This is a genomic window from Pedococcus cremeus (assembly GCF_900111375.1).
Taxonomy (GTDB): Bacteria; Actinomycetota; Actinomycetes; order Actinomycetales; family Dermatophilaceae; genus Pedococcus_A; species Pedococcus_A cremeus.
In genome coordinates, this window is sequence record NZ_FOHB01000004.1 from 450,184 (window position 1) to 495,065 (window position 44,882).

Consider the following 44,882-nt stretch of genomic DNA (forward strand, 5'->3'; position numbering starts at 1 on the left):
GCCGAGGCACAGAACGAGCACCTGTCGCGGTCCGCGGTCATGCACGCGCTCGCCGCGAACGACAGCCGCTTCGTCTCCCGCGACGAGCTGCGCTACTCGCTGCGCTCGCTGGACATGTATGCCGACTGGGTGCGGCACGTGTACCTCGTCACCGACGACCAGGTGCCGGCATGGCTCGACACGACGAACCCGCGGGTGACCGTGGTGAGCCACCGCGAGCTGTTCGGCGACCGCGGCCGCCTGCCGACCTTCAACTCGCACGCCATCGAGAGCCAGCTGCACCGGATTCCCGGGCTCAGCGAGCACTACCTGTACCTCAACGACGACGTCTTCTTCGGACGGCCGGTCTCGCCCGACCTGTTCTTCCACAGCAACGGGCTGTCGAAGTTCTTCGTCTCGCACGCCAAGGTCGGGCTCGGGCCGGCGGCGCCCGAGGACATGCCCGTGATGAGCGCGGCGAAGAACAACCGCGACCTCATCGTGAAGATGTTCGACCGGGCGCTGTCCAACAAGTTCAAGCACGTGCCGCACCCGCAGCGCCGCTCCGTCCTGCGCGACATGGAGCAGGACTTCGCCGCCGACTTCGAGCGCACCGCCGCGTCGCAGTTCCGCAGCCACGACGACGTGTCCATCTCCGCCGCCCTGGCGCACTACTACTCCTACGCGACCGGCCGTGCCGTGCCCGGCGGCATCCGCTACTTCTACGCCGACATCGCCCGTGAAGACACGCCCCTGCGCCTGAAGTCGCTGCTGTCGACGCGTGACTTCGACGTGTTCTGCCTCAACGACCACGACTCGAGCCGGATCGACGTCGCCACGCAGGCCAAGATCATCGGCGACTTCCTGAGCGCCTACTTCCCCCAGCCCAGCAGCTTCGAGAAGCCGCCCGCCTGACCTCGAAGGTCGGCGTCAGCATGGCCATCAGAGGCAGCAACGGCGAGCGCTGGCTTCAGGAGGGGAGGGACGTCGCATCAGCCGGGGCCGTCTCACTCTGGACCGATGCCAGGCCGCTCTGGAGCCACCTCTTGATTCGAGGGGCCAGAGGTCGCTCAACTGCCACGTGAACGACCCATGCCATCAGCAGGCAGGCACCGGTCACGAGGGCGAGCGTGACATACGCAGGAGTGAACTCGCGCAGACGCGAGATGAAGTACCAGCCCCAGTGCTCGTGAAGCAGGTAGAGGGGATACGTCAGGGCGCCCGCCGTGGTCAGCCACCGCCACTCGATCTTCTGGGCGGCGTCGGTGGTGCACAGTGCGACGAGTCCGATGCAGACCGTGATGAGCGTGATCTGGACGAGCAGCGACGGCTGGTAGTGCGTCTTCGTGAGGGGCCCACTGGGGTGGTAGCGGCCCGTGAGTCCCACGATGAAAGCCCAGTTGTACGCAACGAGCATCCAGTGGAACGCGCTGCCGCCTTCGCGGTAGATGAGGAAGAGGGCCATCCCCACACCGAAGTACGGTGCGTAGTTCCAGATAAGAAGGCTGGACAGCAGAGCCTGATCCGTGGTGTGCACCAGGGCGGCAACCAGCGGCCAAAGGACGATGAGGCTGATGACCCGGGCACGGGTCAGACCCCAGACCAGCAGCAGACCCATCAGAAGGTAGAAGCGAAGCTCCACCCAGAGAGTCCAATACACGCCGTCCACGTGACGGATGTCGATGGCGTCTTGCATCATCGTCAGGTTTGCGATCGCCTCCCAGACGTCAACCCCCGAGTCGGGTACGACGAAGATCAGCAGCAGGGCCGTGGCTGCGACTGATACCCAGTAGGCAGGAAAGAGCCGTGTGACGCGCGAGATGCTGAAGCTCTCGACGCTCCGGCCCCAGGCGGTCATCAGAATGACAAACCCGCTGATGACGAAGAAGAGGTTCACGCCCAGCTCGCCGTACTGCGTGACCCGGGACAGCTGGGGGAACTTCTCCCACGGCGACATCCCCCAGGCATAGCTGTCACGGGCGGTGAAATGGAAGGCGAGGACGCTCAGAGCGGCGAACAGCCTCAGGCCGTCGAGCACGCGCAGACGACCGGCCCTCGCACGGGTAGGGACCGACTTTGCGGGCACGAGGGCGGCCGCGGCGCCCGAGGTCGTCGTCTCGCCTTCGGACAGGTTCTTCATCGTTCAGCCTCGATGCTCAGGAGGACGTGGTCACTTCGTTGCCGGTCCCCACAACGACGGTGGCCGACCCGTTCATGACGGCCGCACCGTTCGACGCGTCGAGCCCCAGTGGCGTGAGCTCAGGATGGCTTCGCCTGAGGTACGCCCTCCTGTAGGGCATGGGGCGGTCCATGTCGAGCACCGCCTGGAAGACACGCTCGCTGCACTGCCCGTCACGGTGAGGGAAGATGTCGCGCATTCGCGGTCCGTACATCTCGTCGGGGACCGCGCGCAGCCTGGCTGCCTGTTCGATGGCTGCGAGGGCGCGCTCGGTGTCGACTGTCACGGGACCGAACCCGTCCTCCTCGTAGCTCCACGTCCCACGACGGTAGGCGTGGCCGCCCGCGAAGAACTCGGCCTGGTCGAACTGGAAGTAGACGACCGGCCGCTCGATGTAGGCCATCTCGAAAGCGAGCGACGAGTAGTCGGTGACCATCAGGGCCGACCGCGCCAGGACTTCCTGCACATCGGTATCCGAGTACCGGCAGACCGTGATGTGCTCCGCGAGCGGGCTGTCGTCGAGGTACCCCTGCATGTTGGGATGCGGCATGAAGACGACCTCGAGGCCGTTTGCGGCTGCGATCTCCTTGAGCCGGTCCGAGTTCAGGAGCGACATCCAGTTGTCCGCGTACTCGGACTCCCAAAATCCCTGGACCTGCTGCCGCTCGTTGCCCCCGGCGCTGTTGACCAGGTCGCCCAGGAGGGTGCGTCTCCACGTCGGCATGACGAGCAGGAGGGACCGATCCTTGCTCGCTTGGGCCAGTTCCAAGAGCCTGTCGTGGCGTGGGAAGCCGGTGAGGACGACCTCCTTGCCGGTGAAGATGTAGGGCGTGTGGTCTCCGACGATCGACTCGTGCTCGTCTGTACTCGCCGTGATGAAGAGGCTGATGGGCTTGCGGTTCACCCAGCGTGACAGATCGTCCTTGGTGACCCCGTGTTGCAGGAAGGTGAAACGCCAACTCTTGTTGCCATGCCGCTTTGGGTCCAGCGGCTTGACGATGTAGTGGTCCACCTGCGAGGAGAGCAGGTGATCGGTGTTGAGCAGCAACAGCACATGCTCGTCCGAGCCATGCTCCACGAGCCGGAAGCCCTCCGCGCTCAGTCGGTCCCAGTCAGTCGAGTCCCTGTTGAGGACAAACCACGAGTTGATCTCCGGGTGGTTCCGGCTGATGTGCCGGTAGAGGTGCTCGGCGTTGTCCTGTGCCTGGTTGTCACGGTCGATGAAGGTCCAGGCGTTGCCGTACCTCGCGCGGACTGCCCGGGACTTCGCGCGCTCACGGAGGCGCTTGTCCCGCCGCGCAGTGCGGCCCTCGTCGGTAAAGGCGGCCCTCACGCCTTCGACCCGGCCCTGCGCACCGACGATCGTCTGCTTCGCAGTCCTTTTCGCTGACCGTGCTACCTGACGCGCCACGCTTCCCGAGCGCGTCGGGGTCTTGTCTCCGCGGACTGCGGCCGGTCCGGAGTACCGGGTCAGCCGACGCCACATGACAGCGGGACGCATGACGAAGACGGGTTCCTGGGGCGCGCCGAGCGTCAACGGCACCTGTCTGCCATCCAAGGCGATCCTGATCGTGCCCGTCGCCGGCAGCCAAACGATGCGCTCGCGCATCAGGACACGGCCCAAGTAGGTGACGTCGCGAATCTTTGCGAAGACCGGTTCGATCGCCATGCCGCGGACCCGGAAGTCCTCGAGGGGAAGGTCGCCGCCGTAGAAGTAGCGCACCTGGACGATCTCGCGACCGCTGTCGATGCGGATCAAGGGCAGGCTTATCGGCCGTTGCCGCTCCTTCTTGTAGCCGAGCACCAGGGCGTCACGCAGCTGGAGCGAGGTTGGCAGAAGCGTGATTCCCTCGATCGTCTCCGTGTCGATGTACTGGAAGATCCGCTCGACCAGGTGGTGGAAGGGGTCTGCGATCGGCTTGCCGATCCAAGCGGTGGCGCTGTGGATGCGCTCGTCCTGCCGGAAGTAGAACAGCAGGTCGTAGAGGACGAGGTTCTGTGCCCACACGGGCACGTGACCAAGCTGCCCGTGAATGGTTTCGAGCAGGCGCAGATATCCGACCTCGGGGAGGTGCACGTACTTCTCAGGCTTGTGCCAGCTGCTCTGGACCAGCGAACTGCCGTCCTCGCGACGGCGGTAGTGGTAATGCGCCTCCGTCAAGATGCCGAGACGCGGCCGCGCCCTTGAGGCCAGGTAGAGCGTCGTGAGAAAGGCGTCCTCGAAGTTCGGCTTGATGTCGTCGTCGTAACGCAGCCCTAGCTCGTTGAGCCGGTCCGTCAGGTAGAAGGCCGTCGCAGACTGCAGATGGATGTACTCCGGGTGGCGGCTCAGGTCGACGATCTGCGTTCCACGCCGGAACTTCCGGCGCAAGGGGTGCGTGTCCGTCACCTCTCCGGTCGCGTCGTTGAGGAGGAGTAGGCGAGTGCTCAGCAGGTCCACGTGCTGGTCGGCGTTCGCGGCCAAGAACGACGCGATCTCAGCAAAGTACGAGGGATGGAACATGTCGTCGGGGTCGGGAAAGCTGACCCACGTCGAGGTGATGTGCCGCAGGCCCTCGTTGCGTGCCGACGCGAGGCCACCATTCTCCTTGCGGATCAGCTGTGCGTGCGGCGCCACTGCGTCGATCCACTGCTGAATGAGCTCCGCTGAGCGGTCCGGCGAACCATCATCGACGAAGACGAGCTGTACCTTTTCCAGAGGCAGCGTCTGAGCGGTCAGCGAGTCGAGGAAGTCCTGCACATAGCGCTCGACCCCATAGGTCGGTATGACGACCCCCAGTTGGTACGCCTGCGCATGGTCCACCGTCTGGCTTTCGGCCCTGCTCATTGTGACTCTCCTCTGTCCCCACCTTGTGCTCGGGGCAGAATGTCATATTTCGTGGACGTCCGGTCTGCCTCCTGCTCGCGACCCGCGGATGGCGCCCGTGCTGTCATTGAGTGCTGCCGGTCTGCGACTCGGGCTGGTCGGCCCACCACTGGAGGAGCCGCTCCTTGGCGGCCTCCTCCCCGATCGGCCCCTCGTCCAGACGGACCGACAGCAGGTACTTGTAGGCGCGGCCCAGCAGCGGGCCGGGCTTGATGCCCAGCACCTCGGAGATCTGGTTGCCGTCGAGCTCGGGCCGCACCCTGCCCAGCTCCTCCTGCTCCTGCAGCCGGACGATGCGCACCTCGAGCTCGTCGTAGGTGCGCGACAGGCGCTCGGCCTTGCGCCGGTTGCGCGTCGTCGAGTCCGAGCGGGTGAGCCGATGCAGGCGCTGGAGCAGCGGCCCCGCGTCGGTGATGTAGCGACGGACGGCCGAGTCGGTCCACTGGCCCTCGCCGTAGCCGTGGAACCGCAGGTGCAGCTCGACCAGCCGGGCGACGGCCTTGACAGTCTCCTTGTCGTAGCGGAGGGCCTTGAGCCGCTTGGCCGCCATCTTGGCGCCGACCACCTCGTGGTGGTGGAAGGAGACACCGCCGCCGTCTTCGAACTTGCGCGTGGCCGGCTTGCCGATGTCGTGCAGCAGCGCGGCGAGGCGCAGCACGAGGTCAGGACCCGGCACCGAGTCCGCCGGGCCGTCAGCCGGCCCCTCGAGGGCGATGGCCTGCTCGAGCACGATGAGCGAGTGCTCGTAGACGTCCTTGTGGCGGTGGTGCTCGTCCACCTCGAGCTTGAGGGCGGGCAGCTCGGGCAGCATCTGGTCAGCCAGACCGGTCTCGACGAGGATCTCCAACCCTGCGCGGGGCTGCGGGGCGAGCAGGAGCTTGCTGAACTCGTCGCGGATCCGCTCGGCCGAGACGATCTGCAGCGTCTTGGCCCGCTCGCGCATGGCCTGCTCGACGGCCGGGTCGAGGTGGGCGCCGAGCTGGGCCGCGAACCGGGCCGCCCGCATCATCCGCAGCGGGTCGTCGGCGAAGCTCACCTCCGGTGAGCCGGGCGTGCGGAGCACCTTCCGCGCGAGGTCGGCCAGGCCGGCATACGGGTCGACGAACTCGAGCGAGGGCAGCCGCAGCGCCATCGCGTTCATCGTGAAGTCGCGGCGGACCAGGTCGTCCTCGAGGTTGTCGCCGAAGGCGACGACGGGCTTGCGGGTCTGGTGGTCGTAGGCGTCCGCGCGGTACGTCGTCACCTCGACGGTCACGTCACCGCGGCGGGCGCCGATGGTGCCGAACTCCTTGCCGATGTCCCAGTGGGCATCGCCCCAGCCGGCGAGCAGGCGCTGTGTCTGGTCGGGGGCGGCGCTGGTGGTGAAGTCCAGGTCGGGTGACGTCCGGCCCAGGAACGCGTCGCGGACCGGTCCGCCGACCAGTGCGATCTCGTGGCCGGCGCCGGCGAAGAGCTGCCCGAGCTCCGTGAGGATCGGCACGACCGGGGCGAGGTGCGCGACGGCCTGCCGCAGCAGCGCGGCAGACGGCTGGGCAGTGGCGGGGGACGACGAGGACGGGGATGACGGAGACGGCAAGGTGATGACCCTAGGTAGTGGTGCGTGCGGCGGGCGCTGCGGTGCGCTCGGCGGGTGTGCGCAGGCCCTGCGTCACCCAGCGCCTCATGAGGGGCGCGAGTGGACGCTCCACGACGCGGTTGACCAGCCAGGCCAGGCCCAGCACGAACAGGACGGCCACCAGGAGCACCACGAGTCGCGGCAGGCTCCCGGACAGCTTGGAGATGACGAACAGCCCCCAGTACTCGTGGACGAGGTACAGCGGGTAGGTGAGGAGCCCCAGGGTGGTGGCCAGGCGCCACCGGACGTGCTGCAGCCGGGTGGTCGTGACCAGCGCGACCGCGGCGAAGCACAGCAGCACCACGGCCATCGCCACCAGCGACTTCGCCTCGCCGCCGGTCTTGCGGTGGATGATGTGGGCGTAGTCGGCCGCCTTGGTCATGGCCAGCACGACCTGGAGACCGACGAGTCCTCCCAGCAGGGGGCTCCACCCCTCCCGGTGCACCAGGTAGAGCAGCATCCCCGCCGCGAAGTACGGCGCCCACTGCGCGATGAGCAGCTCGCTGAGGAAAGCCTGATCGGTGGTGGCCGCCAGGGCCGCCACCACGGGCCACAGCGTCGCGAAGGCCAGCACCCGCTGGCGCGTCAGGCCCACCAGCATGAGCAGGCCGACGAGCAGGTAGAAGCGCATCTCCACCCACAGCGTCCAGTAGACGCCGTCGACATGGTTCACGCCGTTGGGCTCGTGCAACATCGTCAGGTTGGTGATGACCTGGGGGATCGTCACGTCCTTGCCCGACACGTTGGACACCGCCAGCAACAGGCCGCCGGTGAGGAGCACGCCGGCCCAGTAGCCGGGGAACAGCCGGGCCACGCGCGACCCGACGTATGCCGGCAGCTCGCGACCCCAGGCCGTCATCAGGATGACGAACCCCGAGATGAAGAAGAACAGGTCCACCCCGAGGTAGCCGTAACGGGTCACCTGGTGCAACTCGGGAAACGCCGAGATGGTGGGCGTGCCCCAGACCGGAGTCTTGATGGCCGTGAAGTGGTAGCCCACCACCGCCAGCGCGGCGAGGAACCGGAGCCCGTCGAGGAGGGTCAGCCGCGGCGGGCGATGGGGCGCCTCCGGGGTCGCGACCCTCTCCGTGGGGGCAAGGGTCTGCGGCAGCACCCGGAAAGGATAGCCGCGCGGCGACCGCCTCCCATCCAAGCGTGACCGCGCCGCACAGGCCGGTCCAGGTCATCACGCCGGGTCACACCGCCGTGGTGGTGACCGCCCCTGCGGCTCGCGCCGCACGGGCCGCCCACCAGCAACGCTGGTTAGAGTGACGGGCATGACCTCCCCCGCGCGCGACCCCGAACCGGTCACGCGCGACCCCGAGCGGCCGACCCCCGGCACCGCCGCCCGGCGGCTGCCAGCGGTGGAGGAGCGCTCAGCCGGTGGGATCATCGTCGACGTGTTCAAGGGCGAGGCCCGCATCGCCGTCATCGCCCGCCGCAACCGGGCCGGCCGCGTGGAGTGGTGCCTGCCCAAGGGCCACATGGAGGACGGCGAGACCCTCCCCGAGGCCGCCGCGCGCGAGGTCGCCGAGGAGACCGGCATCGAGGGCCGGGTGCTCACCGAGCTCGGCACCATCGACTACTGGTTCGCCACGAGCGACAAGCGGGTGCACAAGTACGTGCACCACTACCTCCTCGAGGCGACCGGCGGCTTCCTCACCATCGAGAACGACCCCGACCAGGAGGCCATCGACGTCGCCTGGCTGCCGCTGGCGGAGGCCCACCGGCACCTGACGTTCCCCAACGAGCGGCGCATCGCCCGGCAGGCATGGCAGCGGCTGTCCGGGAGCGAGTGATGCGCCGGCTCGGGGTGTGCCGGGCCGTCACCGTGGTCACCCTGCTCCTCCCTGCGCTCGGCCTCGCCTCCTTTCCTGCCCAAGCGGCGCCCGCGAGCGGCACTCACTCCAAAGCGGCGCCCGCGAGCACGACGGGCACCGCGGCATACCGTGCGCCACAGGAGCCAGCCGCGGACTCGCGCCTGCAGATCACCCTGACCTCCGTCTCCCCCACCATTGCCACCCCTGGTCAAGCCGTGACCGTGCAGGGCACCGTCACCAACCCGGGCAGCTCGGCGGTGTCGCGCCCGGTGGCTCGCGTCGTGCTCGGCGACCAGCAGCTGGCCACCCGTGAGGCGGTCGACCGGTGGGCCGCCGGGCAGGGCCCGGCCGAGGGCAGGGAGGTCGGGCGCAAGGGCCTCGGTCCCTCCCTCGCCGCCGGTGCCACCGCGAGCTTCTCGGTCAGCGTCAAGAACGCCGCCAGCCTGCGCACCCCGACCTACGGCGCGCTCCCCCTGTCGGTCGAGGTCGGCGACGCCAGCCTGCGGACCTTCGCCGGCTACCAGCGACAGAAGCAGTACCAGCCGCTGCGCCTGGGCTGGGTCGTCCCGCTCACCCTCGACCCCGACCCCGCCCTCTTCGGTGCCGAGGGCACGGCCCGCACGGCCGCCTGGGAACGCGTCCTCGGCGCGAGCTCCCGGCTGACCCGCGTGCTCGAGACGACCGAGTCGGCACCCGTCACCTGGGCCATCGACCCGACCCTGCTGCCCAGCCTCCTCCCCGAGGGCGCCCCCGAGCCGAAGCCCACCGGCAAGAGCAAGACCCAGAACAACCCGACGCCGAGCACCCAGACCCAGGGCGACCAGACCCAGGGGGGCCAGTCCACCGGCGAGGCGGCCGTGCGGTCGGCGGTCGAGAAGCGGATCCGCGCCGCCGCCCCCGCCCACTCCCCCTGGGTGCTGCCTGACACCGACGCCGACATCGCGGCCGCCGCCGACGCCGAGACCAGCTCGTCCCTCATGAGCGAGCTGGTCTCCCGGTCTGCCACGGTGGCCCGGGCCATCGACGGACGGGCCGACGTGGCCTGGCCCGTCGACGGGCGGTACACCCCCGCCCGGGAGGAGGCCCTGCGCCGGCTCTACCGCGAGCCGCGGCTCGGCGCCCAGCTCGCCGCCCAGTCGAACCTGCCCCTCGACGCCAACACCCAGGACGCGCACCGCCGCAGCGCCGACGGACTGCCGGTGCTCGGCTACGACGACGAGCTCAGCAACCTCTTCGCCGGGACGAGCAACCCGACCGGCGCCGCCGCCGATCTTCAGCACTTCATCGCCGACACCGTCGCCCTGCTCGACGAGCGGCCCGGCACCTCCTCGCGCTCGGTGCTGGTCGTGGCCCCCCGCTCCTTCGACCCCGACCCGACCGCCGCGGCCGCCTTCCTCAGCGGCGTCTCGAACATCCCCTGGCTGGCACCGGTGTCGACCCGCACCCTGCTCAACGAGGCCAAGCAGGCGGTGCCCATGCCGCAGGAGGTCGGCACCCGTCCGACCCCCACCGAGGCGCCCAGCGCCTCCGCGACCGACCCGTATGCCGGTGCCGAGCCCCTGCTCACCCCGCGCCGGATCGCGTCGCTGGAGCAGAGCCTGCGGACCGTCCGCGGCGTGGGGCTGATCCGTGACGACGGCGACCTCTTCACCCGCACCTGGGGCCGGGCCGCCGAGCAGCTCGCCTCCACCCGGTGGCGGTCGGCGCCCGCCGGCTGGAACCGGCTGAACGCCGGGGTCGTCAGCGCGACGCGTGACACGACGACGGCCATCAAGGTCTCGCGGCGCAACATCAACTTCATCGCCGACACCGGCCGGCTGCAGATCACGGTGGAGAACGAGAACGACGTCGCGGTCGAGAACGTCAAGCTGACCCTCGAGCCGGCCAACCCACGGCTGCGCATCGACAACCAGCCGCCCGTCATGCGCATCGGCGCCAACAGCCGAGCCACGGCCGTGGTGAGCGTGACGACCCTGGCGGCCGGCACGGTGCCGATCCGGACCACGCTCACCACGCCCGACGGCACCGTCATCGGCCAGGGCGCCGACGTGTTGGTGCAGGTCACGCCCACCGGTGACTGGGTCTATTGGACCCTCGGCGGAATCGCAGGGATCATCCTTCTGCTCGGCATCTGGCGCTCCGTGCGCCGCAAGCCGGCCCCGCGCAACGCCGCCGAGCCGGTTCCCACCCCCGAAAGGACTGCATGACCGACGTCAGCCTGGCCCGCAACAGCGCGCTGATGGCCCTGGGCACGGTGGTCTCACGGCTGCTCGGCTTCGTCCGGACCTCGACGCTGACCGGCGTCGTCGGCATCGGTCTCGCGGCCGACACCTTCGACGTGGCCAACACGCTGCCCAACCAGTTCTACCTGCTGCTCGCCGGAGGCGTGCTCAACGCCGTGCTGGTCCCCCAGATCACCAAGGCGGCCACCCACGACGACGGCGGCCACGAGTTCGTCAACCGCCTGCTGACCATCTCGTTCGCCATCATCGCGGGAGCGACCGTGCTCGTCACGGCGCTCGCACCGGTCCTGGTGCGGCTGTTCTCGCAGGGCTGGAACGAGGAGGCCCTCGGGCTGGCCACCGCGTTCGCCTTCATCTGCCTGCCCCAGGTGCTCCTCTACGGCGTCTACACGCTGCTGGGACAGGTGCTGAACGCGCGCGGCCACTTCGCGGCATACATGTGGGCACCGGCGGTGGCCAACGTCGTGGCCATCGCGGGCCTGGTGGTGTTCCGGTTCGCCTTCGGCAAGCAGGTCCCCGTCGGCGAGTGGACCCCGTCGATGATCTGGCTGCTGGCCGGCACGGCGACCCTCGGCGTCGCCGCCCAGGCGCTGGTGCTCGTGATCCCGCTGCGCCGCATCGGCTTCCGCTACCGCCCGGTGTGGGGCGTGCGTGGCTACGGCCTCGGCTCGGCCTCTCGAGTCGCGCTGTGGACGTTCGCGGCCATCGGCGTCAGCCAGCTCGGCTTCATCGTCACCTCGAAGGTGATGACCCGGGCCGGTGACCTGCTCCACCGCGCCGGCGAGGTGGGCGCCGGCAAGGCCGCCTACGGTGTCGCCTTCCTGCTCTTCATGCTGCCGCACTCGCTCATCACGCTCTCGCTGGTCACGGCGCTGTTCACGCGCATGTCGCAGGCCGCCCACGCCGGACGCACCAGCGAGATCGTCGACGACGTCGCACGCGGGCTGAAGATGCCCGCCGTCGTGCTCCTGCCCGCCACGGTCGCCGCCGTGGTGCTCGGCGCCCCTGCCGTGCGCGTGGCCTTCCCCGGCAACTCCCCCGACGAGGCCTCGGCGATCGCCGGCGTGATGATCGCGATGATGCTCGGCATCCTGCCGTTCGGGTGGCTCTACCTCGTGCAACGCGTCTACTACGCCTACGAGGACGCCAAGACCCCGTTCTACCTGCAGGTCGTCGTCACCGTGGTGGCAACGGTCGCGAACCTCGTCGCCGCCGTGGTGCCCCCCGACCGCACCGGCGTCGTCGTCGGGCTCGGCCAGACCATCTCCAACACCGTGGCCGCCGTGCTCGGCCTGTGGCTGCTGCGCCGCGTCCTCGGTTCGCTGCACCTGCGCTCCACGACGCAGCTCTACGTCCGGGTGGCCATCGCCTCCGTGGTGGCCGCCCTGCCCACCGTCCTGGTGGTGTGGCTGCTGCACCAGGTGCTGCCCCAGGACGCCGACGGCCAGCTCACCTGGGCGTCGTCGCTGGTCGTCGTCGTGGTCGGGCTGGCCGTGCTCTTCCCGGTCGCCCTCGCCGTCGCCCACGCTCTGCGGGTGCGTGAGGTGGCGGTGCTCCTCGACCCGGTGGTGCGCCGGGTCCGCGCGCGCCGTGGGTGAGGCCCCAGTGCCACGCCCTAGGATGAGCACCCCGACCGACGTGAAACGACGCGACCGCACCGAGGAGGCAGCGTGCACGGCGTAGGACCATCCACGGTGCTGGGAGGCCGGTATGCCGTCCAGCGCCGCCTCGCCCAGCTGCCCCGGGCCGAGCGCTGGTCCGCGCACGACACCACCCTCGAACGCGACGTCGTCATCGTGGTCTTCCCGACCGACGACCCGAACGCCGACGCCGCGCTCGACGCCGCCCGTCGCGCGGCCGGGATCGACAACGAGCGCCTGGTGCGCATCCTCGACGTCGGCCGCTCCGAGGGGGTCTCGTTCTTCGTCGAGGAGGCCCTCTACGAGGCGCACACCCTCACCCACCTGCTCGACCAGGGCGGCCTGCCCTCGGAGGAGGCCCGCCGCATCGCCGGCGAGACGGCCGTCGGGCTCGAGGCCGCCCGGGGCCGGGGGCTGCACCACTTGCAGCTGACACCGAACCACGTCTGGCGCACCGGCGACGGGGCGGTGAAGGTCTCCGGCCTCGCCACCGCCGCCGCCCTCGCCGGGGAGGACGAGCTCGGCGGGGCCGAGGCCTCGCGTGCCGACGCCGTGGGCGTCGTGGCCATCACGTATGCCGCGCTGACCAGCCGCTGGCCGCTGCCCACCAAGGTGCCCGGCCTGGAGGGTGCTCCGCACCTGGTGGGCGGGGTGCCCGCGCCGTCGGAGATCGCAGCCGGAGTGCCCGGCGACCTCGACGCCCTGTGCCGGCTGACCCTCAACGACGACGAGGGCCCGCTCACCCCCGGTGACTTCGCGACCCAGATCGCCCCCTGGTCCAAGACGATGGTCAGCGGCCTCGGCGGCACCGCCACCCAGCCGATCGCCCTCGCCGACCTCGCGGCCGCCGGTTCGTCCGGCGGGGCGGAGAAGACCCTCGCCCTTCCGTTCCCGGCGAAGGCACCCGGCCAGGGCTCCCAGGGTGCCCAGCAGGGTGCCCAAGGGTCGCAGGGGTCCCCGGCACGGGGGTCCGGTTCGGAGCCGACCACCCGGCTGCCGTTGCACCCCGGAGCCGGCACAGCCGCCGGCACCACGACGGCGCCCTCCGCCGACGGGGTCGACCACGAGGACGAGTCCCACCACGGTGCCGCCGCGGCGGCTGCCGTGGCCGGCGCAATCGGCACAGCCGGTCAGGCCGCGGGCCACGCCGCCGGTGCTGCTGCCGGCAAGGTGGGCAGCTTCGCCCGTGCGGCCGCCGACAAGGCTGCCGAGCGGCGCGCAGCGCGGGCGGCTGCCCACGAGGCCGACGAGCGCGACCGGGTCTCCCTCGACGACGCCCTGCTGGCCGGCCACGAGGACGTCGAGCCGCCGCTCCCCCTCCTGCCGCCGGAGACGGCCGCCGCCCCCACCCGCGACCAGTCCAAGATGGCACTGGCGATCATCGCGGCCTTCGTCGTGGTGGCCACCCTGCTCGGCTTCTGGGGGGTCTCGCAGATCGGCTCGGGCTCCGGCCTCGACCTCACCGAGGGCACGCCGCGGCCCACCGTGACTGTCAAGGCCCCCACGCAGACGGTCACGCCGAGCGACACCCCGACGCAGCAGCCCACCACGGAGGCCACCGGCGAGCCGCTCGCGATCCTGAGCGCGGCCGGCTTCGACCCCGAGGGCGACGGGCGCGAGCGCAACGGCGAGGCCCCGCGCGTCTACGACGGCGACAAGTCCACCTTCTGGAGCTCGGAGGGCTACGCGTCGGCGAACCTCGGCGGCCTCAAGAAGGGCGTCGGGATCATCGTCGACCTCGGCCAGGCCGCCAAGGTCAAGCAGGTCGAGCTCGAGCTGCCGGATGCCGCCGACCTCACCGTCTACGTCAACGGCGACAACACACTCGACGGCGCCACCGAGCTGGGCAGCTCCAACGGCAAGAAGGGCACCGTCACCATCACCGGGGACAAGCCGGCGACCGGCAAGTACGTCATCGTGTGGTTCACCAAGGTGAGCCAGGTCAGTGACGGCCGGTACCGCGCCACGCTGGCCGAGATCACGGTCCGGTAGGAACACGGCGGGGGGCGTCGGCATGGGCGGGGACCTTCCCCTCGAGCAGCGAACCGACCGCGACCTGCTCGCCCAACACTGTGCCGGCGACGGAGCTGCCTTCGGGGAGCTGTTCCGCCGTCACCGCGACCGCATGTGGGCCGTCGCCCTGCGCACGACCGGCAACCGCGAGCTGGCCGCCGACTGTCTGCAGGAGGCGTTTCTGGCCGCGTTCCGCCGGGCCGACTCCTACCGTGGGGACGCTGCGGTGACCACGTGGCTGCACCGGATCGTCGTCAACGCCTGCCTCGACCGGCTCCGCCGCGAGCGCCCGGTGGTGCCGCTGCCCGACCGGGAGATCGCCGACCGCCACGACGCACCGGGCCAGGTCGAGACCCGCCTCGACGTGCTCGAGGCGCTGGCCCGCCTGCCCGAGGGACAGCGCATCGCCCTGGTCCTCGTCGACATGCACGGCCTGCCGGTGGCCGAGGCCGCCGCCGTGCTCGAGGTCGCGGAGGGCACCGTGAAGTCGCGCTGCGCCCGCGGTCGGGCCGCGCTGGCCACCCTGCTGGGCCCCTCCGTCACCGGGGTCGCGGAACCTTCGGGGGCCCCGTGACGTCGTACAACTGTCAGCCCTGCCGCCGTGGAGCGGCCCTCCCGGCCCCCTCCGGGGCCGACCACCGTCATGCCAGGAGGTTGTCGTGAGCCTGCGCCAGCCGCCGCCCGGGCCCCCGGACCCCGACGACGACCCGACCGGGATGCGCGCGCTGCTGTCCTCGCTGCCGGAACCGGGACCGATGCCCGCTGACCTCGTCGCCCGCATCACCGCCAGCCTGGCCGAGGAGCAGGAGCGCCGGCGGGTGCCCCGCCTCCTCCACGAGCCGACGCGACCGCACCGCCCCCTGTGGCGCACGGCCGGCCTGGCCGCCGCCGCTGCGGCCGTGATCGCAGTGGGCGCCGGGTCACTGCTCAGCGGCACCGCTCCCGGCGCCCTCGGAGCCCTGTTCGGGGGCGCCGGCGGCGACACCGCCTCCTCCGGGGCGGCGGCCGCCAGCGCGGAGAGCTCGGCGGGAGGCGCCGTCGCACCACGGGTGGACTCCTCTTCCGCCGACAAGGCCTTGGCCGTGCCCGTGAGCATCCACCACACCGCGCGTGCCTACACCTCCGGCGCCTTCGACACCCAGGCCGCGGCCCTGCTGGCCTCGCCAGGTGACCAGGCGGCCCCCTTCAGCGCCGAGGCGCCCTCCATCGGACCGATCGGCACCGAGATCGGGCTGCGGTCGTGCCTGTCGGCCCTGACCACCGACCGCTACACGACCGCCACGGCCGACCTCGGGACCTTCGACGGCCAGCCGGCCGCGGTGGTGGTGCTGACCACGGGCGCCGGCCACACGGCATACGCGGTGCAACGCTCCTGCTCCACCGGCCACCCGGCTCTCCTGATGGGCCCGGTGAAGCTGCGCTGACCGGCCGCGTGTCGCGGCCTGCCCCGTGGGAAGGCGGAACAAAGAGGGCCTACGATCTGTTCAGGCGACTAGCACCGCATCTTGCGGTCCGCACCCATCCAGACCACAAGGGGCTGTATCTGTGAGCAGTGACGTGTCCGACGTCCGGAACCTCATCATCATCGGGTCCGGCCCGGCCGGCTACACCGCAGCGGTCTACGCGGCTCGGGCGAACCTCAACCCGCTGGTCTTCGAGGGCGCCGTCACCGCCGGTGGCGCCCTGATGAACACCACCGAGGTGGAGAACTTCCCCGGCTTCCGCGACGGCATCATGGGCCCGGAGCTGATGGAGAACATGCGCGCCCAGGCCGAGCGGTTCGGCGCTCAGCTGGTCACCGACGACGTCACCGCAGTCGACCTCGAGGGCGACATCAAGACGGTCACCGACTCCGAGGGCAACACCTACCGCGCCCACGCGGTCATCCTCGCCATGGGCTCGGCCTACCGCGAGCTCGGCCTGCCCGACGAGAAGCGCCTCTCCGGCCACGGCGTCTCCTGGTGCGCGACCTGCGACGGCTTCTTCTTCCGCGACCAGGACATCGTGGTCGTCGGCGGCGGCGACTCCGCCGTCGAGGAGGCCACCTTCCTGACCAAGTTCGCCCGCTCGGTGACGATCGTGCACCGCCGCGACGAGCTGCGCGCCTCCAAGATCATGGCCGCGCGCGCCATGGCCAACGACAAGATCCGCTTCGCCTGGAACAGCGCGGTGAGCGCCATCCACGGCGACGCCAAGGTCACCGGCGTGACCCTGACCGACACGGTCACCGGCGAGACCCGGGAGCTGCCGGCCACCGGCGTCTTCGTCGCCATCGGCCACGACCCCCGCAACGAGCTGGTCAAGGGCGTCATCGACCTCGACGAGTCCGGCTACGTGCAGGTCCAGGGCCGCACGACCCTGACCAACGTGGACGGCGTCTTCGCCTGTGGTGACCTGGTCGACCACACCTACCGCCAGGCCATCACCGCCGCCGGGTCCGGCTGCGCCGCGGCCCTTGACGCCGAGCGCTTCCTCGCCGCCCGCGAGGAGGCCGGCGAGCCCGCCGCCGACCAGGCCCTCATCGAGTCCGAGAACCCGCTCGAGGGCGCTGTCAGCAGCCGCTGACAGACTCACCTGCGAGAGCACCACCCGCTTCACCCCTCACCACGTCACCACCCACCACGACGGAAGGAGCCCCCACCGTGGGAGCCACCAAGGAGACCACCGACAAGACGTTCGACCAGGACGTCCTGATGAACGACAAGCCCGTGCTGGTGGACTTCTGGGCGCCCTGGTGCGGCCCGTGCCGCGCGGTCGCCCCCGTGCTGGAGGAGCTGGCCAACGAGCACGCCGGCAAGATCGAGGTCGTCAAGCTCAACACCGACGAGAACCCCGAGATCACCGGCCGCTACGGCATCACCGGCATCCCGACGCTGAACGTCTACGTCAAGGGTGAGGTCGTCAAGACCCTCGTCGGCGCGCTGCCGAAGCCCAAGCTGGTGCGCGAGCTGGCCGACTACCTCGGCTGACGAGGCGCCCCGCCAGCAGCACCGCTGCGTCGGACGTATGCCGGCCGCTCCCCTTCCGGGGACGGCCGGCATCGTCGTTCCCGGTCCGTGGCTGCGGTTGGCCGCCCCGGGCCCCCTCGCCTAGGCTCGTCCGCGTTCCGCAGCCCACCGACCGTGGGCCGTCCCCGCCCAGGAGGCTCTTTGTCCAGCAGCAACAACGGCCTGCTCCGCCGCGGCAGCCGTGGACCGGCGGTCGCGGATGTGCGCACCCGCCTGGTCGCGCTGTCACCGGACCACCTGGGCGACCGCTCGGGCCTCGGCGGCCCCGAGATCGATGCCCAGCTCTACGACGAAGCGCTCGAGCGGGCCGTGCGCGACTTCCAGCAGCGCCAGGGCCTCATCGTCGACGGCATCGTCGGGCCCGAGACGTTCTCGGCCATCGACGGCGCCCGATGGAGCCTCGGCGACCGCATCCTGACCCACACCCCCGGCCACCTGCAGCACGGTGAGGACGTCGCGGCACTCCAGGAACGGCTCAACACCCTGGGGTTCGCGGCCGGACGCGTCGACGGGCGCTTCGGCCCCAACACCGAGCGGGCCGTGCGCTCGTTCCAGCGTGCCTACGGCCTCCCCGGCGACGGCTCGGTCGGTCCGGACACCTTCAGGGCCTTCTCCGACCTGCGCCGCAGTGTCTCCGGCGGGTCGTCGACGGTGCTGCGCGAGCAGGAGCGGGTGCGCCGCTCGGGCCACAGCCTCAGTGGGCGCACGGTCGTGCTCGACCCCGGACACGGCGGTGACGAGGCGGGGGCGACGGTCAACGGCCTGCGCGAGGCCGACGTCGTGCTCGATCTCGCCCGCCGCATCGAGGGCCGCCTGACCGCGATCGGCGTCTCGGTCGTCTACACCCGCACCGAGCACACCTGCCCCAGCGAGGAGGAGCGCGCCGCCCTGGCCAACCGGGCCGAGGCCGACATCCTCCTGTCGCTGCACTGCGACTCCCACGACCACGTCGACGCCAGGGGCGTGGCCACGTTCTTCTTCGGCCGCGACCGTCGCACGTCCTGGTCGGCCGTGGGCGAGAGCCTCGCCGACATCCTGCAGCGCGAGATCGTGGCACGCACCGGGCTCGCCAACTGCCGTTCGCACGGACGCTCCTGGCGCCTGTTGCAGCAGACGACCATGCCCGCCGTGCGCCTCGAGGCCGGCTACCTCTCCCACCCCGAGGACGCCTCGAGGCTCGCCGACCCGGGCTTCCGCGACACGCTCGCCGAGGCCGTGCTCGTCAGCCTCCAGCGGATGTACCTCGGCGAGGACGACACCAACGCCACCGGCGTCCTGCACCTGGGTGACCTGCGCGCCTACCTCGCCTCCGGCGGCCACTGAGCGGCATACACGGAAGAGGGACCGCATCTCATCGCTGAGATGCGGTCCCTCTTCTCTGTCCGTTTATGCAGCCCTTGAGGCGCTTTGAGACGATTCTCGATGCGCCTGGGGCTATAGAAGGACTGTCGTCAGGCCGTGGCGCGCGGGTCCAGCCCCAGCATCTCGACGATGCGGTTGAGGTCGTCGACCGAGGCGAACTCGACGGTCAGCTTGCCCTTGCGCTGGCCGAGCGCGATGTTCACCCGCGTGTCGAAGCGGTCGGACAGACGCGCGGCGAGGTCGTCCAGCTGCGGGTGCCGGCCGCCGGCACGGGGCCGGCGAGGCTTCACGCGCTCCTGGTCGCCGCCGAGCGCCACGATCTCCTCGACGCTGCGCACCGACAGTCCCTCGGCCACGATGCGCTGGGCCAGCCGCTCCATGGCGGCCGCGTCATCAAGAGCCAGCAGGGCGCGGGCGTGCCCCGCGCTGAGGACACCGGCCGCGACGCGGCGAGCGACCAGCGGCGGCAGCTTGAGCAGCCGCAGCGTGTTGGAGATCTGCGGGCGCGAGCGACCGATGCGGCCGGCGAGCTCGTCGTGGGTGCACCCGAAGTCCTCGAGCAGCTGCTGGTATGCCGCGGCCTCCTCCAGCGCGTTCAGCTGGCTGCGGTGCAGGTTCTCCAGCAGGGCGTCGCGGAGGAGGTCGTCGTCCTCGGTCTCCTTGATGATCGCCGGGATGACCTCCAGCCCGGCCTCCTGTGTGGCCCTCCAGCGGCGCTCACCCATGATGAGCTCGAACCGGATGTCACCCTCGCCGTCCGTGATCGGGCGGACGACGATCGGCTGGAGCACCCCGATCTCGCGGATGCTGTGCACCAGCTCGGCCATGTCGTCCTCGTCGAAGACGGTGCGCGGCTGCCGCGGGTTGGGGCGGATGGAGTTGACCGGGATCTCCGCGTAGGTCGCGCCCGGCACCGGTGCCAGGTCGGTCTGCGTGGTGTCCCCGGTCTGCGTCATGTCGGCGGCCTCGGTCGCACCCGCGTCGACGCCACCGTTGGCGGAACCCTGCTCAGCCGTGGCCGACTCCACGTCGTTCGCGCCGCTGTGGACGCCGCCCTCCTGCGGCCGCTCCTCAGCGTGCCCCGGCGTGGATCGATCCGTGGCCGGTCCTGCCCCGTTGGTGGAGGGCGAGCCCGGGCTGGTGTGGTCGGTGATCGCCGGGTTGTCGGCCACCTCGTGCGGCGGCGTCGCCACGCCCGGACGGGTGACCGTCGCACTGTTGTCCTTGAAGAAGACGTCGACGGGCCGCGTAGCGCCCTCTCCTGCGGGGGTGCTGGGGATCAGGGCTCCCAGCCCGCGCCCGAGGGCGCGACGCTTCTCGCTCATCTGCTGGCCTTTCTTGTTCTGTGCCGGGGGTGTGCTCGGAGTGGTCGTGCTCATGAGGGCTGTTCCGCTGCGCCACGGTCGGCCAGCTCGCTGGCCGCCTCCAGGTAGGACAGCGCACCGCTGCTGTTCGGGTCGTACGTCATGACTGTCTGTCCGTGGCTCGGGGCCTCGGAGATGCGGACGGAGCGGGGCACCGACGTACGCAGCACCTGCTGCGGGAAGTGGGCCCGCACCTCTTCGGCCACCTGCGCCGACAGCCGGGTGCGCCCGTCGTACATCGTGAGCAGGATCGTGGAGACGTGCAGCGTCTGGTTCAGGTGGCTCTTGATGAGCTCGATGTTCTTGAGCAGCTGCGAGAGGCCTTCGAGCGCGTAGTACTCACACTGGATCGGGATGAACACCTCGTCGGCGGCGACGAAGGCGTTGACCGTCAGCAGCCCGAGGCTCGGCGGGCAGTCCACGAAGACGTAGTCGGGCACGGCGTGGCCCAGCTCCTCCGCCGAGCCGATGAAGGCGGCGATCGCCTTCTGGAGGCGCGTCTCGCGCGCCACCATCGAGACGAGCTCGATCTCCGCGCCGGCCAGGTCGATGGTGGCCGGGGCACAGAACAGTCCCGGCACGTCAGGGCACTCCTGCACGACCTCGCTGATCGGCGTGCCGTCCACGAGTACGTCATAGATGCTCGGCACCTCGGCGTGGTGCTCGATCCCCAGCGCTGTGCTCGCATTTCCCTGCGGGTCGATGTCGATGACGAGCACGGTCAGTCCGGCTTGCGCCAGGGCGGCAGCCACGTTGACCGTGGTCGTGGTCTTGCCGACGCCGCCCTTCTGGTTCGCCACCGTCATGACGCGGGTGTGTGCGGGCTTGGGGAAGCGACGGCCGCTGAGGGCGATGCGCTTGCGGGCGTCAGCCGCCACGGCCTGCGCGAGCGGGGTGTCGGCGCCGGCGGCTGGGAGGGCTGACGCCAGCGCGGTGCGCTCGTCGGTGTCATCTGTTTCACGTGAAACGACGGCCGCCAATGCCTCCTCCGCTGCCTGGGCGTCTCCCCTGTGGTGCTCGTCGGCGGCTGCCTGGCCGTCGGCGCTTGTCACGCCAGCTTCCTGGATGGGCTCCGCGCCTGCGGTGGTAGCCGGGATGGGCAGGTCTGCCTTAATCCCGGTTTCGACGAGAGCCCCCATGTCGGCCGCGTCAGTTTCACGTGAAACGGCTCCGTGTACCGCAGCCGTCGCGCTCGTTTCACGTGAAACGGCGCCCGGTTCGAGAGCGGGCGGGTCACCATTCGGGGAAGCCGAGCCGTTGATCGAGTCCGCCGGGACTCCAGCCGCAGCGCTCTCGGTTGCAACGGGCCCATGGGAACCGGCAGGGGCGGACGTTGCGGCTTCCGCCCCACCCACCGAGACGTCATCGTCATCCGCGACATCATCGGCGACGTTGATGGCAACAACAGCGGACGGATCGACTGACCGGTCCCCGGAAACCTCCGTCACGGCGCTGCGCGCGTCGAGGCTGGAATCGCCACGCACCGGAGCCTCGGCGACCGGCTGCCGGGACGACCCGCTCGGCCCGCTCGACTCAGCTGGGCCGGTCGAATCACTCGACTCACTGGAGGCGCTCGTGGTGCCGGCCTGGAGGTCGGTTTCACGTGAAACCCGATCCTCAGCGGGCCAGCCCAAGGGGGCAGTACGGGGGCCAACGAGTCCGGGCCATCCCAGGCCTCGCTCGAGCTGCCGTGTTTCCGTCACTCCGTCACCTCGTCGTACCCGCTGGACACATGGACCTCATCCAACCGTACGAGGGACGCGGGTCCAAACCCGGGAGGGCGCGCCCCGGTGCGCCGCGGGAATCGCCCGGTGGTCGCCCCTACGTGGTGCGCCTGCCTCCCTTGGTGGCGCCCTTCGGTCGACGACCTCCTTGGGTGCGAGCAATCTTCGAGACGTTCCGTGCGGCGGCGCCCACCGTGAGCTCCAGAGTGATGGTGGGGACCTCGAGCAGGTCTGCGCCATAGGTGCGGATGGCGGCGTCGACCATGCCCAGCTGGGTCAGCACCCGCCGCTCCTCCTCGAGCTCCTGCGCCGCCTGCTCACCCTTGAGGGCCACCAGCACCCCACCGTCGTCCAGCAGCGGGAAGGTCCACCGGGCCAGCTTGTCGATGCGGGCCACGGCTCGAGCGGTGGCGTAGGGCGCCGACAGCCGGCCGGTGAACTCCTCGGCCCGGCCCCGGTGGACCGCAACGTTGTCGAGCCCGAGCAGCTCCGCGGTCGTGGACAGCCAGGTCGTGCGACGCAGCATCGGCTCGACGAGGTGCAGACGCAGGTCCGGCCGCGCCACGGCCAGCGCCAGTCCGGGCAGGCCAGCACCCGACCCGACGTCGATGACAGAGGCGCCCTGGGGAAAGGCGTGGTGGGCGACGGCGCAGTTCAGCACGTGCCGATCCCAGAGGCGCGGCACCTCCCTGGGTCCGATCAGGCCGTGGCTGACGCCGGTGTCAGCCAGGACCGCGGCGAACCGTTCTGCCAGTGCCAACCGCTCTCCGAAGATGGCGGCTGCAGCAGCAGGAGCCGCCGGCAGTGCTGCCGACGGCTCCTGGTCACCGCTCACGGGCGGATTCTCGCTCATGCGTGTTCCACGTGAAACATCACGCGGGCAGCACCACGACGTGACGGTGCGGCTCGGTGCCCTCGGACTCCGACGACAGCCCAGCGGAGAGCACCTCGTCGTGCACGACCTTGCGCTCGAAGGCGCTCATCGAGGCGAGCGCCTTCTTCTCACCCGTGGCCTTGACGTCGTCGATCGCCTCACGGGCGATGTCCACCAGGGCGGAACGACGCTCGGCGCGGTGGCCGGCGACGTCGAGCATGAGGCGGCTCCGTTCACCGGTCGCCGACTGCACCGCGAGGCGGGTCAGCTCCTGAAGGGCCTCGAGCACCTTGCCGTCCGGGCCGACGAGGCGGCGCGGCACCCGACCCTCCTCGGAGTCGACGATGGCGACAGCCGCGCGGTCGCCGTCGACGTCCACGTCGATGTCACCGTCGAGGTCGGCGATGTCGAGCAGCGTCTCCAGGAAGTCGGCGGCCACCTCGCCCTCCCGCTCGAGGTCGGCGATCTTGGTGCGACCGCCGCGGGCGCGGGTGGTGCCGCCCTCAGTCGTGGGCTCGGTGGTGGACTCGGTGGTGGACTCGGTGGACTGGACCGACTCCAGGACGTCGGCCACGTCTGCGGCGGGGTCGACGTGGGCGGGGACGGTGTCGTGCACGTCCGTCTCCTGCGGCTCCGTGGTGTTGTCGCTCATGTTCTTCTCCTGTGCAAAGGCTGGTGGACAGCCGGATCTGGGCTTGAGCAGGCGGGCGCTCAGCAGTGCGCCGCTCTGGGGGTCAGGCCGACGGCGCTACTTGCGCTTCTTGGCGCGCTTCGGCTGCTGCCGCTGGCCGGAGGGCTTGGCGGTCCCGCCCTCGCCGGACGCTGCCGAGCTGCCGTCACCTGTGGTCGAACCGTTCGACGCAGAGCTCTCGAGGCCGGGGACGGTGAGCTCCTTGACCGGCTTGCCCCGCTTTGCGCGTCTCTCCTGCAGCGCCTTCTCCGCGGGCGAGCCCGGCGCCGGCATGCGGCGGATCACGTAGAACTGCTGGCACATGGACCAGATGTTCGTGGTCGTCCAGTAGATGAGGACACCGATCGGGAAGTTGACGCCCGAGATCGCGAAGAAGAGCGGCATCAGGTACAGCAGGACCTTCTGCTGCTTCGCGAAGGGGTTGTCCAGCGCCGAGGCCGGCATGTTCTTCGTCATCAGCTGGCGCTGGGTGGTGAAGGTGGTCGCCGACATCAGGACGATCAGCAGGATGGTGACGACCTTCGTCGTCATCGTGTCCGCGCCGATGAACTTGTCCGAGAGCTGGGCGCCGAGGAAGGTCGACTGCTCTGCTTGGGCAGCCACATCCTTGGTGATCGGGCCGATGGGGTCGTGCGTGCCGGCCGCGATGGCGCCGAGGTTGTTGAGCACCCGGAAGAGACCGAAGAAGAACGGCGACTGCACCAGGATCGGCATGCACGACGAGAACGGGTTGGTGCCCGTCCGCTTGTACAGGTCCATCGTCTCCTGCGTCATGGCCTGACGGGAGTCCGGGTCGGTCTTGCCCTTGTACTTCGCCTGGATCTTCTGCATCTCGGGCTGGATGAGCTGCATCCGGCGGGAGGCGTGGATCTGGCGGACGAACAGCGGGATCATCGCGGCGCGCATGACCAGCACGAGGCCCACGATGGACAGCACCCAGGAGGCACCCGACGCCGGGTCGAGCCCGATCGCCGTGAAGACCTGGTGCCAGCCGTAGAGGATCCAGGAGACGATCCACTCAAAGGGGTAGATCACACGTTCGAATGTGCTCATGCTGTCCTTCACTCGTGGGGGTGAGCTCCTGCTCACCCGTGGTCCGGACCGCGGTGGGTATGCCGCGGCGCCGGGCAGTCAGGTGGTCGCCGTCAGCGGGCGGCCGGGGCGGGTGGGACGTGGTCGACGCCACCCGGCGTCCAGGGGTGGCACCTCAGCAACCTCCGGACGGCCAGCCAGGTTCCCTTCAGGGGACCGAACCGGCGGATGGCGGTGAGGGCGTACTGGGAGCACGACGGGTAGTACCGGCACGTGGGCGGGGTCATCGGCGAGATGACCCGCTGGTAGAAGAGGAGCAGGCCGATCAGCGGTGCGGCGAGCACCTTCTGGAGCGTCTTCACCGGGCACCGCCCGCAACAGCGGTGCCCAGGCGCCGCAGGACCCTGGCCAGGAGGGCGTCGAGGTCGGCTCCCAGCTCTGGCGAACTCGCCTGTGCCGCAGGGGGATTCGCGCGGATCACGAGGTCTGTCCCGAGTGGGATCCGGTCGAGCCGCTGGTGCGCCAGGGCGCGCAGCCGGCGCTTGGTCCGGTTGCGGACGACGGCGGAGCCCACGGCCTTGGAGACAACAAAACCGACCCGCGGCGGGTGACCCGCACGCGCGTCGGTCTGGTTGGCGTGAACCACGATGAGGCGGGAGCCCGATCGTGCTCCCCCTGTTGCTCGGACCGCTGCCGCGAAGTCGGCGCTCTGACGCAGCCGGTGCTGCGCGGGCAGCACGTCCGGGGCCTCAGGCGGAGAGCTCGGAGCGGCCCTTGCGGCGACGGGCGGCCAGGATGGCGCGGCCAGCGCGGGTGCGCATGCGCAGGCGGAAGCCGTGGGTCTTGGCCCGACGACGGTTGTTCGGCTGGAAAGTACGCTTGCTCACGTTGATCTCCGTAACTGGTCGGACCCGGGTGGTCCGCAGGTGCTGGCGGGGGCGGCCGACGTCGGCCGCAATCGGAAGCCCGCGAAGCAGGTCACGGGCATGCGAAAACGGCCGACAAGGCCTCGCCTACGGTACGCGAGCGCCGCCGAGAGGGTCAAACCAGCACTGCCTGTTCCGCCGGCGCGTGCGGCTACCAGCGGCTCCGCCCGACGGCGTGGCGACACGCCGAGCACGGCCAAGAATTTCCGTGCTCAGCGCCCACCAATTTCCGCGATCAGGTTGCTCGGCCTGCTCCAAGGTTGTTAGCGTCCCCCGTCGGCGCCCCGACCGAGCCGATCTCCACAGATTGTGGAAAAGCGTGTGGACAGACCACAATGGCGGCTCAGTGGCCAGGCCGAGACGAGCGAGACCGACCAAAGAACTCCAGGGGTGTTGACCAGTGGCAGACGCTGATCTGAACTACGGTCAGGTCTGGCAGAACACCCTCTCGGCACTCGACGCCAACGGCATTCCCGCCCAGCAGCGGGCATTCCTCAGCCTCGCCCGCCTCGTGGGCCTGCTCGACGGCACGGCACTGGTGGCCGTGCCCAACGACTTCACCAAGGACGTCGTCGAGACGCGGGTGCGTGAGCAGGTCACCCGGGCACTGTCCTCCCAGCTCGGCAGCGACGTGCGGCTGGCCGTGACGGTCGACTCCTCGCTCGACCTCGACCACACCGAGCCGACGACGGGCCTGAGCCAGCACGGCGTCCCCGCCACGACCGCGCCGCTGTCCGCCTCCGCCCCGCTGACCCTCGGCCAGGACAGCGTGCCCGCGCCGGCCCTGCCCGAGCAGGAGACCTTCGCGGCTCGGCGGCCCCGGCCCGACGACAGCATCTCGGTGACCGAGGCCGAGGCGACCCGGCTGAACCCGAAGTACACCTTCGACACGTTCGTGATCGGTGCGAGCAACCGCTTCGCCCACGCGGCGGCGGTCGCGGTCGCCGAGGCACCGGCCAAGGCCTACAACCCGCTGTTCGTCTACGGCGAGTCCGGACTGGGCAAGACGCACCTGCTGCACGCGATCGGCCACTACGCGCGCAACCTGTACCCCAACGTCAAGGTGCGCTACGTGAACTCCGAGGAGTTCACCAACGACTTCATCAACAGCATCCGCGATGACAAGGCGAGCAACTTCCAGCGTCGCTACCGCGACGTCGACGTGCTGCTGATCGACGACATCCAGTTCCTCCAGGGCAAGGTCCAGACCCAGGAGGAGTTCTTCCACACCTTCAACACGCTGCACAACGCCAACAAGCAGGTGGTCATCACCAGCGACCTGCCACCGAAGCTGCTCTCCGGCTTCGAGGAGCGCATGCGCAGCCGCTTCGAGTGGGGCCTGCTGACCGACGTGCAGCCGCCCGACCTCGAGACCCGTATCGCGATCCTGCGCAAGAAGGCCATCCAGGAGCGGATGAGCGCGCCCGACGAGGTGCTCGAGTTCATCGCGAGCCGGATCTCCACCAACATCCGCGAGCTCGAGGGCGCCCTGATCCGCGTGACCGCCTTCGCCAGCCTCAACCGCCAGAGCGTCGACATGGGCCTGGCCGAGATCGTGCTCAAGGACCTCATCCCGAACGAGCAGGGCAGCCAGATCACCAGCGCGACGATCATGGCCCAGACCGCGGCGTACTTCGGCCTGAGCATCGACGACCTGTGCGGGTCATCCCGCTCCCGGGTGCTGGTGACCGCCCGCCAGATCGCGATGTACCTGTGCCGTGAGCTGACCGACCTGTCGCTGCCCAAGATCGGCCAGCAGTTCGGCGGCCGCGACCACACCACGGTGATGCACGCCGACCGAAAGATCCGCGAGCTCATGGGTGAGCGCCGCGCGATCTACAACCAGGTCACCGAGCTGACCAACCGCATCAAGCAGCAGTCGCGCTGAGCCACTCCACGGTCTCCCTCAGGGTGACCTCCCACGGCGTCGGCTGAAGGCCGAAGACCTCGGTCGTGTGCGTGGCGTCGAGCACGAACGGCCGCTCGAACTGGTGCCGCGTCTCGCGCAGCTCCCGCAGCAGGGGCACCACGGTTCCCAGGGCTGTCACCGCACCACGAGGTATGCCGTGCACGGCCCTGGGTGCCCGTCCACAGAGCTGCGCCACCTCGCCGACGACCTCGCGCACGCTGCGTGGCGGGGCGCTCGGCACGTGCCAGGCCTGTCCCCACGACCGGTCGTCGGTGGCGAGCACCGCCGCCAGTCGTGCGGTGTCGCGCACGTCGGTCCACGTGTGGGGGGCGTCCGGGTCGCCCATCACCAGCCACACCGGCCGGTCCTTCACCACACGCGCGATGACCATGGAGTTCAGCAGGCTCTGGGCACCGACCCCGGGGCCCGTGTAGTCCGACGCCCGCAGCTCGGTGGCGCGCACCCGACCGGACCGGTGGGCTTCCAGCGCCGTCTCCCACATGCGGGCCCGCAGCTGCCCCTTGTGGCCGTTGGGCCGCAGCGGGGTCTGCTCGGTCATCGGCCCGTCGACCATGCCGTACCCGTAGAGGTTGCCGACGGTCACCAAGCCGGCGCCGGAGCGCTCGGCGGCGGTCAGCGCAGCCTGGGCCAACGGCGGCCAGTCACGCTCCCACGTGGTGTAGTTCGGCGGGTTCAGCGCGTTGACGATCGCCTCCGCTCCCTCGGCCAAAGTGGTCAGCCGCTCGGCATCGGCCGCGTCGGCCGCGACCGCTCGCACGCCTTCGTGTGCCGGCCCGCGACCCGACCTCGAGACCACCGTGACCTCGTGACCCCTGTCCGCGAGCTCGACCGCCGTGCCCTGCCCGATCGCACCGGCACCCAGCACCAGGAACTGTCCCATCGCCTTCTCCTCCATGTCTGCTCAACCCTGCACTGCTCGACTCCACGGATCCCCGGAGCAAAATGTGAGCGGTGCTCTCTGTTGAGAGCAGTAAACACCCAGACCGAGAAAGAAACAAGAGCACCGCTCACACAAGTGGGCACTGATCTGACATGCTGGCGCCATGACGCGAGCTGACGGCATACGTGCCCGGAACCGGGCCGCCATGGAGGCGGAGATCCTGCGGGTCGCCGCAGAGGAGCTGGCCCGGCACGGTGCAGCGGCGCTGTCCCTGCGGGCGGTTGCCCGAGAGATGGGCATGGCCTCCTCGGCCATCTACCGCTACGTGCGAGACCGCGACGAGCTGCTGACCCGGCTCATCGTGGCGGCCTACACCTCGCTCGGCGACGCGGTCGAGGCCGCCCACGCGACCGTCGACCCCGCGGACCTCGACGGACGCTGGTGGGCGGTGGGCACGGCCCTGCGCGACTGGGCCAGGTCGCACCCGCACGAGTACGCCCTTCTCTACGGCTCACCCGTCCCGGACTACCGCGCCCCCGCCGAGCAGACCAACGAGCCGGGCACGCGGGTGCAGGCCCTGCTCGTGCGCCTGCTCGCCGACGCCCAGCGGGTCGGCCGCCTCCGCGACGCCGCCGCCGGCATCGCCCCCGGCGTCCAGGTGCGGGCCGAGGCGGCCGCCGGACCGCTGCTCGACGACCCGTTCTTCGCCGACGCGGGGCTCGACGCCCCTGCCGTCATGGCCGGACTGGCCGCCTGGACCCTGCTCCTCGGCACGGTCACGACCGAGCTCTTCGAGCAGCTCGGCGACACGATCCCCGACCCGGACGCGTATTTCGCGTACATGCTCGAGGTGGCCGGCCGCCTGGTCCTGACGCCCGCGACGGCGACTGTCCACAGCTGAGCCGTCCACAGGGTTGTCCACACATGTGGGTAGTGCGTGACCGGGCCGTGACGTGGACAACCGCGCAGGTGGGCGTCCGGAAGGACCCACCTTGGGGTGTTTTGGCCGATGGTCCACACTTGGGGAAAACCTTGTGGAGGAAATCGGCCGACCACAGGTTTGCCCCCACGTTGTCCACAGCGCAACCGACCGGTGACACCCCTGTGCACAGCGCGTGGACGGCTCGTGGACGAGGACTGCTGACGCTGGGGACCACTGCCAACAGGGTGTGGACGGCCTGTGGACAACGTTTCGCCGTCCACAGGGACCCTCCGTCGCAGCGGACCGCGGTCCACGGGTGGTGCACACGCCCATCGGGCCGCTGGCCTGCGTCGATGCGGGCTTGTCCACAGGTTCCACAACGCCTATGGAGATGACGAGATCCATCCATTCACTGATACCGCCCCGCGTACCTGGGGGTGGATGACCCCGAGCCGGACCCCCGGTCGAATGACAGGAACGGGCTTTGGTCGAACCGGGTTTGCAGGACCCCCCTCGGGCACTAGGGTCAGTGCCCCCACGAGAATGTGGTTCTGACAACAGTGGTGTGGTTACACGCGTGTGCGCAGTCGTGAAGGGCGGGTTCCCAAGGTGAAGTTCCGGGTCGAACGTGAGGTTCTCGCCGATGCCGTGACCTGGGTGGCGCGCGGCCTGCCGGCGCGACCCCCGGTCCCGGTGCTCGCGGGCGTGCTCATCGAGGCGAACGAGGAGGGCAGCCTGACCCTCTCCGCGTTCGACTACGAGGTCTCCGCCAAGGTCACCGTGCCGGCCGAGGTCGCCGAGCCCGGCACCGTGCTCGTCCTCGGCCGCCTGCTCGCCGACATCTCCCGCAACCTGCCGAACCGCCCGATCGACGTGACCACCGAGGGCAACAAGGTCGCCGTCACGTGCGGGTCCTCGCGGTTCAGCCTGCTGATGATGCCGTCGGAGGACTACCCGACCCTCCCCACCGCACCCGAGCCCACGGGCACCATCGCCGGCGACGTCTTCACCCAGGCGGTCGCCCAGGTCTCGATCGCCGCCGACCGCGGTGACACCCTCCCGATCCTCACCGGCGTCCGCGTCGAGGTCGACGGCGAGAAGATGACGCTGCTGGCCACCGACCGCTACCGGCTCGCGATGCGGGAGCTGACCTGGAACCCCGAGGCCACCGACGCCAGCCACGTCGCGCTCATCCCCGCCCGCACCCTCTCCGAGACGGCCAAGGCGCTCGGTGCCGCCGGCTCGATCGAGGTCGCGCTCGGCGGTGCCGCCGGTGGCGACGGACTCGTCGGCTTCGAGGCCGGGCAGCGCCGCACGACCACCCGCCTGCTCGACGGCGAGTACCCCAAGGTCACCTCGATCTTCCCGACCAGCGTCGACACCGAGGCGGTCGTCAAGACCTCCGAGCTCGTCGAGGCCGTCAAGCGCGTCTCCCTCGTCGCCGAGCGCAACACCCCGGTGCGGCTGCGCTTCTCCGAGGGCCAGGTCACGATCGAGGCCGGCACCGGCGACGACGCCCAGGCGTCCGAGGCGGTCGAGTCGACCCTGACCGGCCCCGAGGTGGAGATCGCGTTCAACCCGCAGTTCCTCCTGGACGGGTTGGGCGCGGTTGGCACGGAGTTCAGCCGGCTCTCCTTCACCCAGCCGTCGCGGCCGGCCGTCCTCTCGGGCCAGGCCGAGATCGACGGCGAGGCGGACACGTCGTACCGCTATGTGCTGATGCCGGTGCGTTTCGCGAGCTGACCGGGGCCGGGCGTAGCCTTGAGCGCCACGTGCCCGCGGTGCACGTATGCCGCGTGGTGCGCACGCGGCATACCGCACCACCAACGACGGAAGGCTTCCTCACCATGCAGCTGGGTCTGATCGGTCTGGGCAAGATGGGCGGCAACATGCGCGAGCGGCTGCGCCGCGCAGGCCACGAGGTCATCGGCTTCGACCGCAACCCGGAGGTCTCCGACGTGCGGACCATGGCTGCGCTAGTGAAGAAGCTCGAGGCGCCCCGCGTCGTGTGGGTGATGGTGCCCTCCGGTGACCCGACCCGGCAGACGGTGGCCAAGCTGGCCGAGATGCTCGACGAGGGCGACCTGGTGATCGACGGCGGCAACAGCCGGTTCACCGACGACTTCGAGAACGAGAAGCTCCTCAAGACCAAGGGCATCGGCTACCTCGACTGCGGTGTCTCCGGCGGCATCTGGGGCCTGGAGAACGGCTACGGCCTGATGGTCGGCGGCTCGGCCGCCAATGTGAAGCGAGCCATGCCGATCTTCGACGCGCTGCGCCCGGAGGGCCCCCGCGAGGAGGGCTTCGTCCACGCCGGCAAGGTCGGCGCGGGTCACTACACGAAGATGGTGCACAACGGCATCGAGTACGGCCTGATGGCCGCCTACGCCGAGGGCTACGAGCTGCTGGAGGCCAAGGACATCGTCACCGACGTGCCCGGCGCCTTCAAGGCGTGGACCCGTGGCACCGTCGTGCGGTCCTGGCTGCTCGACCTGCTGGTCGACGCGCTGGAGAAGAACCCCCACCTCGACGACGTGTCCGGCTACACGGTGGACTCGGGCGAGGGCCGCTGGACCGTCGAGGAGGCCATCGCCAACTCGGTGCCGATGCCGGTCATCTCGGCGTCGCTGTTCTCCCGGTTCGCCTCGCGCCAGAAGGAGTCGCCGACCATGCAGGCCGTGGCGGCGCTGCGCGGCGGGTTCGGCGGCCACCAGGTCATGTCCGTGGCCGAGGGCGAGGAGCTGCGCAACCAGGGCGCGCCCAAGCACGAGAAGGCGGTCGCCGAGAAGGTCGCGCCGAAGGAGAAGCCGACCCGCAGCGCGAAGAAGGCCGCCAGCAAGGGGCGCCAGGCGGCTTCGGCCGGACCGTCCTCCGGCACCGGCGCCACCAGCCGACGTGGGCGCGGGTCGCGTGCCGCCACCGAGGCCGGACCGACCTCGGGCACCGGCGAGACGTCCTGACGTCGCGCCGGCCCGCACACCCGCCCACTGCCTGAGCTGGCCTGACCCGTGTACGTCCGCCACCTGACCGTCTCGAACTTCCGCAGCTACGAGACCGCCGAGCTGCCGCTCGCGCCTGGCGTGACGACCCTGGTGGGGCTCAACGGGCAGGGCAAGACCAACCTGGTCGAGGCGATCGGCTACCTCGCCAGCCTCTCCAGCCACCGGGTCGCCACCGACGCCCCGCTCGTGCGGTTCGGCGCCGACCAGGCGGTGATCCGCGGCCTGGTGGTGCATGACGGCCGCGAGACGCTCATCGAGCTCGAGCTGAACCCGGGTCGGGCCAACCGAGCCCGGCTCGGCCGCTCCCCGGTGCAACGGCCCCGCGAGGTGCTCGGCGCCCTGCGCACTGTGCTCTTCGCCCCCGAGGACCTCGCGCTCGTCAAGGGCGACCCGTCGGAGCGGCGCAGGTTCCTCGACGAGCTGCTCGTCGCCCGCCAGCCGCGCTGGGCGGGGGTGCGCTCGGACTACGACAAGGTACTCAAGCAGCGCAACGCCCTGCTGAAGTCGGCGGCACCGGTGCTGCGCAAGGGCTCCCGCTACCGGCCCCGCCCAGGTGAGGAGCCCGCCGACGACGCACGCGCGTCGGCGCTGCACACCCTCGACATCTGGAACGAGCACCTCGCGAGCGTGGGCTCCCAGCTGCTCTACGCCCGCCTCCGGCTGCTGCGCGACCTCGCCCCCTACCTCGCCAAGGCCTACGACGAGGTCAGCGCCGGCCAGTCCGACGCCCGGGTCTCCTACCGGTCCAGCCTGCGTGAGGAGACCGCGGCCGCCATCGCCGCCGGCGAGGTGCCCGAGATCGAGCAGCTGCGCACCGAGATCCTCGCCGCCCTCGACGAGGCCCGGCCCCGCGAGGTCGAGCGCGGCGTCTCCCTCGTCGGTCCGCACCGCGACGACGTCACGCTGACCCTCGGCGAGCTGCCGGCCAAGGGCTACGCCAGCCACGGCGAGTCTTGGTCGTTCGCGCTGGGACTCAAGCTCGCGGCATACCAGCTGCTGCGCCACGACCTCGGCGACGACCCGGTGCTCGTGCTCGACGACGTCTTCGCCGAGCTCGACTCCGGCCGCCGCGAGCGGCTGGCCGCGATGATCGGCGACTGTGAGCAGGTGCTCATCACCGCGGCCGTCGCCGCCGACGTGCCCGACTCGCTGAGCGGGCAGACGTATGCCGTGACGCTGGGCGAGGTGCGGGCGCGTGAGTGACGACCTGCCCACAGACCCCGTCGCGGACGACGGTTTCTCCTCCGAGGAGGCGCTCGACGAGCGTGCCGACGACGCTGCCGCCGCGGCCCTGGCCCGCGCCCGGGCGGCCGCCAAGGCCAAGGGGCTGCGGCCCGGGCTGAAGCCGATGCGGCGCCGGCGTTACGGGGTGCCGGAGAGCGCGAAGTCCCGCACGCGCGACGGCCGTGACCCGCTGCTGCTCGGCGACCAGATGGACCGCCTGCTCGGCGACCGCGGGTGGCGCGTCGACGTGGCGGTCGGCTCGGTGATGGGCAGGTGGCCGGCGATCGTGGGCCCCGAGGTGGCCCAGCACTGCACGCCGGTGACCTTCCAGGACGGCGTGCTCACGGTGCGCGCCGACTCCACGGCGTGGGCCACCCAGATCCGGCTGCTGACGTCCTCGATCCTCGGCCGGCTCGACGGCGAGGTCGGCAAGGGCACTGTCGCCGAGCTGAAGGTCGTGGGGCCGAGCGCGCCGTCGTGGTCGAAGGGTCCGCGCCGGTCGCAGGGGCCGGGTCCGCGGGACACCTACGGGTAGGGGGAACGACAGTGGCGTGGGAGACGAGGCACTCGCGGACGGCGTACGAGAACCCGTGGATCCGGGTGCGTGAGGACCAGGTGGTGCGGCCCGGCGGGGCCGACGGCGTCTACGGAGTCGTCGAGCTCAGGCAGCCGGCCGTCTTCGTCGTGGCCCTGACCGACGATGACGAGGTCGTGCTCGTCACCGTGGACCGGCACACCACTGGCCGCTCGACGGAGGTGCCGGCGGGCGGCACCGACGGCGAGGACCCGCTCGTCGCCGCCCAGCGCGAGCTGTTCGAGGAGAGCGGCTACAGCGCGTCGCACTGGGAGCACGTCGGGTCGATGCAGGCGCTCAACGGCGTCTGCGAGGCGCCCGAGCACGTCTTCGTCGCACGCGGACTCACCCGTGCCGTGGCGACGGGGCACCACGAGGAGGGCATCAGCGAGGTGCGGACGGTGCCGTTCGCCGAGGTCCTGGCGATGGTGCGCCGCGGCGAGATCACCGACGGCGAGACGGTCGCCGCGCTGATGTATGCCGCCCTCCACCTCGGTCGGGTGCACTGACCCTTGCGTTGGGTGGGCAGGCGCACTCAGCGGCCGTCGCGCGGGGCGAAGACGGTCAGGGCCACGGCGTCGCTGTGCCTCGAGCGGATGTACTCGTCGGCCCACGCCTGTCGGTCGGGGTAGGTCGACTCGGCCACGACGCGTGCGCACGTGGCGTCGACGTCGATCTCGGTGTGGCGGAGGCTGACCTGGCCGTCGCGCAGCAGTGCCCAGGCACCGCCGGGCCGGCCGTAGGGCATGCCGATGCTGCCGGGGTTGACGACGAGGCGGCGGTCGACGAGGCGCACGAACGGCATGTGCGTGTGCCCGCACACCACGGTCTGGACGGCGGCGGGCAGGTCGGCGAACACCTCGGCCCAGCGCTCGAGGCGGGTGTCGACGAGCACCACCTCGTCGTCGTCGCGGGGGCTGCCGTGGCAGAACAGCACCGGGCCGAACCCGTCGACGTCGAGGCTGACGGGGTGCGGCAGCCGGTCGAGCAGGGCGACCTGGTCGTCGCGGAGCTGGTGTGCGGCCCACACCGACTCGGGGTGCTCGCATGGTGCACCGCGGGTGATGCCCACGAGCTCGCGGTCGGCGTTCCCCCGGACCAGCACGCAGCGCTCCCCCAGTGAGGTGAGCAGGTCGAGGGTCTCGACAGGCATCGGTCCGGCGGCGTGGTCGCCGGTCACCACCACGAGGTCGGCGCTCGCGACGTCGGCCTCGGCCAGCACCGCCTCGAGCACGGGCAGCACGCCGTGGACGTCGGAGAGCACTGCGACGGAGGCGGCCATGCCGGCAGGCTAGGCGGCCGCACCGACCGCGGTCACCCGCTTTCCGCCTGCTTCCGCCGCCGGCTGGCGGTGTCGGTGGGCCGGCGCAGACTGGCTGTATGAGGGGAACGCCAGCACCGTCGTCAGTCCGTCCACCCATCCCACCGCGCTGCACGATCATCCCGCCGTACGTGCTTCAAGCCATCGCGGAGTCGAGCGACCCCGTCGCCGCCGACCGGGCGGTGCGGGCCCTGGAGCGCGACGCGTCGCTGCGCGAGCGGCGCCGGGGGCGTTCCGAGGCCGCTCCCGCGCCCACCCTGCCGCCCGCGTCACGACCGGCTCCGGGCACGCCCGACTCGCCGCAGCGGGTGGTGTCCGACGCGGGCAAGGCCGAGAAGCTGCCCGGCCGGGTGGTGCGCCGCGAGGGCGAGCCGGCCACCGGCGACGCCGCGGCCGACGAGGCCTACGACGGACTGGGCGCGACCTGGGAGCTGTACGCCACGGCATACGGGCGCAACTCCCTCGACGGCCGTGGCCTGCCGCTGCTCGCGAGCGTCCACTACGGCACCGACTACGACAACGCCTTCTGGGACGGCACCCAGATGGTGTTCGGTGACGGCGACGGCCGCTACTTCCAGCGGTTCACGGCCAGCCTCGACGTCATCGGCCACGAGCTGACCCACGGTGTCACCGAGCTGACCGCGGGTCTGACCTACCGGGGGCAGCCGGGAGCTCTCAACGAGAGCATCTCCGACGTGTTCGGGTCGCTGGTGCGCCAGCGGCTGCTCGGCCAGCGCGCTGACCAGGCCGACTGGCTGATCGGCGCCGACCTGCTCACCGACGCCGTGCACGGGGTGGCGCTGCGCTCGCTGGCGGCGCCCGGCACGGCCTACGACGATCCCGTGCTCGGGAAGGACCCGCAGCCGGCGCACATGGACGCCTTCGTGCAGACCGCCGACGACAACGGCGGCGTGCACATCAACTCCGGTATCCCCAACCACGCCTTCTACCTCGCTGCCACGGCCGTCGGTGGCTACGCCTGGGAGCGTGTGGGCCGGACCTGGTATGCCGTGCTCACCGGTCCCGGGATCAGCGCGGACTGCGACTTCGCCACCTTCGCGCGGCTCACCGTGGATGCCGCCCGGGCGCAGGAGGGCGAGTCGTCCTCGCTGGCCGAGGCGGTGCAGTCGGCGTGGGAGCAGGTCGGGGTGCTGCAGGCGGGCAGCTCGGCGGCGCCCGCGCCCATCGCGCCGAGCGGGCAGGAGCCCACCGGTGGAGAGGGGTCGCCGGGTGGCGAGGGTGCACCCGGTCGGGGCACCGAGGTGCTGGTGCGCCGCACAGGTGGGTTCGCCGGCCTGACTCGCGAGCGGTCGGTGCGGCTGGAGGAGCTGCCCGGCGACGACGCCGACCAGTGGACGCACCTGTTGGCGACCCGACGGCTGTCGGCGTTCAGCAACGGCCCCATCCACCCCGACGCCTACTGCTACGAGGTGCGGTGTGACGCGCCCCCGACGCGGGTGAGCATGCCGGAGCCGCGGCTTCCCGAGGAGGTGAGGGGCCTGCTGGAGCGGACCCTTGCCAGCGGCGACTGAGCCGCCCCGTGACCCGGGTGCTATCGGGCTGCTACTCGATGGTGCGCAGAGTCTTGAGGACGCGGGCGCCCATGCGCTGGGACTCCGCGGCGGAGAAGGCGGTGACGGTGACGGAGGCGATCGCCCCGTCGGGGGTCTCGAGGTACTGCTGCTCGCCGTACTGCCGGTACTTCTGGGGGCCGACGCGGTAGTCGACCCGCACCACGGGACCGGCCGCCGTCGCCACGCGCTTCACCGCGGTGACCGTGCCGCCCAGCATGCCGGTGATCTCCCGCCTGATGGCGGCGTCGGTCGGCAGCGCGTCCAGTGGCAGGCGGGCGACGACGATGCTGGCGGTCCTGCCGTCGTCCGCCCGGCCGACGACCATCCGGTCCACCTGGTTCAGCACGCCATTGCGCAGGGAGTCAGGCGAGATTCCCATCCCTTTCGCCAGCTCGTCGAGGGCGCCGCTGTCCTTGAAGTACTTCTCGGGGTCGATCTCCATGAAGAGGGTCGGCGCCGCGAAGCCGATGTCGAGGCTGTCGACGACAACGAGGCGCTCGGTCGGCTCGATCCCACCCGCCGCGGGCCGCTTCGGCGGGACGGGGGCGCTCCGTGACGTGGGAGTGGTCGAGGCTCCAGCAGTCGAGGTCCCGGCGTCGGTCGCGCCGGAGGCTCCGGGCACCGGGACCGTGGGGGTGACCGCGTCGGGCTGGCTGGGCACCGCGGTGATGGTGGGCGTGGCCATCACCCGGTCGACCACCCCGCAGCCACCGAGCGAGGCGGTCGCTGCGAGGGAGACGCCGAGCGCGAGGCAGGCCAGACCGGACAAGCCGGCCCTGGTCCTTCGCGCCCTCCTCGGCATGGCTGACATCCCCCGCATGGCGACCCCCCGCATGGGGCGCAACGATAGGGAAGACCGTGGGCGGGCGAGGTGGGTTTGGCGGAGTTCGGTCCGGTCGACCGATGGGAGGACGACCGGGTCAACGACCGGGTCGCCAGGCCCGAACCGACAGTCAAGGAGCGCCGAAATGGGGCGCTGAGGGGCCGGGGTGCGATCCCCGACATGGATCTGCCCCCGATTTTGCCTAGAAAGTGGCCTCACGGGCCTCCTGAACACAACTTGGGGCGGTTCGCCCGGTAAACTGGATGACGATCCCGCGACCAGGTGGTCTCCACTCTGGTCGCGTGCCATGACCGGCACCAGGAGCGGCAGCGACGCCGCACCCGTGCCATCTGAAGAAGGAGCACCGTGTCCGAGCCTGCCAACACGCCCATGCCCCACGAGTCCGGATCCGAGAGCCTGAACGCCGCCGAGGCGGAGCAGGCCCGGGTCGCGGCGGAGGCAGAGCTCGCCGGGGCCCCGCAGGGGTCGGACTACGACGCCAGCGCCATCACGGTCCTCGAGGGCCTCGAGGCGGTGCGCAAGCGGCCCGGCATGTACATCGGCTCCACCGGGGAGCGCGGCCTGCACCACCTGGTGTGGGAGATCGTCGACAACTCGGTGGACGAGGCCCTCGCCGGCTACGCCGACACCATCGACGTCACGCTCCTGGCTGACGGGGGCGTCCGCGTCTCCGACAACGGCCGGGGCATCCCCACCGGCCTGAACGAGCAGTACGGCGTCTCCACCGTCGAGCTCGTGCTCACCCAGCTGCACGCCGGCGGCAAGTTCGGTGGCGGCGGCTACAAGGTCTCCGGTGGCCTGCACGGCGTGGGCTCCTCCGTGGTCAACGCCCTCTCGACCCGGCTAGACGCCGAGGTCCACCAGCTCGGGCACGCGTGGCGGATGTCCTTCGACCACGGCGTGCCGGTGGCGCCGCTGGCCAAGGAGGAGGCGTCGGACCGCAGCGGCACCACGATCACCTTCTGGGCCAACGCTGACATCTTCGAGAGCACGACCTACGACTTCGAGACCATCCGGGCCCGCTTCCAGCAGATGGCCTTCCTCAACAAGGGCCTGACGATCAACCTGACCGACGAACGCGTCGCGCAGGAGGAGTCGAGCAAGGACGACATCGACCTCGACAACCTCGAGGCGGATGTGGAGGAGGAGACCGTCGAGGTCGACTCGGCCACCGCCGAGGCGGAGGGCGCGGCGCCCAAGAAGCAGAAGGCCAAGAAGGTCACCTACCGCTACGACAACGGCCTGGTCGACTACGTCACCCACCTCGTCGGCTCGAAGAAGTCCGAGCCGGTGCACCCCGAGATCATCTCGATCGAGTCGGAGGACACCGAGCGCCAGCTGTCCCTGGAGCTGGCCATGCAGTGGACCACTGCCTACTCGGAGTCGGTGCACACCTACGCCAACACCATCAACACCCACGAGGGCGGCACCCATGAGGAGGGCTTCCGTGCGGCGATGACGAAGCTCATCAACGACTTCGCGCGCAAGCAGAACATCCTCAAGGAGAAGGACGACAACCTCACCGGCGACGACGTCCGTGAGGGCCTGACCGCCGTCGTGTCGGTCAAGCTCGGCGAGCCGCAGTTCGAGGGCCAGACGAAGACCAAGCTCGGCAACTCCGAGGTCAAGGGCTTCGTCCAGCGCGCCATGACCGACGAGTTCGGCCACTGGCTGGAGACGCACCCCAACGAGGGCAAGGACATCGTCCGCAAGTCGGTGCAGGCGGCCGCCGCCCGCATGGCGGCCCGCAAGGCGCGCGAGGCGACCCGGCGCAAGGGCCTGCTGGAGTCCGGCGGCCTGCCGGGCAAGCTGCGAGACTGCCAGAGCAAGGACCCGAGCCTGTCCGAGGTCTTCATCGTCGAGGGTGACTCCGCGGGCGGCTCGGCCGTGCGTGGCCGCAACCCCAGCACCCAGGCGATCCTCCCGATCCGCGGCAAGATCCTCAACGTCGAGAAGGCCCGCATCGACAAGGTCCTCTCCAACAACGAGGTCCAGGCGCTGATCTCGGCGTTCGGCACCGGCATCGGTGAGGACTTCGACCTCGAGAAGGCGCGCTACCACAAGATCGTGCTCATGGCCGACGCCGACGTCGACGGCCTGCACATCCGGACGCTGCTGCTGACGCTGCTGTTCCGCTTCATGCGGCCCCTCATCGAGGCCGGCTACGTCTACCTCGCGCAGCCGCCGCTCTACCGCCTGAAGTGGAGCAACCACGCCCACGAGTTCGCCTACTCCGACCGTGAGCGTGACGCGATGGTCGCGGCCGGCCAGAGCCAGGGCTGGCGCCTGCCGAAGGACGCCGGCATCCAGCGCTACAAGGGTCTGGGCGAGATGGACTACCAGGAGCTGTGGGAGACCACGATGGACCCCGACCACCGCGTCCTGCTCCAGGTCACCCTCGACGACGCCGCGGCGGCCGACGAGATCTTCGCGGTGCTGATGGGCGAGGACGTCGAGTCGCGGCGCGGCTTCATCCAGCGCAACGCCCGCGACGTGCGCTTCCTCGACATCTGAGGAACGAGCGATGACGAAGATGTCGCAACAGCGCAGGCTCTAGGCCCGTATGCCGTGGCTGGGTTCCACGTGAAACCGAGCCAGCGCGCAGAGCGCGCGCACGGCATACCCCAGCTCTTTGAAACCCGTTGACAGATAAGGGAATTGCGTGACTGACGGAATGCCGCCGATTGAGACGGACCGCACCGAGGCGGTCGACCTCAACACCGAGATGCAGCGCAGCTACATCGACTACGCGATGACGGTCATCGTCAGCCGCGCGCTGCCGGACGTGCGGGACGGCCTCAAGCCGGTGCACCGCCGCGTCGTGTACGCGATGTACGACGGCGGCTACCGGCCCGACCGTGGGTACAACAAGTGCTCGCGCGTCGTCGGCGAGGTCATGGGCCAGTACCACCCGCACGGTGACGCCTCGATCTACGACGCCCTGGTGCGCCTCGTGCAGGACTGGTCGATGCGCTACCCGCTCGTCGACGGCCAGGGCAACTTCGGCTCGCCCGGTGACGACCCCGCGGCCGCGCCGCGGTACACCGAGTGCCGGATGGCGCCGCTGGCCATGGAGATGGTCCGTGACATCCACGAGGACACTGTCGACTTCCGCGACAACTACGACGGCAAGACCCAGGAGCCGACGGTCCTGCCGAGCCGGTTCCCGAACCTGCTCGTCAACGGCTCGTCCGGCATCGCGGTGGGCATGGCCACCAACATCCCGCCGCACAACCTGCGCGAGGTGGCCTCCGGCGCCCAGTGGTACCTGCAGAACCCCGAGGCCTCCCGAGAGGAGCTGCTCGAGGCGCTGCTGAAGCGCATCCAGGGCCCGGACTTCCCGACCGGCGCGCTGATCCTGGGCCGCAAGGGCATCGAGGACGCCTACCGCACCGGCCGCGGCTCGATCATCATGCGCGCGGTCGTCGAGGTCGAGGAGATCCACAACAGGCAGTGCCTGGTGGTCACCGAGCTGCCCTACCAGGTCAACCCCGACTCCCTCGCGCAGAAGATCGCCGAGCTGGTCAAGGAGGGTCGCCTCCAGGGCATCGCCGACATCCGCGACGAGACCTCCGGCCGCACCGGCCAGCGCCTGGTCATCGTGCTCAAGCGCGACGCCGTGGCGAAGGTGGTGCTCAACAACCTCTACAAGCACACCCAGCTGCAGACCAACTTCGGCGCCAACATGCTCGCCCTGGTCGACGGGGTGCCGCGCACCCTGCCGATCGACGCCTTCATCCGGTACTGGGTGGAGCACCAGATCGAGGTCATCGTCCGGCGCACGACCTTCCGCCTGCGCAAGGCCGAGGCCGACATCCACATCCTGCGTGGTCTGCTCAAGGCCCTGGACGCCCTTGACGAGGTCATCGCCCTCATCCGCCGCTCCCCCACCGTGGAGGAGGCCCGTGACGGCCTGATCCAGCTGTTGGAGATCGACGAGATCCAGGCCGGCGCGATCCTCAACATGCAGCTGCGCCGCCTGGCCGCCCTGGAGCGCCAGAAGATCATCGACGAGCACGACCGCCTCGAGGCGATGATCCGGGACTACCAGGACATCCTGGCCAAGCCCGAGCGCCAGCGGACGATCGTCTCCGAGGAGCTCGCCGAGCTCACCGAGAAGTACGGCGACGAACGGCGCTCCAAGATCGAGTTCTTCGACGGCGACATGTCGATGGAGGACCTGATCCCCGAGGAGGACGTGGTCGTCACCATCACCCGTGGCGGTTACGCCAAGCGCACCCGGGTCGACGCCTACCGCAGCCAGGGTCGCGGCGGGAAGGGCGTGCGTGGCACCCAGCTGCGCGGTGACGACATGGTCGAGCACTTCTTCACGACCACCTCGCACCACTGGCTGCTGTTCTTCACCAACCTCGGTCGGGTCTACCGGGCCAAGACCTACGAGCTGCCCGACGCGGGCCGGGACGCCAAGGGGCAGCACGTCGCCAACCTGCTGGCCTTCCAGCCGGACGAGCACATCGCCCAGGTGCTCGACATCCGCGACTACGACCAGGCCCCCTACCTGGTGCTGGCGACCCGCAACGGCCTGGTGAAGAAGACGCGCCTGGCGGACTACGACTCCCCGCGCAGCGGTGGCCTCATCGCGGTCAACCTCCGCGACGGCGACGAGCTCGTGGCCGCCGACCTGGCGTCCTCCGACGACGACCTGCTGCTGGTCTCGCGCAACGGCCAGTCGGCCCGCTTCCACGCCGACGACGACACGCTGCGCCCGATGGGCCGGGCCACCAGCGGCGTGACGGGCATGCGGTTCCGCGACTCCGACTCCCTGCTCTCCCTCAGCGTCATCGAGGACGGCACCGACCCCGACGTCTTCGTGGTCTTCGAGAACGGGCTGGCCAAGCGCACCGCCGTCTCGGAGTGGAGCGTGAAGGGCCGCGGCATCTTCGGCGTCGCGGTCGCCAAGATCACCGAGAAGAACGGCCAGGTGGTCGGCGCGCTCACCGTCGAGGAGGAGGACGAGGTCCTGGCCATCATGGGCAAGGGCAACATCGTGCGCTCCGGCGTCTCGCTGGTGACCCGACGCGGTCGCAACACCCAGGGCATGCGCTTCGTGACCCCGCCCAAGGGCGACGTCGTCGTCGCGGTCGCCCGCAGCGTCGAGCGCGAGGCCGACGAGGAGGCCATGGGCGAGGTCGAGGAGGTCAAGGCCGAGGACGTGCGCGACGAGGCCGGCACGACCGGTGCCGTGGAGGCCGAGGCCGGCAACGGCGATGTCCAGAACGGCGGTGCCGATGAGGCGCCGGAGGCCGAGGATGCCGTACCGTCGGAGGAGACCGACCAGCCGGCCGAGGCCGGCGAGGACGACGCCGCTGGAGGTAACGAGTGAGCACGGCAGGCCCGACGAGCACGTCGGCGCGCCCGCAGGGTCCGGGCCCCCGCCCGGGTCAGGGCGCCCAGCAGGCGTCGCAGCAGACCCGACCCACCCCTCAGGGCCGTCCCGCCGGGGCACCCGCCCCGGCGGGCCGAAGCAGACGCGTCAAGCTGACCGTCTCGCGGATCGACCCGTGGTCGGCGATGAAGATGTCGTTCCTCATCTCCGTGGCCCTCGGCATCGCCGGTGTCGTGATGGTGGCGGTGCTGTGGATGATCCTGTCCGGGATGGGCGTGTTCTCCGAGGTCAACCGCCTCGTCGGCACGATCCTCCAGGACAGCGAGAACCCGTTCAACCTCATGGACTTCCTCGGCTTCGGCCGGGTGCTGTCCCTCTCGATCGTCATCGGCGTCATCGACGTCATCCTGCTGACCGCGCTCTCCACGCTGGGCGCGTTCCTGTACAACATCTGCTCCTCGCTGGTCGGCGGCCTGCAGCTCACGCTCACCGACGACTGAGGCCCGTTTCCCCGTCGCCAGGCACCTCCCGGTGCCGGCCCACGGAGGCCGGCCAGACGGCATACCGAACCCCTCTGGGCCACCCCCTCACCCACCCGGATGAGGGGGTGGCCCCGTTTTGGAGGTCGGTATGCCGGTGAGGTAACCTCATGCGTCGCAGGCCCCTCCCGGGCGCCTGCTGCGGTGATTGGGCACGGGCCTATAGCTCAGACGGTTAGAGCGCTTCCCTGATAAGGAAGAGGCCACAGGTTCAAGTCCTGTTAGGCCCACCAATCCCGATCTCGCACGTTCGAAGGCCGCGAACCGGACGGAGAGCCTCATGGGGAAGAAGCTCCTGCTACTGATCGCGACGGCCATCGGTGCCGCCGCCCTGCAGAAGAAGTTCAAGGACCAGCAGGCCGAGCGTGACCTCTGGCACGAGGCGACGGACCGCCCGACCAACTGAATCGACTCACCAGGAGCCCCACCGGCGCCTGGAAGTCACCCGCAAGGGGCCATGGCGCAATTGGTAGCGCACCTGCTTTGCAAGCAGGGGGTTAGGGGTTCGAGTCCCCTTGGCTCCACCACAGGTCACAGGCCCTTTCCGCTCGACGGAGAGGGCCTTTTCCATGCCACTTGAGCAGCGTTTTACAGCAGTAGGGGTCACTACTGCCCTCTGCCAACGCGCTCCCCAGGTGCAGCAGTGCCTGGCGCGCGCACCGCCACCTCGGCCGGCCCGCCGTCAGACAGCAGGACCACCGCCTGCTCCGCGGCGTCGAACCGCACCGACAGTTGCTCCTCGCCGACCCGGGCGGTGAAGGTGGCCTCCGCGTCGCCCCCCCGGGCGTGGGACAGCCGGATCAGCCCGCGGCCGGACAGGTCCTCGATGAGGAAGAAGGCCGCCTCGGCTCCCAGGGCCGCAGCCAGCTCACGGGTCACCGCTTCCACCGCGTCGAGGGGGAGGCGTTCTCCGCGGCGTCCAGCACCCGGCTCAGTGCCCCCCGAGTCCGGGTCTTCCATCGTTGGAGCATAGAGCGCCGGCGGGCGCGGGACGGGCGTTACGGCGGGCACCAGGGGACAGCCCGCTAGCACGGTTCGACAACTCAGGGAGAGCCGGAGCGTCCCGGTCTGGGCCGAACAGTGAAGGGCCCCGTACCTGGGCCGCCAGGCGTTGCTCAAACGGGCCGCTACGTACACTCCTGTTCATCACCCGTTGATGCGGTACCTCAGCCAGACGCTCCCGCTGGCAGTCGGCGTGGCGGTGACGAGAGTCAGCTCACGGAGATCATTCACCTGCGCGAACAGGCGTGGGCCGACCGGATCGACGACACGACCCACGGCGAGACACAACTCGTCGACCAGACCCTGAGCCAGCAAGGACTGGGCAAGGGTGATGCTGCCGTGTACGCCCACGTCGCCCCCCGTCTGCGCCCTCACCTGGGCCACGAC

The 44,882-nt window shown here is 70.4% G+C and carries 39 protein-coding genes and 2 tRNA genes (1 of these 41 running past the window's edge); 24 read left to right on the forward strand and 17 right to left on the reverse strand.

Annotated elements, in window-relative coordinates; all coding sequences use genetic code 11:
• Positions 1 to 894, forward strand: partial view of a stealth family protein gene (locus tag BMW78_RS10570; protein ID WP_143056215.1) — the 3' portion only. The gene continues 837 nt to the left of window position 1, outside the view; the window shows 894 of its 1,731 coding nt (coding positions 838-1,731); its start codon lies off the left edge, out of view; the stop codon is at positions 892 to 894.
• A gap of 55 nt (positions 895 to 949) precedes the next feature.
• Here the strand turns inward: BMW78_RS10570 and BMW78_RS10575 are convergent, their stop codons facing one another.
• The 4 genes from BMW78_RS10575 to BMW78_RS10590 form a co-directional block, all read right to left on the reverse strand.
• The gene (locus BMW78_RS10575; RefSeq protein WP_091759027.1) at positions 950 to 2,119 is read right to left on the reverse strand and encodes an acyltransferase family protein; all 1,170 of its coding nucleotides are present in this window, start codon (positions 2,117 to 2,119) and stop codon (positions 950 to 952) included.
• A gap of 16 nt (positions 2,120 to 2,135) precedes the next feature.
• Positions 2,136 to 4,985 (reverse strand): CDP-glycerol glycerophosphotransferase family protein, encoded by a 2,850-nt coding sequence (locus BMW78_RS10580; RefSeq protein WP_091759029.1) that lies wholly within the window; start codon positions 4,983 to 4,985, stop codon positions 2,136 to 2,138.
• A gap of 103 nt (positions 4,986 to 5,088) precedes the next feature.
• Positions 5,089 to 6,600 (reverse strand): CCA tRNA nucleotidyltransferase, encoded by a 1,512-nt coding sequence (locus BMW78_RS10585; RefSeq protein WP_245735777.1) that lies wholly within the window; start codon positions 6,598 to 6,600, stop codon positions 5,089 to 5,091.
• A gap of 10 nt (positions 6,601 to 6,610) precedes the next feature.
• The gene (locus BMW78_RS10590) at positions 6,611 to 7,753 is read right to left on the reverse strand and encodes an acyltransferase family protein (protein ID WP_177180350.1); all 1,143 of its coding nucleotides are present in this window, start codon (positions 7,751 to 7,753) and stop codon (positions 6,611 to 6,613) included.
• Between the two features lie 163 nt (positions 7,754 to 7,916).
• Here BMW78_RS10590 and BMW78_RS10595 point away from each other — a divergent pair, with 163 nt between their 5' ends.
• The 9 genes from BMW78_RS10595 to BMW78_RS10635 all read left to right on the forward strand — a co-directional run bounded on the left by BMW78_RS10595 (position 7,917) and on the right by BMW78_RS10635 (position 18,686).
• Entirely contained in the window at positions 7,917 to 8,438 is a 522-nt protein-coding gene (locus tag BMW78_RS10595) for an NUDIX hydrolase (protein WP_091759033.1), read from the forward strand.
• Positions 8,438 to 10,666: a DUF6049 family protein gene (locus BMW78_RS10600; protein WP_091759035.1), complete on the forward strand. Its 2,229-nt coding sequence runs from the start codon at positions 8,438 to 8,440 to the stop codon at positions 10,664 to 10,666. The genes BMW78_RS10595 and BMW78_RS10600 overlap by 1 nt, the downstream gene beginning before the upstream one ends.
• Complete coding sequence (gene murJ / locus BMW78_RS10605; RefSeq protein WP_091759037.1) at positions 10,663 to 12,300, forward strand: murein biosynthesis integral membrane protein MurJ; 1,638 nt, start codon at positions 10,663 to 10,665, stop codon at positions 12,298 to 12,300. The genes BMW78_RS10600 and murJ overlap by 4 nt, the downstream gene beginning before the upstream one ends.
• A gap of 72 nt (positions 12,301 to 12,372) precedes the next feature.
• Positions 12,373 to 14,334 (forward strand): hypothetical protein, encoded by a 1,962-nt coding sequence (locus BMW78_RS10610; protein WP_143056216.1) that lies wholly within the window; start codon positions 12,373 to 12,375, stop codon positions 14,332 to 14,334.
• A 22-nt stretch (positions 14,335 to 14,356) separates the two neighbouring features.
• The gene (sigM, locus tag BMW78_RS10615; protein WP_091759040.1) at positions 14,357 to 14,929 is read left to right on the forward strand and encodes an RNA polymerase sigma factor SigM; all 573 of its coding nucleotides are present in this window, start codon (positions 14,357 to 14,359) and stop codon (positions 14,927 to 14,929) included.
• Between the two features lie 85 nt (positions 14,930 to 15,014).
• Positions 15,015 to 15,779 carry a hypothetical protein gene (locus BMW78_RS10620; protein WP_091759042.1) on the forward strand — a complete coding sequence of 255 codons (765 nt, stop codon included), beginning with the start codon at positions 15,015 to 15,017 and terminating at the stop codon, positions 15,777 to 15,779.
• A 133-nt stretch (positions 15,780 to 15,912) separates the two neighbouring features.
• Positions 15,913 to 16,920 carry a thioredoxin-disulfide reductase gene (gene trxB, locus BMW78_RS10625; protein ID WP_091759044.1) on the forward strand — a complete coding sequence of 336 codons (1,008 nt, stop codon included), beginning with the start codon at positions 15,913 to 15,915 and terminating at the stop codon, positions 16,918 to 16,920.
• 77 nt (positions 16,921 to 16,997) lie between these two features.
• Positions 16,998 to 17,324, forward strand: coding sequence for a thioredoxin (gene trxA / locus BMW78_RS10630; RefSeq protein WP_091759046.1), 327 nt, complete (start codon positions 16,998 to 17,000; stop codon positions 17,322 to 17,324).
• A 180-nt stretch (positions 17,325 to 17,504) separates the two neighbouring features.
• Positions 17,505 to 18,686 (forward strand): N-acetylmuramoyl-L-alanine amidase, encoded by a 1,182-nt coding sequence (locus BMW78_RS10635; protein WP_091759048.1) that lies wholly within the window; start codon positions 17,505 to 17,507, stop codon positions 18,684 to 18,686.
• A 128-nt stretch (positions 18,687 to 18,814) separates the two neighbouring features.
• Here the strand turns inward: BMW78_RS10635 and BMW78_RS10640 are convergent, their stop codons facing one another.
• The 8 genes from BMW78_RS10640 to rpmH form a co-directional block, all read right to left on the reverse strand.
• Positions 18,815 to 20,050, reverse strand: coding sequence for a ParB/RepB/Spo0J family partition protein (locus BMW78_RS10640; RefSeq protein WP_091759197.1), 1,236 nt, complete (start codon positions 20,048 to 20,050; stop codon positions 18,815 to 18,817).
• A 50-nt stretch (positions 20,051 to 20,100) separates the two neighbouring features.
• Positions 20,101 to 21,141: a ParA family protein gene (locus BMW78_RS10645; protein ID WP_091759050.1), complete on the reverse strand. Its 1,041-nt coding sequence runs from the start codon at positions 21,139 to 21,141 to the stop codon at positions 20,101 to 20,103.
• Positions 21,142 to 21,910: 769 nt separating this feature from the next.
• Positions 21,911 to 22,648 carry a 16S rRNA (guanine(527)-N(7))-methyltransferase RsmG gene (gene rsmG / locus BMW78_RS10650; RefSeq protein ID WP_245735779.1) on the reverse strand — a complete coding sequence of 246 codons (738 nt, stop codon included), beginning with the start codon at positions 22,646 to 22,648 and terminating at the stop codon, positions 21,911 to 21,913.
• Between the two features lie 37 nt (positions 22,649 to 22,685).
• Complete coding sequence (locus BMW78_RS10655) at positions 22,686 to 23,339, reverse strand: Jag family protein (RefSeq protein WP_245735780.1); 654 nt, start codon at positions 23,337 to 23,339, stop codon at positions 22,686 to 22,688.
• Between the two features lie 96 nt (positions 23,340 to 23,435).
• Positions 23,436 to 24,431, reverse strand: a complete 996-nt coding sequence (yidC, locus tag BMW78_RS10660; RefSeq protein ID WP_091759200.1) for a membrane protein insertase YidC — start codon at positions 24,429 to 24,431, stop codon at positions 23,436 to 23,438.
• Between the two features lie 92 nt (positions 24,432 to 24,523).
• Positions 24,524 to 24,772 carry a membrane protein insertion efficiency factor YidD gene (gene yidD, locus BMW78_RS10665; protein WP_245735781.1) on the reverse strand — a complete coding sequence of 83 codons (249 nt, stop codon included), beginning with the start codon at positions 24,770 to 24,772 and terminating at the stop codon, positions 24,524 to 24,526.
• Complete coding sequence (gene rnpA, locus BMW78_RS10670; RefSeq protein WP_091759054.1) at positions 24,769 to 25,149, reverse strand: ribonuclease P protein component; 381 nt, start codon at positions 25,147 to 25,149, stop codon at positions 24,769 to 24,771. Before rnpA ends, yidD begins: the two co-directional genes overlap by 4 nt.
• Before the next feature lie 10 nt (positions 25,150 to 25,159).
• On the reverse strand, positions 25,160 to 25,297 hold the full coding sequence (gene rpmH, locus BMW78_RS10675) for a 50S ribosomal protein L34 (RefSeq protein ID WP_013885212.1): 138 nt from the start codon (positions 25,295 to 25,297) through the stop codon (positions 25,160 to 25,162).
• A gap of 439 nt (positions 25,298 to 25,736) precedes the next feature.
• On the opposite strand from rpmH, the gene dnaA reads away from it, so the two are divergent.
• Positions 25,737 to 27,224: a chromosomal replication initiator protein DnaA gene (dnaA, locus tag BMW78_RS10680; RefSeq protein WP_091759056.1), complete on the forward strand. Its 1,488-nt coding sequence runs from the start codon at positions 25,737 to 25,739 to the stop codon at positions 27,222 to 27,224.
• On the opposite strand, the gene BMW78_RS10685 is transcribed toward dnaA, so the two are convergent.
• The gene (locus tag BMW78_RS10685; RefSeq protein ID WP_091759204.1) at positions 27,205 to 28,146 is read right to left on the reverse strand and encodes an NAD-dependent epimerase/dehydratase family protein; all 942 of its coding nucleotides are present in this window, start codon (positions 28,144 to 28,146) and stop codon (positions 27,205 to 27,207) included. The genes dnaA and BMW78_RS10685 overlap by 20 nt on opposite strands.
• A gap of 163 nt (positions 28,147 to 28,309) precedes the next feature.
• On the opposite strand from BMW78_RS10685, the gene BMW78_RS10690 reads away from it, so the two are divergent.
• From BMW78_RS10690 to BMW78_RS10715, 6 genes are all read left to right on the forward strand, one after another.
• Positions 28,310 to 29,047, forward strand: a complete 738-nt coding sequence (locus tag BMW78_RS10690) for a TetR/AcrR family transcriptional regulator (RefSeq protein ID WP_091759058.1) — start codon at positions 28,310 to 28,312, stop codon at positions 29,045 to 29,047.
• Positions 29,048 to 29,677: 630 nt separating this feature from the next.
• On the forward strand, positions 29,678 to 30,811 hold the full coding sequence (gene dnaN / locus BMW78_RS10695; RefSeq protein ID WP_091759060.1) for a DNA polymerase III subunit beta: 1,134 nt from the start codon (positions 29,678 to 29,680) through the stop codon (positions 30,809 to 30,811).
• Positions 30,812 to 30,915: 104 nt separating this feature from the next.
• Positions 30,916 to 32,028 carry a phosphogluconate dehydrogenase (NAD(+)-dependent, decarboxylating) gene (gene gnd / locus BMW78_RS10700; protein WP_091759062.1) on the forward strand — a complete coding sequence of 371 codons (1,113 nt, stop codon included), beginning with the start codon at positions 30,916 to 30,918 and terminating at the stop codon, positions 32,026 to 32,028.
• A gap of 48 nt (positions 32,029 to 32,076) precedes the next feature.
• Entirely contained in the window at positions 32,077 to 33,273 is a 1,197-nt protein-coding gene (gene recF, locus BMW78_RS10705; RefSeq protein ID WP_091759064.1) for a DNA replication/repair protein RecF, read from the forward strand.
• A complete protein-coding gene (locus BMW78_RS10710) occupies positions 33,266 to 33,829 on the forward strand; it encodes a DciA family protein (RefSeq protein WP_425439048.1) in 564 nt (187 codons plus the stop codon). Before recF ends, BMW78_RS10710 begins: the two co-directional genes overlap by 8 nt.
• A gap of 11 nt (positions 33,830 to 33,840) precedes the next feature.
• A complete protein-coding gene (locus BMW78_RS10715; protein ID WP_091759066.1) occupies positions 33,841 to 34,377 on the forward strand; it encodes an NUDIX domain-containing protein in 537 nt (178 codons plus the stop codon).
• Between the two features lie 26 nt (positions 34,378 to 34,403).
• Here the strand turns inward: BMW78_RS10715 and BMW78_RS10720 are convergent, their stop codons facing one another.
• Positions 34,404 to 35,150 (reverse strand): metallophosphoesterase family protein, encoded by a 747-nt coding sequence (locus BMW78_RS10720; RefSeq protein WP_091759068.1) that lies wholly within the window; start codon positions 35,148 to 35,150, stop codon positions 34,404 to 34,406.
• 170 nt (positions 35,151 to 35,320) lie between these two features.
• Here BMW78_RS10720 and BMW78_RS10725 point away from each other — a divergent pair, with 170 nt between their 5' ends.
• Entirely contained in the window at positions 35,321 to 36,721 is a 1,401-nt protein-coding gene (locus BMW78_RS10725) for a protealysin inhibitor emfourin (RefSeq protein WP_245735782.1), read from the forward strand.
• Between the two features lie 31 nt (positions 36,722 to 36,752).
• Here BMW78_RS10725 and BMW78_RS10730 read toward each other — a convergent pair whose 3' ends face one another.
• Positions 36,753 to 37,532: a hypothetical protein gene (locus BMW78_RS10730; protein ID WP_091759072.1), complete on the reverse strand. Its 780-nt coding sequence runs from the start codon at positions 37,530 to 37,532 to the stop codon at positions 36,753 to 36,755.
• A gap of 444 nt (positions 37,533 to 37,976) precedes the next feature.
• Here BMW78_RS10730 and gyrB point away from each other — a divergent pair, with 444 nt between their 5' ends.
• The 6 genes from gyrB to BMW78_RS10755 all read left to right on the forward strand — a co-directional run bounded on the left by gyrB (position 37,977) and on the right by BMW78_RS10755 (position 44,020).
• Positions 37,977 to 40,121, forward strand: coding sequence for a DNA topoisomerase (ATP-hydrolyzing) subunit B (gene gyrB / locus BMW78_RS10735; protein ID WP_091759207.1), 2,145 nt, complete (start codon positions 37,977 to 37,979; stop codon positions 40,119 to 40,121).
• 160 nt (positions 40,122 to 40,281) lie between these two features.
• On the forward strand, positions 40,282 to 42,951 hold the full coding sequence (gene gyrA, locus BMW78_RS10740; RefSeq protein WP_091759074.1) for a DNA gyrase subunit A: 2,670 nt from the start codon (positions 40,282 to 40,284) through the stop codon (positions 42,949 to 42,951).
• Entirely contained in the window at positions 42,948 to 43,454 is a 507-nt protein-coding gene (locus tag BMW78_RS10745) for a DUF3566 domain-containing protein (protein ID WP_091759076.1), read from the forward strand. Before gyrA ends, BMW78_RS10745 begins: the two co-directional genes overlap by 4 nt.
• 195 nt (positions 43,455 to 43,649) lie before the next feature.
• A tRNA-Ile gene (locus BMW78_RS10750) sits at positions 43,650 to 43,726 on the forward strand.
• A gap of 47 nt (positions 43,727 to 43,773) precedes the next feature.
• Positions 43,774 to 43,899: a DLW-39 family protein gene (locus BMW78_RS21025; protein ID WP_218144312.1), complete on the forward strand. Its 126-nt coding sequence runs from the start codon at positions 43,774 to 43,776 to the stop codon at positions 43,897 to 43,899.
• A 45-nt stretch (positions 43,900 to 43,944) separates the two neighbouring features.
• Positions 43,945 to 44,020 (forward strand) — tRNA-Ala (locus BMW78_RS10755).
• Between the two features lie 79 nt (positions 44,021 to 44,099).
• On the opposite strand, the gene BMW78_RS10760 is transcribed toward BMW78_RS10755, so the two are convergent.
• Both BMW78_RS10760 and BMW78_RS10765 read right to left on the reverse strand, forming a co-directional pair.
• Complete coding sequence (locus tag BMW78_RS10760) at positions 44,100 to 44,453, reverse strand: hypothetical protein (protein WP_143056217.1); 354 nt, start codon at positions 44,451 to 44,453, stop codon at positions 44,100 to 44,102.
• A 186-nt stretch (positions 44,454 to 44,639) separates the two neighbouring features.
• Positions 44,640 to 44,882, reverse strand: a 243-nt coding sequence (locus tag BMW78_RS10765; protein WP_177180257.1) for a dihydrofolate reductase family protein, incomplete at its 5' end; no start/stop codon positions are given.

What these genes read in the sequence shown, in the direction of transcription:
- gnd (WP_091759062.1), top strand. Translation starts at nt 30,916, where the DNA reads ATGCAGCTGGGTCTGATCGGTCTGGGCAAGATGGGCGGCAACATGCGC.
- sigM (WP_091759040.1), top strand. Translation starts at nt 14,357, where the DNA reads ATGGGCGGGGACCTTCCCCTCGAGCAGCGAACCGACCGCGACCTGCTC.
- BMW78_RS10655 (WP_245735780.1), bottom strand. Translation starts at nt 23,339, where the DNA reads ATGAGCGACAACACCACGGAGCCGCAGGAGACGGACGTGCACGACACC.
- gyrA (WP_091759074.1), top strand. Translation starts at nt 40,282, where the DNA reads ATGCCGCCGATTGAGACGGACCGCACCGAGGCGGTCGACCTCAACACC.
- gyrB (WP_091759207.1), top strand. Translation starts at nt 37,977, where the DNA reads ATGCCCCACGAGTCCGGATCCGAGAGCCTGAACGCCGCCGAGGCGGAG.
- BMW78_RS10720 (WP_091759068.1), bottom strand. Translation starts at nt 35,150, where the DNA reads ATGGCCGCCTCCGTCGCAGTGCTCTCCGACGTCCACGGCGTGCTGCCC.
- murJ (WP_091759037.1), top strand. Translation starts at nt 10,663, where the DNA reads ATGACCGACGTCAGCCTGGCCCGCAACAGCGCGCTGATGGCCCTGGGC.
- BMW78_RS10575 (WP_091759027.1), bottom strand. Translation starts at nt 2,119, where the DNA reads ATGAAGAACCTGTCCGAAGGCGAGACGACGACCTCGGGCGCCGCGGCC.
- BMW78_RS10580 (WP_091759029.1), bottom strand. Translation starts at nt 4,985, where the DNA reads ATGAGCAGGGCCGAAAGCCAGACGGTGGACCATGCGCAGGCGTACCAA.
- BMW78_RS10685 (WP_091759204.1), bottom strand. Translation starts at nt 28,146, where the DNA reads ATGGGACAGTTCCTGGTGCTGGGTGCCGGTGCGATCGGGCAGGGCACG.
- yidC (WP_091759200.1), bottom strand. Translation starts at nt 24,431, where the DNA reads ATGAGCACATTCGAACGTGTGATCTACCCCTTTGAGTGGATCGTCTCC.
- BMW78_RS10600 (WP_091759035.1), top strand. Translation starts at nt 8,438, where the DNA reads ATGCGCCGGCTCGGGGTGTGCCGGGCCGTCACCGTGGTCACCCTGCTC.
- BMW78_RS10760 (WP_143056217.1), bottom strand. Translation starts at nt 44,453, where the DNA reads ATGGAAGACCCGGACTCGGGGGGCACTGAGCCGGGTGCTGGACGCCGC.
- BMW78_RS21025 (WP_218144312.1), top strand. Translation starts at nt 43,774, where the DNA reads ATGGGGAAGAAGCTCCTGCTACTGATCGCGACGGCCATCGGTGCCGCC.
- BMW78_RS10690 (WP_091759058.1), top strand. Translation starts at nt 28,310, where the DNA reads ATGACGCGAGCTGACGGCATACGTGCCCGGAACCGGGCCGCCATGGAG.
- BMW78_RS10640 (WP_091759197.1), bottom strand. Translation starts at nt 20,050, where the DNA reads ATGAGCGAGAAGCGTCGCGCCCTCGGGCGCGGGCTGGGAGCCCTGATC.
- BMW78_RS10595 (WP_091759033.1), top strand. Translation starts at nt 7,917, where the DNA reads ATGACCTCCCCCGCGCGCGACCCCGAACCGGTCACGCGCGACCCCGAG.